This window comes from Rhizobium sp. RSm-3 (assembly GCF_001854685.1).
In the GTDB taxonomy this organism is placed as follows: Bacteria; Pseudomonadota; Alphaproteobacteria; order Rhizobiales; family Rhizobiaceae; genus Rhizobium; species Rhizobium ecuadorense.
On the sequence record NZ_MAWZ01000059.1, the window covers coordinates 1 to 56,246 of the forward strand.

The window sequence follows — 56,246 nt, forward strand, 5'->3', positions numbered from 1 at the left end:
TTGGCTCGAACCATAGAGACAATCAAACCAAACGAATGCGCAAACTACATCCGAAACGCAGGATATGGGTCAACCTAAATGCAAAACGGTCTAGCAGAAAGTTGGTTGACACGCTACAGACCTGTATGTTTTATAGTGGACAGACAGGTCTGTAGCGCAGGAGAGAGCAATGACCACGAATCAAGCCGACATCATCAGAACACCCCAGGCCGTCGCGGTCTTCGGCGCCAACGGCCATACCGGCCGGTTTGTCGTCGCCGAACTGTTGCGGCGCGGGCTGAAGCCGATTGCAATCGGACGGAGTATCGGGCGACTGGCCGAAGCGGGTTTTCCGGAACGTGGCGTCGAATGCCGTGAAGCAGCGATAGAGGATGACGCGGCGCTGGACAGGGCGCTCTCCGGCGCGGCTGCCGTCATCAACTGCGCCGGCCCGTTCATGGACACGGCCGATGCAGTCGTGCGTGCCGCGCTGCGGGCTGGCATCCATTATCTCGACGTAACGGCTGAACAGCCGAGCGTACAGGCCATATTCGACCGGCATGAGGTCGCGGCCCGGGAAGCGGGCGTCGTCGTCATCCCGGCTATGGGATTTTACGGCGGCCTGGCCGATCTGCTGGTGGCAGCCCTGATGGACGAATGGCAGCATGCCGACACCATCGAAATCCGGGTCGCTCTCGACAGCTGGCTGCCGACGAAAGGCACGCGCGTGACCGGGGAGAAGAACACCGCACAGCGCCTGGCCGTCAGCGGCGGGGAGCTTCGGCCCGTGCATCGGCCGCCGGCCGAGAAGGTATCCGTTTTACCGGCCCCGTTCGGCCGGCAGACATTCGTCGAGCTTCCATTTTCGGAAGTGCCGCTGATCGCCAGCCGCGTCCGCACCAGGGAATTGCACAGCTTTCTCAGCACGACAGCCCTGCGCGATGTTCGCGATCCATCGACGCCCCTGCCCCAGGCCGTCGATGAAACCGGACGTTCGGCGCAGCGCTTCGCCGTCGAGGTGATCGTCACGCAAGGCGACCTGCACCGCCGGATTCTCGCCCAGGGACAGGACATCTATGCCGTCACGGCGCCGATCATCTGCGAAGCGGCCCAGCGTATTCTGTCGGGTGACATCCGCGATACCGGCGCAAAGCCACCGGCTGCCATTTTCCATGCCGCGAATTTCCTGGGCGCGCTCGGCCCCAGTCTGTCGGTTGAGACATCGATATCGACGGAGACTGGATCACCGGAACGGCACCATAATGCTTGCGGGCTTCCTCAATCGTAACCGATGCCATGTCGGTTCCTCCGGGGATCAAAGACCGAGCTGCCAGATTTCGGCGGCGGCGATATTTCCCTCGGGTGCGGCCAGGCGTGCCGCGCTCACCCCCTTAAAGCCGGGCAGCCGCTTGGTTCCCGTCCAGCGGCCATCGTCGGCGAAGACCTCGATCGAGCCTGCATCGAGGAAGATCCGGACGGTCGAGGGCCGTGCGCCGGCGGCGATATAGCGGGGCGATGCCTTGGCATTCGCCACCGAGAAGGGAATGCTCAGCCCGTCATCGTTCAACTGAACAGCGACCGTCGCCGCGGGATGTTCGAGATCGAGGCGGAAAGCGTTGCCGGCCTGGCCGAGGGTGAGCAGGATTTCGACGGAGCCATTGGCGAGATCGACGGTCCGGCCATCCAGAAAACCTCCAGCATCCAGCCGCCGCCGCCGCAGGCTTTCGACAGCTGAGACCGGTGGCGTGATCAGCGCCCCGCTTTGAATTGCCAGCCGGCGCGGCAGGGTCATCGCCGTCGGCATGTCGATCTCTCTTGATATATCCGTCCAGTTCGCAAGCCAGGCGATGCCCATCGGGCCGGTCTCGTCGACGAAGGCCTGGAAGGCGTAGGCGTCGGTGCCGAAATCCAGTTCCTGCTCGAATTCGACGGAGAAGCTGCGGCCATCGAAACGGCCGACGGTCGCAAGCGTCATGTTGCGCCGGCCGGTTGTCGGGTCGCGGCTTGTGAGAAGGCCGAAGATCAGGGCCCAGCGCGTCGTCGGGTCGCTGGCGGGGCCATCGAGGGGCACCATGCAGGGGCACTCCGCCGCCGTCATTCCAAAGCGGTTCTCGCGGTGAAGCGTGCCGAGGAAGGTCCATCCCGCCGCCGCGGCCGGATCATCGGTTTGGTAGAGCAGAATGACGCCGCCGTCGCGGTCGCGCGTGCCGAGCAGCATCTTCCATTTGCCGTCGGGCCCGAGGAAGACGTAAGGGTCGCGGAAGTCGGTCGTCAGGCCGAGCCCGGCAGGACGCGCCGGCAGGATCAGGTCTGCCGGCTCGACGTTGACAAGATCGCGGCTGATGGCGGTGAACTGAACCTGTTCCTCCGGTTCCCGATCCTTCATATGCTCGGTGAAGAAAATGCGAAGGCCGGCTTCCCCGCCGGAAAGAGCGATCGCCGAGCCGGAAAATGCCCCGCCCCGCCCGTCGGCCCGGGTGGCGAGTTCATCGGAAGGGAAAAGAAAGATCGGCAGATGCGTCCAGCGAAGATAGTCCTTCGAGACCGCATGCCCCCAATGCATGTTGTTCCAGCGAAGACTGTGGGGATAGTGCTGGTAGCAGAGGTGCAGCTTGCCGCCGAACCTTCCAAACCCGTTGGGATCGTTCATCCAGCCAAAAGGCGGGCGGAAGTGATAGCCGCCGGGGGCCTCGGGTGTGGCATTGCCAGGGCTGACATGCAGCAGCCGGATGCCTTCTTCGAGAACGCGCGGCTGAAGGAAGGCATAGAGGACCGAGACCTTGGTCGTCGCGGGATCATAGGAGAAGGCCGCCTCTCCACCGCTTCCCAGCATCAGCAGCCGGAACTCGAATTCGTCAGGATTTGACGTTTCGACAGCGCCGGCCGGGTCCCCATCGACATGTGCCGTCAGCCTTCCCGGGGCGCCCCCATGCGACGCCCTGATCCAGGCATGGATCGTGGCGCCCGCGGGCAGGACGGCGCTGATCGTCTCCAGCCGCACGTCATCGGACGGAGAAATCGCTTGGCTTGTCATCAATTCAACCTTTCACGGCAGAGCCGATAAAGGAACTCACGAACCAGCGCTGGAATGCGAGGTAGAGCCCCAGGATCGGTATCATCATCAAAACGGAGGCGGCCATCGCCCGATCCCAGTAGATGCTGTCCTGTCCGAAGAAGGTCGCGATGGCCACCGCGATCGGCCGAGCATAATCGGTCTGCGTCACCAGGATCGGCCAGAGATACTGGTTCCAGGTCTCGATCCCCATGAGGATCGACACGGTGGCGAGTGCGGGCAGGCTGAGCGGCAGGAAGATGGAGCGATAGGCCCGGAAAAACGAGGCGCCGTCGATCTCGGCGGCCTCCAGCAATTCCTTCGGCAGTTGCGCGAAGAACTGGTAGAACAGAAAGATATAGAGCGGGCTGGCGACCCAGGGCACGATCTGCACCGCGAAGGTGTCGGACATTCCCGCCCTGGAAACCATGATCACCAACGGCATGATGATGCTTTCCTGCGGGATCACATAGAGCGCGATCACGATCGACAGGATGACGGCGCGGCCTTTGAACGATCCCCAGGCCAGGACAAACGCCGCCATCGAATTGACAATCAGGCCGGAACAGACCGTCGTGACCAGGATGATCAGCGAGTTGATGAGGTAGCGCCCGAAGGCGAGTTCACCCGAGAGGTGGCCGACCTCGGCATAGTTGTTAAGCGTCGGGTTCGAAACCCAAAAGGCCCGGAAGCTGCCCATATCGGCCAGAATTTGGAACCGGTCATCCTTGAGGCTTGCCACGACCAGGAGCAGCAATGGCGAGACGATCACCAATGCGATGATGAAAATGCACATCGTCTGGATGGCACGGAGAACCATTGCGGCGGAATGGCGCCGCGCTGTGCGAGCCTGCGGGATAGAGAGTGCGATATCAGACATCGAAGCGTCTCAGCAGCTGGCGCTGGATCAGCGCGATGACGAGAACGATCACGAACAATATGACCGAGACGGCGGAGGCATAGCCCATTTTCTGCTCTTCGAAGCCGGCGCGGACCATGTAATGCACGACCGTTTCTGTGCTGCTCTTCGGCCCGCCCTGCGTGAGAATGGCGACCTGGGTGTAGAGCTTGAACGCCTGGATCGTGGTGATCACCAGCACGAAGACATGGGTCGGTCTGAGGCCGGGCATGGTCACGTGCCAGAACCGGCGGAACGCGTTCGCACCGTCGATCTTGGCGGCATCGTAGAGTTCGTCCGGAATGCCCTGAAGGCCGGCGAGATAGACGATCATCTGGAAGCCGTAGGCCTGCCAGGCCGAGAGCAGGACGAGCGAGAACATCGCCCATTGCGGATCGCCGAGCCAATCGATCGGCTGGATCGCCCCACCGGAGAGGAAGCCGAGGATCTGGTTGAACGGCCCGGTGGGATATTGGAACAGGGTGCCCCAGATGACGCAGACCACGACCATCGAGGTGATCGCCGGCAGGAAGAACATGCCGCGCAACAGATTGCGGAACGGCAGCTTCTGATGCAAAAGCAGCGCCGTCGCGAAAGCGAGGCCGCACTGCGCCGGAATGATCCAGAAGGTGAAGCGCGAGACGTTCCAAAGGGCCGTCCAGAACAGATCGTCCTGGAAGATGCGGATGAAATTGTTGAACCAGACGAAGCGGACCGGCGTCGGCCGCGGCACCAGAGGCTGGTTGGTCATTGCCGTCCAGAAGGACAGGAGGAACGGCAGGATCAGAAAGACGGTCAACAGGATGACGGCCGGCGCCAGCATGGCCGCCTCCTGCATCAGCCGTCCCTTGTCATGGCGGCGCGGCGGAGCCTTTCGAATGAATGTCGACGATGTCGATTGTTGCGTGACCATCTAGTTCCTCCTCTCCGAGCCTGGGTGCCGGCTCCGCCCTGCGATGTCTGCCCGGTACATCGCAGGACGTTGACCTGTCAGAGGCGATCGCGCCTATTGCTCGTCGCCGAACGGCGGATAGCCGTCATTGTCCTCGATATCCTGATCGATCTTCTTGGCGGCCGATGCCAGCGCCTCCTTGGGATCGCCGCCATTAAACACCTCGTCGACCGCCTGCATGAAGGCGGAGGTGATTGTGGGATAGGCTGGGTGCGGCGGGCGCGCGACGGCCGTCTTCGATGCCTGCTCGAAGGCGATCGCCATCGGGCCGCCGTTGGCATAGAGCGGAGATTCGGCAGCGAAGCTCTTTAGGCCGGGATAGCCCGACTGGCTTGCAACGTAAGCCCGATACTCCTTGTCCTTCAGCAGGAAGCTGATGAATTTGGCCGCGATGTCGGGATGTTTCGATGTCTTGGTGACCGCCCAGATCCAGGTGCCGTTGGGGCTCGCGCCCTTGGCGCCGAACTTCGGGAGCGGCAGCACGACGATGTTGTCCTTCATGGTCGCGGCGGCCTCAGCATAAACCCAGTGTCCGCCGAGCGCCAATGCTGCCGGATTGCCTTCGGCGAAGAACTGGTTGGTTCCGGCCGACTGCGGCACCACCCAGCCGTTCTTGACCCATTTCTGCATCATCGCCAGCGCATCGACGCAGGCGTCACTGTCGAGCGTGCCCTCGGATTTCCAGGCCTTGCGGTCGATCAGGTCGCAGCCGGCCGATTGTAGGATCGGGCCATAGGCATAGGTGATCCATTCGGTCTTGATGCCGTAGCCGCGGAAGGTGTCGATCGGCCATTTGACGCCGTCGAGCTTCGAGAGCTTTTCGAGATAGGTTTCGAACTCTTCCCGGGTCCAGGCATCGTCGACGGATTTCGGGATGCGGGCGCCGATCGCTTCGAGATATTTCTTGTTGCCGTAAAGAACGACCGACGAGTCGGTCAGGCCGATTGCATAGAGGTCCTTATCGATCGGATAGGTGCCCTGGGCGATGTTGGACTCCGTCATGTCGTCGAGGACATCTTTGTCGATCAGCGGCTTGATGGGCTGAAGATAGCCCGACCAGACGTAATTGGCGAGGAACGGCGCATCGAGTTCCATGACGTCGGGCAGCTGCTTGGCCATGACGGCGGCGCTGAACTTCTCGTTATAGGCATCGTGCGGCGCATAGATGAACTGCACGTCGACATCGGGATTGGCGGCCTCGAAGCGTTCGGCGACCTTGCCATAGGCGGCGACAAAACCGGGATCGCCCTGGTGCATGACCTGGATTGCGGTTTTCTCGGCGGCCTGCGCCCACGGCGCGATCAGCGCCGAGGACAGGACCAGCGACCAAAGTAAACGTTTACCCATTAGAATTCCTCCTCAATTGAATGGGCCTATCTCAATTTATACGGATGCCCGCTCCACCAACTGGAACGGCAGTTTCTGCACCCCGACCGGACCCCGGTCTTCGGCAAGCAGGATGTGCGCGGCCTGACGGCCCATGGCGCGATGGGGCAGCGCCATGGTGGTCAGCGGCGGGTCGAGACGCGAGGCGATCTCGACCTGGTTGTCGAAACTTGCAACGGCGACGTCGTCGGGAATGGCCGCGCCTGTCCGGCGCAGCGCGGCATAGACCTCCATCGCCACGCGGTCATTGCCGCACAAGATGGCATCGGGGCGCCGGGGGCCGTTCATTAGCGCATGCACATGCATGGCGACGAGGCTGTGCGCCCGGTCGCTGTAGATCGCCTTGCTGACGACGGGCAAGACGATGGCGCCGGCGCCGTCGATATCAGCATGATCGAGCGCCTGCCGGAAACCGAGTTCACGCAGGTCCCCGGCGAGCAGCCCCGGCAGATTGATGAAGGCGATATTGCGCCTGCCGGCATCGATGAGGTAATTGGTAATCTCCAGCGCCGCCCCCGTTTCATCGGGTACCAGCGAGGTGACGCGGTCGTTGGCATCGCGACAGTTGATCATGACGCCGACCGTGTCGGCAAATGCAGGCGGCAGGTCGACGCTCTTGTGATACATGGCGGCATAGGCGATCGCCCGCGGGCGAAAGCGCCGCATCTCGTCGAGGATCGACGCGACACTGCGATGGCCGCCGAGCGTCATGGCGAAGACGGCCATGTCGGCGGCGCGCACGGCGCCATCGAGCCCCCTGATGATTTCGGTCGCGAAAGGCGAAGTGATCAAGTCGTCCGCGACCAGGCCGACAAGCGGCATCCAGCCTTGCCGCATGCTGCGTGCGGCGAAGTTGGTGACATATCCCAACTCCTCGGCGATCTCCTTGATCCGCTGGCGGGTATCTTCCGACATGCGCGCCGAGCCGCCATGCAAGGCGCCTGAGACGGTCTTGACGGAAACACCTGCGCGGGCAGCTATATCGTTGAGTGAGGCGGTCACGGCATCTTCATTGGGTTATCGATTACCCAATCTGATATCGCTGGTTTTGCGATAAGTCAAGCATCCCCGGCGCAAAGCAGCGCACGCAAAAACCCCGCCGAAGCGGGGTTTTTGTGATCTGGTCGATCAGTTGTTATGCGCGGCGCAGGCTTCGTCCATCGGCGTGGCGTTGCTGGTGCCGCCCTGGGTCTGGAGGTTGGCGGAGTTGTTGACCGGGTTCGGGCACTTGGTCTTGTCCATTTTCATCGTGCCGCCGGTCGTGGAGCCGGTCGTGGTGGTATCGGTCGCCATCGGCTTTTTGGCCTTCATGTCGCTGGTCGCGCCGCCGCCCTGATCGGCCTGGTTCTTGTCGATCGTGGCGCCGGCCGGCGCCGGATTGGACTGGGCGAAGGCTGAGGTGGCCATGCCGAGGGCGAAAAGCGATGCTGCTACGAGTTTCATACGCATTCTCATATCCTCCTTGGGATTTCTGCCTGATGGGCCTATCCACAACCTCGCCGGCACATCATTGTTCCCAAGCAGCCGCTAAACAAAAGCGCCCTACTTCGCGTAAAGCGCCCGCGAGCGTTCGAGGTGTTTGAGCAGCGCGGTTTCCGAGCCGTCGACGTCGTTGGCTTCGAGGCGGTCGACGATCTCGTCGTGTTCGGCGAGCGTGAACTTTTCCTTGCCGGTCCAGATCAGCATCTCGGTATGATATTCCTTCAGCCAGGCAAGCATTGCTTCGCTGACGGCGACATAGATCGGGTTGCCGGAGATCTGGGCGATGCGGGTGTGAAATTCCATATCGGCATCGATGAACGCTTCGGCCCGGCCGAGCGACATGCGCTGGCGCTCGATGATATCCCTGAGCTCGGCGATGTCGTTTGCCGAGGCGCGCTGGGCGGCCTCGCGCGCCATGCCGCGCTCGAAGAAGATGCGGGCGCTTTTCAGATGTTCCAGCGAATCCGCCGATTGCGACAGCATGATCTTGGCGGTGAGATCGACCTGGCGGAAGATCGACTTTGCCGTCAGCCGCAGGACCTTGGCCCGTTCGCCGTGCGAAATGCTGACGAGGCCCTTGTTGGCAAGCGACTGCATGGCTTCGCGGATCGCCGGCCGGCCGACGCCGAAGCGCTCCATCAGCACCCGCTCGGAGGGCATTTCATCGCCGGGCTGGAGCTCGCCTGAGGTGATCATTCGCTCCAATCGATCAAACACTTCGTCGGAGAGTTTGCGGCGGACGATCTGTTCGAGGGGCTGGGTCATGAGATCTCGCTGGCTCAAAATGTCTCCTCCTAACAGTTTTCCGGACCAAGGACAAAGCTTGCGGCCGAAAATTGCGCGCCCGAAGATTCCGCTTTTCAATAGTTGGAATACTCATTATACCAGATCACAAGTTGACGCCATGACAATCTGCGTGGGCCGAGAGGAGCAGCCGTCCGTTGATGATGATTACCCTGACCTACCGCATCGAAACGCCCGGCAGCGTCGCGGCGATGGCGGACAAGATCGCCAGCGACCAGTCGACCGGAACCTTCGTGCCGGTTCCCGGCGAGACCGAGGAGCTGAAGTCGCGCGTCGCCGCCCGGGTGCTGGCGATCCGCCCGCTCGAGGATGGGCGTCACCCGACCTGGCCCGAGGCCGCGCCCGGCACGCGGCTCCACCGCGCCGATGTCGACATCGGCTTTCCGCTTGAGGCGATCGGCACCGATCTCTCGGCGCTGATGACCATCGCGATCGGTGGCGTCTATTCGATCAAGGGCATGACCGGCATCCGTATCGTCGACATGAAGCTGCCGGAGGCGTTCAAGAGCGCCCATCCAGGGCCGCAGTTCGGCATTCCGGGAAGCCGCCGCCTCACCGGCGTCGAGGGCCGGCCGATCATCGGCACGATCGTCAAGCCGGCGCTCGGGCTGAGGCCGCACGAGACGGCGGAACTCGTCGGCGAGCTGATCGGATCGGGCGTCGACTTCATCAAGGACGACGAGAAGCTGATGAGCCCGGCCTATTCGCCGCTCAAGGACCGCGTTGCGGCGATCATGCCGCGCATTCTCGATCACGAGCAGAAGACCGGCAAGAAGGTCATGTATGCCTTCGGCATCTCGCATGCCGACCCCGACGAGATGATGCGCAACCACGACATCGTCGCCAAAGCCGGCGGCAACTGCGCCGTCGTCAACATCAATTCGATCGGCTTCGGCGGCATGAGCTTTCTGCGCAAGCGCTCCAGCCTGGTGCTGCACGCGCATCGAAACGGCTGGGACGTGCTGACGCGCGATCCGGGCGCCGGCATGGACTTCAAGGTCTACCAGCAGTTCTGGCGGTTGCTCGGGGTCGACCAGTTCCAGATCAACGGCATCCGGGTCAAATATTGGGAGCCGGACGACAGCTTCGTCTCCTCCTTCAAGGCCGTCAGCACGCCGCTCTTCGACGCTGCCGATCGGCCGCTTCCGGTCGCGGGCTCCGGCCAGTGGGGCGGGCAGGCGCCGGAGACCTATCAGCGCACCGGCCGGACCGTCGATCTCCTCTATCTCTGCGGCGGCGGCATCGTCAGCCATCCCGGCGGAGCTGCGGCCGGCGTTCGCGCCGTGCAGCAGGCCTGGCAGGCCGCAGTCGCCGACATCCCGCTGGAGACTTACGCCAAGGATCATCCGGAGCTTGCCGCCTCGATCGCAAAATTCAGCGACGGCAAGGGCGCGTGACCGTCATGAACGACCTTCTCGTCAGCTATTACGGCGATGATTTTACCGGCTCGACCGATGTCATGGAGGCGCTTGCCTCGAACGGTGTCGAGACCGCGCTGTTCCTCGGCATCCCCACGCCGGAATTGCTCGCCCGCTTCAAACACTGCCGCGCGATCGGCCTCGCGGGAACGAGCCGCAGTGAAACGCCGGCATGGATGGAGGAGCATCTTGCGCCTGCCTTCGACTGGCTGAATTCGCTGGGTGCCGCCATCTGCCACTACAAGGTCTGCTCGACCTTCGATTCCTGTCCCGGCATCGGCAATATCGGCAAGGCGATCGAAATCGGCCGCACGCGTTTCGGGCAATCCATCGTGCCGGTTATCGTCGGCGCGCCGCAATTGAAGCGCTATACGGCCTTCGGCAATCTCTTCGCCGCCTATCAGGGGCGTGTCTTTCGCATCGACCGCCATCCCGTGATGAGCCGCCATCCCGTCACGCCGATGGATGAGGCCGACCTTGCGCTGCATTTGTCGAAACAGACCTCCCTAACCGTCCGGCTTGCCGATCTCGTCGCAATCACCGCGGCGGATGCCGACCAACGGATCGACGCGCTGACATCGAATGGCGAAGGCATACTGCTCCTCGATGTCGACTCCGAAACGACGCAAGCGGCCGCCGGCCGGCAGATGCTGCGGGTCACCGACCGCTCGGGACGCTTCGTCGCCGGCTCGTCGGGGGTCGAATATGCCCTGCTCAGCGCCTGGCGGCAGGCCGGCCTGATCGGCGAGGACAGCGCCGAATTTCCGGATATCGGCTCGGTCGATCGCCTTGCCGTCGTCTCCGGCAGCGTCTCGCCGACCACCGAGCGCCAGATCCGCACGGCTGCCGAGAACGGTTTCGAGAGCATTGCGCTCGATCCGCTCGTGCTGATTTCCAATGGCGAAGCCGCCGTGGAGGCGGCCGTGCAGGCGGGTGTCGGCAAGCTGAAGGAAGGCAAGAGCGTCATCCTCCATACGGCGCTTGGCCCCTCGGCGGACCGCGGTGCCGATATCGACCGGCTGCCGGGCGCCCGTCATCGGCTCGGCGGCGCGCTCGGCACGATCCTGCGGCGGCTGATCGAAGCCGAAGGGCTGTCGCGCGCGGTCGTCGCCGGCGGCGATACGTCGAGCCATGCGCTCCGGCAATTGAAGATCGACGCGCTGACGACGCTGCTGCCGCTGCCCCAGACGCCGGGCTCGCCGCTCTGCCTGGCGCATGGCGACTATGCGCCGACCAACGGCCTGCAGATCGCGCTGAAAGGCGGCCAGGTCGGAGCGGATGGCTATTTCGCGCAGATCCGTCTGGGAAGGAAGAACTGATGGTCGTCTGGGTCGGCACCAGCTTCAAGATGAACAAGACGGTGGAGGAAGCGCTCGCTTTCGCGCGCCGCCTCGCAACGACGGATGCGGAACGCGATATCCGTGTGCAGCGCTTCGTCATCCCCGCCTTCACCGCGGTGCGCGAGGTCAAGCGCCTGCTGGCCGAGACCTCGGTGAAGGTCGGCGCCCAGAACATGCACTGGGAGGATGCCGGCGCCTGGACCGGCGAAATTTCCCCGCTGATGCTGAAGGACTGCGAGCTCGATATCGTCGAGCTCGGCCATTCCGAACGGCGCGAACATTTCGGCGAAACCGACGAGACCGTCGGCCTTAAGGTTTCCACCGCGCTCCGCCATGGCCTGACGCCGCTGATCTGCATCGGCGAGACCTTGCAGGAGCGCCAGGACGGTCGGGCCGACGCCGTTTTGCGGCGGCAGGTCGAGGCCGCCTTGCGGGGCGTCGACACCGAGGCCGGCGAGGCGCCGATTCTGCTTGCCTACGAGCCAGTCTGGGCGATCGGCGCCAGGGGTATTCCGGCGACCGCCGACTACGCGTCGGAGCGGCACGGAAAAATCGCCGAAGTGGCCAAGGCCATTCTCGGCCGTGCAGTACCGGTTCTCTACGGCGGCAGCGTCAATCCTGAAAATTGCGAGGAGCTGGTCGGCGAGCCGCATATCGATGGCCTGTTCATCGGCCGCTCCGCCTGGTCCGTCGAGGGCTATCTCGACATTCTCGGCCGCGTCAGCGCGGCGATCGACCGCTCATATCCACGCCAGACGGCGAGTGAAAGGAAACTGCCATGAAGATCGCAATTGGCGCCGACAGCGCCGGCAAACCGCTATTGGATGTCATTGCCGCCCATCTCGCCGGCAAGGCGGACCTCGAAGTTCACGATCTCAGCCAGTCCGGCTTCTATGCCGATCTCTCCCAGCGTCTGGCGCAGACGATCGTCGACGGCGAACATCAGCGCGGCATCCTGTTCTGCGGCACCGGCATCGGTGTGTGCATTTCCGCCAACAAGGTGCCGGGTATTCGCGCCGCACTCACCCACGACACCTATTCGGCGGAACGGGCAGTGAAATCGAACAACGCCCAGATCATCACGATGGGCGCGCGCGTCATCGGGCCGGAACTGGCGAAATCGATCGTCGACGTCTGGCTCGCCTCCGAATTCGACCCGGATGGCCCATCGGCCGGCAATGTCGAGGCGATCGACCGGCTCGACGCCGAAAAACATGGGGCTTGAACAACTAAAGTAATGATATGGTGATTGACTCATCATACCAGTATATGGTCCTATCCGGAATTGAAAAGGTGAGGAAAACATGACCAAGATTGCTCTCTTCGGCGCCGGCGGCAAAATGGGATACCGGCTTGCCAAAAACCTCAAGGGGTCGCGCTTCCAAGTGCGCCATGTCGAGGTGAGCGACGCCGGCAAGGCGCGTTTGAAGAACGATCTCGGCCTCGATTGCGTGCCGGTCGATGCCGCGCTCGACGGCGCCGATGTGGTGATCCTCGCGGTACCGGATACGGCGATCGGCAAGGTCGCCTCTGGCATCGTCGACAAGCTCGCGCCGGGCACGATGGTGGTCGCGCTCGATGCTGCGGCCCCATTCGCCGGCCATTTGCCGAAGCGCGATGATCTCACCTATTTCGTCACCCATCCCTGCCATCCGCCGATCTTCAACGACGAGACGGATATGCAAGCCAAGAAGGACCACTTCGGCGGCCTCTTCGCCAAGCAGCACATCGTCTCGGCGCTGATGCAGGGGCCTGACAGAGCCTATGAGCTCGGCGAGGAAATCGCCAAGCTCATCTGGGCGCCGGTGATGCGCTCGCACCGGGTCACGGTCGACCAGCTCGCCATGCTCGAGCCCGGCCTGTCCGAAACCGTCTGCGCATCGCTGCTCGTCGTCATGCGCCAGGCGATGGACGAATGCGTGGCTCGCGGCGTGCCTGCAGAGGCCGCTCGCGACTTTCTGCTCGGCCATATGAACGTGCTCGGCGCGGTCATCTTCAAGGAGGTTGACGGCGTGTTCTCGGACGCCTGCAACAAGGCGATCGAGTTCGGCATCCCGGCGCTGATGCGCGACGACTGGAAGAAAGTATTCGAACCGCAGGAGATCGCCGAAAGCATCCGGCGCATCACCTGAACCGGCTTGGGGAGGCATGCCCTCCCCCTTAACCGCTCCGGGGACGGGGCACCGCTCCGGGGAGACGGGGCGTCATTCACAACAGGGAGGAAAAAATGAAACTGACACGCAGACTGACACTTGCAGCCTTTGCCAGCGCGCTCGCGCTCGGAACGGCGATGCCGGCCTTTGCGGCCGACCTCATCGCCATCATCACGCCGGCGCATGACAATCCCTTCTTCAAGGCCGAGGCCGTCGGCGCCGAAGCCAAGGCGAAGGAACTCGGCTACGAGACCCTCGTCATGACCCATGACGACGACGCCAACAAGCAGTCGGAAATGATCGATACGGCAATCGGGCGCGGCGCCAAGGCGATCATCCTCGACAATGCCGGCGCGGACGCTTCCGTCGCCGCCGTCAAGAAGGCCAAGGACGCCGGCATCCCCTCCTTCCTGATCGACCGCGAAATCAACGCGACCGGCGTTGCCGTCGCCCAGATCGTCTCGAACAACTATCAGGGCGCGCAGCTCGGGGCGCAGGAATTCGTCAAGCTGATGGGCGAGAAGGGCAATTACGTCGAGCTGGTGGGCAAGGAGTCCGACACCAATGCCGGCATCCGTTCGCAGGGCTATCACGACGTCATCGACGACTATCCCGAGCTGAAGTCGGTCGCCAAGCAGTCTGCCAACTGGAGCCAGACGGAAGCCTATTCGAAGATGGAAACCATCCTCCAGGCCAATCCCGATATCAAGGGCGTCATTTCAGGCAACGACACCATGGCCATGGGTGCGATCGCGGCCCTGCAGGCCGCCGGCCGCAAGGACGTGATCGTCGTCGGCTTCGACGGCTCCAACGACGTGCGCGACTCGATCAAGTCGGGCGGCATCAAGGCGACGGTTCTGCAGCCCGCCTATGCGCAGGCCCAGTTGGCGGTGGAACAGGCCGACGCCTACATCAAGAACAAGACGACGCCGAAGGAAGAGAAGCAGTTGATGGATTGCGTTCTCATCAACGCCGACAATTCCGGCAAGCTCGAGACCTTCGCCCTGACGAATTGATCAGCACCAATTGCGGAGGGTGCAGCGTTGCGCCCTCCGCAATGCATTTTGCAAGACGTCGAGGTTCACCCGCATGTTGAGAATGAAGGGGGCATTGCTGGCTGCCGTCGTGGCGGCGGCCCTGCCCGGTTGCAAAATCATCAAGACGCCGACTGCGGAGGAGAAGGCGGCGGCTGCGGCCAAGACCGCTTTCGATCCGAATGCCAAGGTCGAGGCGATCTGGCAGCCAGACGTCGTGCCCTATTTCGAAAAGCGTGCCGGCGAGCTGAAGGACGTCATGCAGCTCGTTGCCACGAGCCCCGATGCCGCGGGCGAAAAATACGGCAATCCGCGCAAGCAGAGCAGCTCGCCCTGGACCTATGCGGTGAAGATTACCGGCACCGTCGTTACCGCCGATACGGCTTCGCGCGCGGCAACGCTCGATGTTGACGCCGATGGCGACGGCAAGGCCGATGCGAAGGTGCAGATCGGCCCGGCGCTGCGCGGCACCGCGCTGCGCGACACGCTGGAATTCGTCAACTTCAACGAATTCAAGAACCAGATCGAATGGGCGCAGTTCGGCAAGGCGTTCAACGAGAAGGCCAATACTGCTTTTCTCTCCGCCGTTCCGCGCGATGGTCTTACCGGCAAGACGGTGACGGTGATCGGCGCCTTTCCGCTGCCGAGAAGCGGCGAGCTTCCGCTCGTGACACCTTCGGAACTCAAGGTGGGCTCATGACGGTGGCAGAGGCACGAGAGGACGATATCATCCTGCGTCTCGACGATGTGTCGAAGGTCTATTCCGGCATCGTCGCCGTCAAGCGCGCCAATCTGGAGCTGCGCCGCGGCGCGGTGAACGTTCTGGTCGGCGAAAACGGCGCCGGCAAATCGACGCTGATGAAGATTATCGCCGGCGTCGAGCGCCCGACGCTCGGCCGCATCACCCTGGAAGGCAAGCCGGTCTCCTTCGACAGCCCGGCCGACGCGCAGGCGAACGGCATCGGCATGATCTTCCAGGAACTCAATCTCTTCGCCAACATGTCGGTGGCCGAAAACATCTTCGCAAGGCGCGAAATCACCCGCGGCCTGCTCGGCATCGATCACAAGGCACAGGTCGAGAAGGCCAATGAATTTCTGCGGCGTCTCGATGCGGGCATCGAGGCGGATACGATGGTCGAGGATCTGCCGATCGGCCAGCAGCAACTCGTCGAGATCGCCAAAGCAATGTCGCTCAACGCCCGCATCCTGATCATGGACGAGCCGACCTCGGCGCTGTCGGCGGCCGAAGTCGAGATCCTGTTCAAGGTGATCGCCGAGCTGAAGGCGCAGGGGGTGGCGATCGTCTATATCTCGCATCGGCTGGAAGAGCTGATGCGGATCGGCGACTACATCACGGTACTGCGCGACGGCCAGATCACCGGTCATGCCATGGTCCGCGACATCGACACGCGGTGGATCGTGCGCTCGATGATCGGCTCGGATGCCAAGGATTTCGCCAAGTCGGTCACCCATTCCGTCGGCGGCGAGGTGTTCCGCGCCGAAAACATCAGCCTTCCCAGGCCGACCGGCGGGCTGGCGGTCAATGATGTCTCCCTGTCGGTCAAGGCGGGCGAGATCCTCGGCATCTACGGCTTGATGGGCGCCGGACGCAGCGAGTTTTTCGAATGCGTGATCGGGCGCCATACGCATTCGACCGGAAAAATCTTCATCGACGGCAAGGAGGTGCGCGCCCGCGACACCCCGCGGCGCATCCGCCGCGGCCTTGCGCTCATTCCGGAAGACCGGCAGCGCGAGGGGTTGGTGCAGGTGCTCTCCATCGCCTCCAACCTGACGCTGGCCAGCCTTTCCCGTTTCACCCGGCTTTTCCATATCGACAGCGGTGCGGAAAAGAACGCCATTCAGGAAGCGATCCGCGATCTCTCGATCAAGGCGCCGAACCCGGATTTCGAGGTCACCTCGATGTCCGGCGGCAACCAGCAGAAAGTCGTCATCGGTAAGGCGCTGATGACCAATCCAAAGGTCTTGCTGATGGACGAGCCGAGCCGCGGGATCGATGTCGGCGCCAAGGCCGATGTCTTCCGCACCATGCGCCGGCTGGCGGCAAACGGGCTCGCCATTCTGTTTTCGACCTCCGACCTCGAAGAAGTCATGGCGCTATCTGATCGCATCGCGGTCTTGAGCAACGGCCAGCTGGTCGCCGTCTTCGAAAGAAGCGAGGCGACCGAAGAGGCCATCATCGCGGCCTCGGCCAAGGGACACGGACATCAAGGGAAACTCGCGTCATGATGGCGGCTACGTCTACCACTCTTGCGCCGAAAGGCGCCAACGGCTCGGCGCTTCTGACGCTGATGAAGCTCCGGACCTTCATCGCTCTTTTCGCCGTCATCATCTTCTTTGCGATCTTCGCGCCGAACTTCACCTCGACGGCGAACATGATCCTGATGTCGAAACATGTGGCGCTGAACGCCTTCCTGGCGATGGGCATGACCTTCGTCATCATCACCGGCGGCATCGATCTCTCGGTCGGTTCGATCGTCGGGCTGTGCGGCATGGTTGCCGGCGGCCTGATCCTCTACGGCATCGAACTGCCGATCGGCTACACCATCTATTTCAACCTCTTCGAGATCGTGCTGATCACGCTGTCGATCGGCCTTGTCATCGGCCTGATCAACGGCCTGTTGATCACAAAGCTCAACGTCGCGCCGTTCATCGCCACCCTCGGTACGCTCTATGTCGCCCGCGGCCTGGCGCTGCTGTCCTCGGACGGTCAGACTTTTCCGAACCTCGTCGGCCGGCCGGAATATGCCACGACCGGCTTCGATTTCTTCGGCGCCGGACGCATTCTCGGCCTGCCGGTGTCGATCTGGATCCTGATCGTGCTGGCGCTCGCGGCCGCCTATGTCGCGCGCTCGACGCCGATCGGCCGCCATATCTTCGCCGTCGGCGGCAATGAGCGGGCAGCGCGCATGTCAGGTATCCGTGTCGATCTCGTGAAAATCTTCGTCTACATGTTCTCCGGCCTTTGCGCGGCAATCGTCGGCGTCGTCATCTCCTCGGAACTGATGGCCGCCCATCCGGCGACAGGCGAAAGTTTCGAACTCAATGCGATCGCCGCAGCCGTTCTCGGCGGCACCTCGATGTCGGGCGGGCGCGGCACGATCGGCGGCACGATCATCGGCGCCTTCGTCATCGGCATTCTCTCCGACGGGCTGGTGATGATGGGCGTCTCCTCCTTCTGGCAGATGGTCATCAAGGGCCTCGTCATCATCATCGCGGTGGTCGTCGACCAGGCGCAGCGCCGCCTGCAGCAGCGCGTCACGCTCATGCAGATGGCAAAGGCAGGTTGACATGACCGAATTGAAAGGCGCGTTGATCGGCTGCGGCTTCTTTGCGATCAACCAGATGCATGCCTGGAACGATGTCGAAGGTGCTGAGATCGTCGCGATCTGCGACCGCGATCCGGAGCGGCTTGACATCATCGGCGACCAGTTCGGTATCGAGCGCCGCTACAGCGATGCCGAGGCCTTGTTTGCCGATGGCGGCTTCGATTTCGTCGACATCGCCACCACCGTTCAGAGCCACCGCGCGCTGGTGGAAATGGCCGCTGGAAATGGGGTGCTAGCCATCTGCCAGAAGCCCTTCGCCAAGACGCTGGCGGATGCCAAGGCGATGGTCGCGGCCTGCCGCAATGCCGGCGTGGCGCTGATGGTGCACGAGAATTTCCGCTGGCAGACGCCGATCCAGGCGGTGCGCAAGGCGCTCGACGCCGGCGCCATCGGCACGCCCTTCTGGGGCCGCTTCTCCTTCCGCTCGGGCTACGACGTCTTTTCCGGCCAGCCCTATCTCGCCGAAGGCGAACGCTTCATCATCGAAGACCTGGGCATCCATACGCTGGATATCGCCCGCTATATCCTCGGCGACGTCAGCGCGCTCACGGCCCGCACCAGGCGGGTCAATCCCAAAATCAAAGGCGAGGACGTGGCGACCATTCTGCTCGATCATGAAAGCGGCGCCACCTCGGTCGTCGACGTCAGCTACGCCACCAAGCTTTCCAAAGAGCCGTTCCCCGAGACCCTGATTGAGCTTGACGGCACCGACGGCACGATCCGCCTGAGCCAGGGTTATGGCCTCGAGATCACCAACGCCAACGGCACGACCACGACGGATGTCTCGCCGAAGCTGCTGTCCTGGGCCTCGCGGCCCTGGCACAATATCCAGGAGAGCGTCTATGCGATCCAGCAGCATTGGGTCGACCAGCTCAAGCGCGGCACTGAGCATTCGACGTCAGGGGCCGACAATTTGAAAACCTTCGCCCTTGTCGAGGCGGCCTATGACAGCGCTGCCCAGGGACAGACGATCGATGTCGGGGCGATGCTGCGATGACGGCCGACGCGTTCCAGCTCTACGGCACCCGGGCAGTGGAAACGCCGGCGGTTCGCCTGACGGCTGGAGAGCTGACGGCCGATCTCGCCGAGGGCAATCTGCGCACGATCCGCTACGGGGGGATCGAGGTGCTGCGGGCGATTTCCTACCTCGTCCGCGACCGGGATTGGGGCACATACAGCCCCGAGATCGGTGATCTCAGGATCGAGCAGGGCGACGACCGTTTCGAAGTCGCCTACCGGGCGTGTTGCGAGGGCTCCGGCGGAACGAGCCTCGTCATCGATGTCCGCATCACAGGATATCAGGACCGGCTCGATTTCGAGGCCGAAGCCGTTTCGGAAACCGGCTTCGAGACCAATCGCTGCGGCTTCTGCATCCTGCATCCGATCGTCGGTGTGGCCGGTTCAGCGGCAAGGGTCGAACACGTCGATGGCCGGATCGTCGAGACACGCTTTCCCGATGTCATCGAGCCGTGGCAGCCGTTCAAGGATATGCGCGCCATTTCTCATGAGGTCGTGGCGGATGTTGCGGCGGAATGCCGGATGGAAGGCGACACCTTCGAAATGGAGGACCAGCGGAACTGGTCTGATGCCTCTTACAAGACCTATGTCAGGCCGCTCGCTCTGCCCTGGCCCTACCGGATTCCCGCCAATCAACCGGTCCGGCAGAAGACGTCGCTGATTATCAGGGACACCAGCCGCTCTGCAGCAATCCCAGCTGCGAAGTCGAGCGAAGTCATAAGGCTCGAACTCGGAACACGGACCGGCACCATGCCCGATATCGGCGTGGTCGTGACGCCGGAGGAGGCCGATGCGACGCTCGCGGCCGGATCTCTCCTGTCGGATATCGCGCCTCGGGAACTGCTCTTCCATTTCGATCCCGATGCCGGGCACGGCCCCGAAGCGTTGAATAATTTCGCCGCGATCGCGGCCGTCCATCGCGGCTGCTCGACGCTGGAGATCGTGCTTGCCTGCAAGTCGTCGCCGGCAAGCGAGGCGGCCGAGATTGCCCGCCAGATGCAGCGCGCGGACTTCCGGCCGGATGCGATCCTGATCTCGCCCTCCGTCGATCGGCAATCGACGCCGCCCGGCAGCAAATGGCCAGACTGCCCTCCCCTCGAAGAGATCTATGCTGCGGCCCGCACCGCCTTCCCCGGCATGCGCATCGGCGGCGGCATGCTGAGCTATTTCACCGAACTCAACCGCAAGCGCGTGCCGGCAGGCGAGATCGACTTCGTCAGCCATTGCACCAATCCGATCGTGCATGCGGCTGACGATCTCAGCGTCATGCAGACATTGGAAGCGCTGCCCTCCATCACGCGCTCCGTCCGCGCGATCTACGGCGACAAGCCCTATCGCATCGGCCCGTCGACGATCCCGATGCGGCAGAACCCTTATGGCAGCCGCACGATGGACAATCCTGCGGGTGGACGTATTGCGATGGCCAACCGCGACCCGCGGCATAACGGGCTTTTCGCCGAGGCCTTTGCGCTCGGCTATGCGATCCGGGTGCTGGAGGCCGGTCTCGAATGCCTGACGCTTTCGGCGCTGACCGGTCCTTTCGGCCTGATCGCCGGGCCCGGTGAGCCGGTCGAGCAAGGCGGGCGGCGGCCGCTCTTCAACACGGTGCGGACCTTGTCGGCGCTCGCGGGTACGCCCTGGCAGGAGTGCGTCTCGTCCTCGCCGTCGGAAGTGCTGTCTTTCCTGGCGCGGGATGCCGATGGCGCCAAGCTCTACGTGGTCAATCTCACGGGCGAAGAACGAAGGGTCGGCGGCGCATTGGTCGAAGAGCTGCGTCTCGCGCCCTTCGCGACGGCCGCCTTGCCGCTAGAACAGGATGATTTTAGGCCCGGTTGGCCTAAAATCTGAATCCTGTTCTAAATTAAAGAGTTAGAGCATGATGTCGTCCGAAAACCGCTCACACTTTTCGGCATTATGCTCTAGTGGATTGACCTCCGGCCCGCCCGCCGCATCTATTCAGTCGGAGCTCGTTCTGGGGAGGATCGGCGTGAAGACGAAGAAGCTTATCAATGCGGGGGCGGATGCCGTCGATGAGATGCTGCAAGGGGTTCTCGCGGCGCATCCCGAGCACCTCTATGCCGTGGACGGCGTGCCGCGCGCCATCATTGCCAGAAACGGGCCGCGCAAGGGCAAGGTCGGGCTGGTGATCGGCGGCGGCTCCGGGCACGAGCCGACCTTCCTCGGCTATGTCGGCAAGGGCCTCGCTGATGCCGCCGCGATCGGCAATGTCTTCGCCTCGCCGCCGCCCGATCCGATCATGGCCTGCGCCATGGCCGTCGACGGCGGCGTCGGCGTGCTCTTCATGTACGGCAATTATGCCGGCGACGTCATGAACTTCGACATGGCCGCGGAAATGCTGGCGCTCGACGACATCGCGGTGCGCACCGTGCTCACCACCGACGATGTCGCCTCCGCCCCAGCCGATCAGAAGGACAGGCGGCGCGGCGTGGCCGGCAATGTCTTCATCTTCAAGGCCGCCGGTGCGGCCTGCGATCTTCTCTATTCCTTCGACGAGGTCGAGCGCGCCGCCCGCCACGCTAATGCGCGCACCTATACGATGGGCGTGGCGCTTTCGCCCTGCTCGCTGCCCCAGACCTTGAAGCCGAACTTCCAGATCGGCGAGGAGGAGATGGAGATCGGCATGGGCATCCATGGCGAGCCCGGCGTGGCGCGCGGGCCGCTTGGAACGGCCGATGCGGTGACCGACGAACTGATGGACAATCTTCTCAGGGAGATGAAAGCCGAGCGGGGTGATCGTGTCGCCGTGCTCGTCAACTCGCTCGGCTCCACGCCGATGATGGAGCTCTACATCATGATGCGGCGCGTCAAGGCGCGGCTCGATGAAGCGGGGCTCGTCATCCACACATCGCTCGTCGGCAATTACTGCACCTCGCTCGAAATGGCAGGCGCCTCCATCACGCTCATGCATCTCGACGACGAGCTTCAGCGGCTGATCGACCATCCCTGCGACTGCGCCATGTTCAGGAGGTGACCGATGGTGATCGCGACGAAGGATCTGCAGCGCCTCTTTGCCCTGATCGCCGAGGATATCTCGGCGCAGCGCGGCCATCTCTGCGAGCTGGATGGCGCGATCGGCGATGGCGATCATGGCCTTGCCATGGATGCCGGCTGTGAGGCGGCGGCCAAAGCGGTCGCAGCACTCGACCCCGCGCAGGCGGCGCCGACGGCCGCCTTCAACACGGCGGCAAAGGCATTCCTGAATGCGGTCGGCGCATCCTCGGGCCCGCTTTACGCGACGGCCTTCATGCGCGCCGGAGCCGCCGTCAAGGACAGGCCGGAACTCGGCGATGAGGAGTTTGTGCGCGCCTTCGCGGCGATGGCGCAAGGCATTCAGGAGCGCGGCAAGGCCGAGCCCGGCGAAAAGACCATGGTCGATGCCTGGAGGCCCGCGGCCGATGCGGCGCTCGAAGCCTGGGCATCGGGAGCCTCCCTTCCCGAATGTTTCGATCTGGCCGAGCGGGCGGCGCGCGAGGGCTGCGAAGCAACCAAGGATATGACGGCGGCCAAGGGGCGGGCGTCGCGGTTGGGCGATCGGGTGATCGGCCATATCGACCCCGGCGCGGCATCGGCCGCGATCGTCATCGCTTCCATAACCAATTTCGTTCGAGGCGCGGATGGCTAGCTCAGACTTGTCATCTCAAAATATCGCCGATAGGTTGTCGGCTCGCGACGAGGTAGCCAAGACATGCATATCCGAAAGGCCGTCTCCTCTGACGCGGGGGAACTGAGCGCTCTGCTGAACGAGATCATCCGCGCCGGTGGAACGACAGCGCTCGAGACCCCGCTTTCGGCTGCCGAGTTTGCCGACTGGTTCATCGATGGCGAATTTCCGCTTGCCTGCCATGTGGCCGAGCACAATCGGTCGCTGGTCGGCTTTCAATCGCTAAGCTTATACGGAGATCTGCCGAAAGGCGTCGCCGACATCGCGACCTTTGCTCGTATGAAGCCGAAGACCGCAGGCGTCGGCAGCGCGCTTTTCCCCGCGACGCTGGCGGCAGCGGAAGAGTTTAAGCTCGAATTCATCAATGCGACCATCCGCGCCGACAATGTCAGCGGCCTTGGCTATTACGCGAAGATGGGCTTTGAGACCTATGACAGGGTGGTCCAGGTTCCGCTTCAGGACGGGACGCCCGTCGACAGGATCAAGAAGCGTTTCAGCGTAAACGCCATGAAGCGTGCGATGCCGCACGTCTGAATGGTCGAGGGCGGCCTGCTCTTAAGGCTGCACGTCTCTGGTCATTGCCGCGTGTATCATCCCTTCACCGTGATGAGTGGCTTGATCCTCGCAACCTTTGTTATCATCTCCGCTTCGACCATTGGTGCCACAACGCTGTCGATTGGCTTGTATGCCGCCGGCGCCTCTTCCTTGAGCCGCGCCTGGATTTCGGCCGCAATATCCTGCCGGCCCCGCAAAGCCGGGCTTCGAGGGTCGACGGGACCGACTACACGCAGTTCACTGCCGATATTCGTTTTCGAGCGCGCTTCCTGCCTCGATAGCTTGCGCCCCGCTCCATGAGCAGCCGACTCCAGAAATTCGCTCGAGCCGCATCCAGCAAGTAGCCACGTGCCATCGCCCATGGAGCCGGGAAGGATGACCGGTTCGCCGAGCCATTCATATGGACTGGAGGCCATGACACCAACACCCCTGGCTGGGCACGCACCCTTTCTGTGGCGTGCGATATTTCCGTCTTGCCAAACAGTGTTGTGTGGGGCGTCATAGACGAGACGATGGTCGACTTCTCGTCCCAAAGCGCGCGCTACGGCCTCCACCGCAGCCAGCCCGATAAAGAAGCGGTTGGCGAAGGCGGCATTCACAGCATTCGCATGACCATCCAAGTATCTTCTGTAGAGGTGCGGCTGCATTTCCATAGAGAGCACCCGCCAGTCCTCGCCAGATCTGGAAGCAATTCTCGCTCTCTCTTTTGTTGCCGTGCCTACTCGCTGTCCAAAGTCGAGAGAGCCGGAGTGGACGACCAGGACGACTGAGCCGGACTTCAGTCCGGCAGCTCGGGCAAATGCGCCATCTGCTACATGATCGACGTAACCGAGTTCCGCGAAGTGGTTCCCACCACCGACCGTGCCGAGGATAGCATCGCGGCGGTGCTCGTCATCGACCTGCGCATAGTCTGCGAAGTCTGGATCGATGTCCTCACATGAGAAAACGCCGTTGTCCGAATGCCGTTCGAGATCGACCCACGCCCGCGAAAGATCGAGTTTGGAGAGCAAGCCAGTACTCGTCCGTTGTAGGTTATCAAGGAGCCCAGGTAGACCCTCGCGTAGAATTGCGTGACGGTCCAAACCCGTTAGGGCGATATCACGCCCGCCCTGAAAGAAGAGATGGCGAAGATGATGGTCGAGAAGCGGTGTCGATAGTTGATCTGCCGTAACGTTTTCGAGAACAACCATGCGCATCCCGCATCCGATGTCAGAGCCGATCATGTGCGGGAGAACCGCACCTTCTAGATCAGCGACGACGCCGACGGGGACGGGTTTACCGGGATGAAAGTCGGGGGTCGTGACGACAGCACGAAGCGATGCCCTCTTTTGAGCCAACGCCTCCGGCGATGGCAGAGCGCTCGCAAGGTCCGCAAGTGAATGTAAAAAACTCTGCTCCGGTTCGTCGTGTGCAACGACCGACCTGATGACATGCCCAGCAATGTTGCTGGTGCGGCAGATGAATGATGGCGCGTTCATGTGGTTCTCCGTGTGTGCCTAGGTTCAGCAGCCGCGGCAATACGGAGTGTCGGCGCATATGGCATGGCTTGATGAAAAGCTCAATCCCTTTTCAAAGTGGGCGCCAGAGGGACGTCGCGGATGGCCGACATATCACGCCATCCAATGCGTCTGGCTAAGCTGCGATGGATCGAATCTTGTACGAGGAAGAGTAAGCCACTGACGTAACAATGTAGTTTTCTGCAAAGGAAGAAAAGTGGCGATTAACTTCCGTCATGAATGCCGCGCTACTAAGAGTGCTATCGACTGGCGATAATGATAGATCTTAACACGCGAGACGTAAAACGGAACAGATCGAAGCCACCTCCGGAGATCAGCCATGCCGACTGCGATGTTCACGGCCGACGAACTTGCGGTGGTCCGCCGCGCTTACGCCCGACAGGTGGCGGCAACCGCCGGAACGACGAACCCGCGGATCGAGGCCGCCTTTGCCGTCGTGCCTCGTGAGAAATTCCTCGGCGCGCCGCCATGGCAAATCGCCAATCTGGGTGGGGGATATCGCCCGCTGCTTTCCGCCGATTTGGTGTTGGCTTATCAGGATGTGCTGTTCGCCTTGCAGCCCGACAAGGGCGTCAACAATGGTAGCCCGTCGCTGCATGCCCGGCTGCTGGCGGAGCTGGACGTTCAAATCGGTGATCGCATCGCCCATATCGGCGCGGGCACCGGCTACTACAGTGCTGTTCTTTCGGAGCTGGTGGGCGCCACCGGTCATGTCTATGCCATCGAGATGGATCCCAATCTGGCCGGCCACGCTCGGTCAGCGCTTGCCGATCGGGCCAATGTCAGCGTCATCATCGCCGACGGCAATCATTGGCCGCGGCAAGAGATGGACGCGATCTACGTGAACTTCGCCGTCGGGCGTCCCGCAGAGCCCTGGATCGAAAGTCTGCGGCCGGGAGGGCGCTTGGTGTTGCCGCTCGGCGCACCGCGCCAGGGCCGACCGTCGACGAATGGCGGTCGTCATGCCTACCACGGCGCCGCGCTTCGTATCGAGCGCGGTGCGCGTGGGTTTGCGGCGCGTTGGATCGGCACGGCCTATTTCGTCTGCGCCGATGGTGGATTGACGATCGATGAGGCCGAGATCGAGGCGCTGACGGTCGCCTTCAAACGCGGCGGCATCGAGTTCGTCAAGAGCCTGCTCTGGAAGACGGACCCGCGGATAGGACGCTGCTGGTATATCGGCGATCAATGGGCGCTCTGTTACGACGAGCCCTGAAACACTTATTCAGGTAGTGGAAAGATTGGGAGAGGTTGCCCGTCCGGCGATGGCAGCGGCTCGCCGACAAACGACAGCCCGGCGCGGGAGAGGGCGCCGGGCTTCGATAGGGACCGACAGCCTGGGAGGAGGAATGCTGTCCGTCGAACCGAAGCGGCTCGGAGGGGTGAGCGCTTCGGTTCACCAGCAGGTAGTGTCGCGATGCGGCAGATTCAAGCTTGGCGGTTTGGATCATGAGAGGTGACGCGCTGGAGGAAGGACGAAATGGGCGCAGGTCCGAGGAAGGTATGCGGATTCTGCTTGCCGTTGTCCGCGGACAACTTGCATCGCGCCGCTCTGGAGTGGGTGCCTGTTGTCCGCGGACAACCCATTCGGAACTAGGCCGTAGACTCATAACGATCTGATCCGGATTCTTACTGCTGCCAATTTGACAGCGGCGAGGAAGTTCATTGGGGCTTTGTCGTAACGGGTGGCGATGCCTCTGAACTGTTTGAGTTTACTGAAGAAACGCTCAACGAGATTGCGCTGTCGGTAAACCCATTGGCTGAAAGGGAAGCTTCCCTTCCGATTGCTCTTGGTAGGGATATTGGCCCATGCCTGCCGTTGCTTTGCAAATGCTCGTATAGCGTTGGTATCGTAGGCCTTGTCCGCCAGCAGGATCGCCCCCTTGGAAATTGTCTTTAACAATGGTTCTGCCATGCGGCCGTCATGGGCCTGGCCGGCCGTGAGCGCGAGACGGATCGGTCGGCCATCTGCATCGACAACAGCGTGGATTTTGGTGGTCAAGCCGCCACGGGAGCGTCCCATGCAGCCATCGCCTTGATCCCCCTTTTTCCCGTCGCCGCATGCTGATGAACACGGACACAGGAGCTGTCGATCATGACGATATCGCCATCGAAAGCCTTGGAAATCTCGCCCAGAACATAATCCCAGACCCCCGCCTTGCGCCATCGCACGAACCGGTTGTGGCAGGTGGTATACGGACCATATCGATCCGGAACGTCTGCCCAGGGCGAGCCTGTCCGGAACCGCCACAAGATGCCGTTTATCACCCGGCGGTCGTCAACGCGGGGCACGCCGCGCGACTTATTCGGCAACAAGGGTTGAATAACTGTCCACTCGAAATCGGTGAGATCAAACCGGCGACGGATCATGAGAGGCCTCCAAATCCACGGCCTCAGTGAATCAAAGACGTACCCGTATGTGAACCCCGTTTCTGAGTGTGCGGCTAGTCCGGTAGGGATGGCGAGACGATCATTGCCCAGTCTCGAAATGCCTCAAGAACGGATCGAAGGTGAAGAGGACCGCCAACGCCGTGAAACACGTTATTCTCCGTCCAGCATGTCCACCAGTCGGCTTCGTGCCCGTAATTGTGCGTGATCCGTTCGAGTGTCCGACCATCACAGTCTGTCCCGGCGAGATCGATCTTCAACGACCAACCAGGATTGTCTACCGTGCTGATCGACGGACCGAAGCCGTGTTCCCAGTCCTCGTCACACTGCGCTTCGTACCAGCGCGAAAACCAGTCTAAAACATCCATTTGACAACGCTACCTGAACAGCATCCTTCTGAGAAGAAGCGACCACGGACTGTCAGCTTAGAATCCCAAGTTTATGAGTTTACGACCTAATTGCGGATACTCGCCGCCCGCCCTTTGCAGAGCTGATCCCAGCTCGTCCTTAGGGCGGCGATGCAGAAAGCCAAGGCCTGCGCCTAAGGGTGCGGCATCCTTCAGCGCCCTCATCCTGAGGCGCGCAGGCCGAAGGCCGGAGCCTCGAAGGACGCGCCGCAACGTTGCTTCTTGCGTTCATTCGGCGTCGGGGGTTGGCGCACCCGCCTCGCCCTTCGAGGCCCCTGCGCGGCGCCTCAGGATGAGGCTCTCTTGGATGTCGGTGTGGGTTCTTCAGTGCCCGTTGTCGCGTCGCCGAATGCCCGCGCCCCATATCGAGGGCGCGGCATCCTCCAACGTCCTCATCTTGATGCGCGCGGGTCGGAGGCCGAGTGTCGAAGGGCGCGCTCCAGCGTTGCTCCTTGCATTCATCTGAGTGCCGCGGACAACGGACGTCGCGGGCAATCGTTCAGGTGTGCGATGTCGCATGTCGTTGCGCCAACAAATCTCGTTGGCCGCAGGATGACCTTATACCTTGATGGTGAACTGTTTGACGGTTAGGGTATGAGCCTGGAAGCCTATCCGAACCTGCTGCCGGGTTGAAGGGCATGTGAGGTTTCTCGACGACCGTGTTCCTCAAGGTCGAAGTGTAATCGGCAGACTTCGACCAGAGCACTGGATCGTCCCATGTTGAACCCATCCATCAGGTTCTCGCCTTCCAACGTCGTCACTTTAAAGCAAGCTTTGCGGGGCCAATATCCTCATATCAAATCGTCGCATTTCGATGAGGCAATCGCCGCGTCGTTCGGCTTCAACTCATATGCCGCCATGCGTCCGGCGTTGTATCAGCTCAGTGCTTACGCCCGGCTGATCGTTGTTACCGACCATTTGCTGCTTCTGCTCCGCCTGGAGGAACTTGGTTATCGCAATGTTGCTCCGGAGTCGTTGCGTCGCCTCATGTGGAATATAAACTTCCCCGATGATCGATATGACAACGATATCGGACAGATTGTCCGGGCGCGCAGGAGGCCCGCGGCCGCCAATGCCGGGTAGCTCATTGGCTGCATGCTGAAGCTGGAACGGCTCTGCCGTGAAAACTAGCGAGGTGGCCGGCGTGCCCGCCTCGTCCTTCGAGGCCCCTGCGGGGCGCCTCGGGATGAGGCTCTCGTGGATGCCGGTGCGGGTTTTTCTGCGCCCGTCGCTGAGGCACACCGAATGCCGGCGCCTCTTATTGAGGGTGCGGCATCCTCCAGCAGCCCTCATCCTGAGGCGCGCAGGCCGAAGGCCGAAGCCTCGAAGGACGCGCTCCGGCGCTGCTTCTAGTATTCATTCGGCGACGGCGCACCCGCATCGCCCTTCGAAGCGCCCGGCGAGACGCCTGCCCCACCCCGTCATTCCTGTTCTCGGGGCAAGCCAGAGGAAGGGATGAGGGAGTTTGGATCGGGCCTTTCGCCCATGCCCCAAGTCGTCGAACGCGGCCTCCTCCAATGCCCCTCATGCTGAGGCGCGCAGGCCGCAGGCCGGAGCCTCGAAGGACGCGCTCTGGCGCTGCTTCTTGCATTCCTTCGACGCCGGCGCACCCGCCTCGCCCTTCGAGGCCCCTGCGGGGGCGCCTCAGGATGAGGCTTGTTGAGGGGCTGTGGCATTCTCCAAGCGGCCGACATCTTCAGGTGCGCAGCCCGAGAACCTGAGGCTTGAAGGACGCGGCGGGCGATGTTTGCCGGGGACAACGTGGGGCGACTATTGCCGGTCGTGTTCGACGGCGCTATTGATGAGGTAGGCATGGTGGCGCGCTGGATGTCCCGCGTTCGGGTCGATGGCGGCAGGTTGAATTCGGGTCCGGCTTGCGCTTTCCCAGCCGCGTAAGAGCCCGAATTTGCCGCTTTGGAGCAGCGAATTTGCCAAGCCGGCGATCGCCTCCAGATGTAGGCTAGGCAGCAGTGATGAAACCAAAGCCCGATTTCGTTTCCGTATAAAGAAAAGTATTCAATAAAATCAGTTGAATAGGGCCCGGCAATTTGGGGCGTGTTCCTGTCTCTGCAGCCCTTGTGGCCGCGGCGTCCCCTCCCCTGCGCTCCGAATCTCCGCAGGAAAGCAACGGCTTGCATCCTTTTGCGGCACCCGGCGTTATCCACGCAGCAAATCGGAGGATAGGGTAATGGCAGATGTGCTCCCGCTCAAGAGACTGTCCATCGCCGCTGCGATGATGGCAGCAGCGATCGGGGCATTTGTGTTGGTGCAGGCGAAGCAGGGCGGTGGGGTGGTCCCGCCGGCGGAGCCGGGCCGCCCGGTTGACGATCATGGCCGCAGCGCTGCCACGCCCGAGGCTATTCCGCTCAGCGGCCTTCGCGATGTGTTCTGGCGGGTTTACCACGAAGTCCTGAACGACCGGGTCACACTCATTGCCGCGGGTGTGACCTTTTATCTGCTGCTGGCGCTGTTTCCCGCCATGGCCGCTTTGGTCTCGCTCTATGGACTGGTTGCCGATCCGGTCACCATATCCGAGCATCTTGGCGAATTGGCCGGTCTATTGCCGCCGGGCGCCTTCGACCTTATTGCCGATCAGATCAAGGAACTGGTCAGCAAGCGCGACAGCGCGCTTGGCATCACCTTCTTCGTCGGTCTCGGCATTGCGCTGTGGAGCACGCATAGCGGCACGCTGGCGATTTTCGATGCGATGAATGTCGCCTATGAGGAGAATGAAAAGCGCGGTCTTATTCGGTTGAACCTCGTCGGCCTCTGCTTCACATTGAGCGCGATGGTTCTGATGGTGGTGATGGTTGTACTCGTCGGGGTTATGCCCGTCGTGCTCTCCTATCTCTGGCTCGATCAGTTCAAGGAGCATATCGCCCTTCTGCTGCGGTGGCCGCTGCTGCTGCTGGTCGTCGCTGTGGCGGTCACATCAGTCTACCGCTTCGGGCCTAGCCGGGAGCCTGCCAAACTGCGGTGGATGACGTGGGGCGCGGGCCTGACGACCGTCGTCTGGGCCGCCATGTCACTGGTCTTCTCCTTCTATCTCGATCATTTCGCCAATTACAACGCGACCTACGGCACGCTCGGCGCGCTGATCGGCTTCCTGGTCTGGATCTGGCTGTCCGTTGTCATTCTGGTCATCGGCGCGGAACTCAACGCCGAACTGGAACATCAGACCGCGAGGGACACGACGACGGGCATGCCGCTGCCGATGGGTGCGCGCGGCGCCTATGTTGCGGACACTTTGGGCGAGACCGTGAGCTAACCGTTAAGGAGCGGCATCGATCATTTGCTGCTCCCATGCAGTTTTGATGTAGTTTGTTCTTGGGCAATCCCGACAGAGGAGACGATCATGACGGCCCCGCATCCTTCCAAAACGCATATCGGCAATCATGCACTGCATCCCGAAACGCAGATGCTGAATTATGGCTACGATCCCGAACTCTCGGAAGGGGCGGTCAAGCCGCCGGTATTCCTCACCTCCACCTTCGTCTTCAATTCGGCCGAGGATGGCCGCGATTTCTTCGACTACGTCTCGGGCCGCCGCGAACCGCCGGCAGGCAAAGGGGCCGGCCTCGTCTATTCGCGCTTCAACCATCCCAACAGCGAGATCGTCGAAGACAGGCTCGCCGTCTATGAGCGGACGGAAAGCGGCGCGCTGTTTTCTTCAGGCATGTCGGCGATCGCCACGACCTTGTTCGCCTTCGTCCGACCGGGCGATGCGATCCTGCATTCGCAGCCGCTTTATGGCGGCACGGAAACCCTGCTGGCAAAGACCTTCCTCAATTTCGGCGTCGCCGCGGTCGGCTTTGCCGACGGCGTCAGCGAGGGATCGGTGCAGAAGGCGGCTGAGGAGGCGATGGCCAAGGGCCGCGTTTCCGTCATCCTGATCGAAACGCCGGCCAATCCGACCAACAGCCTGGTCGATGTCGCGATGATCCGGCGCGTGGCCGACGCGATCGGCGCAAAGCAGGGGCATGTGCCGATCATCGTCTGCGACAACACCCTGCTCGGCCCGGTTTTCCAGCGGCCGATCGAACACGGCGCCGATATCTCGCTCTATTCGCTGACCAAATATGTCGGCGGCCATTCCGATCTGATCGCCGGCGCCGTTCTCGGGCGCAAGGCTGTGATCAAGCAGGTCAAGGCGCTGCGCGGGGCGATCGGCACCCAGCTCGATCCGCATTCCTGCTGGATGCTCGGCCGCTCGCTGGAAACGCTGCAGCTGCGCATGGAGCGGGCAAACAGCAATGCGCGGGCGGTCGCCGATTTCCTGCGCGATCACCCGAAGGTCGAGAAAGTTCACTACCTGCCCTATCACGATCCGGATTCGCCGGCCGGCCGGACCTTCGCCGCGCAATGCACCGGCGCCGGCTCCACATTCTCCTTCGACATTCGCGGCGGCCAGCCGGCCTCCTTCAAGTTCCTGAACGCGCTGCAGGTGTTCAAGTTGGCGGTCAGCCTCGGCGGCACGGAATCGCTGGCGAGCCACCCGGCGACCATGACGCATTCCGGCGTGCCCGCCGATGTCCGCCAGCGCATCGGCGTGCTGGAATCTACGATCCGTCTGTCGATCGGCATCGAGCATCCGGACGATCTGATCGCCGACCTGGAGATGGCGCTGCAATCTGCCTGACTGAGAGCAAGGAACGATGCCCGGCGGCGCCGGGCATCGAGGGCAACTTACTTGTCGTCGGTCGTCAGTTCCGTCTCGTCCGAGTTCACCACGAAGACCGCAAGCAGTTTCGCCGGCGCGGTCTTGCTGCCGTTGGCGCTGACACTGTGGTGATCGCCGGGGAATTCGGGAAAGCTTTCGCCGGCCTTGTAAATCTTCACCGGGCCGTCATTGACCTGGCTCTTGATCGAGCCTTCCAGAACGGTGGCATAGATGAAGGCGGATTTCGGGTGGGTGTGGCCCGGCGATGTGCCGCCGGGCTTATATTCGACGAGCACGGCCTTGATGCTCTTGCCGGGAACGTTGGGAAGCTCGTGGTCGTAGACGAGGGTTACCTTCGCCTTGTCGCCCGCGGCATGCGCTGCGGTGCCGGCGACAATGGCAACGGCAAATGCCGCTGCCGAGATCATTTTTCCTAACATGTCTGGTCTCCTTGCGTTGATGGAAACGGTTGCAGCGAGGGCCGCGAAGGGCGGCCCCTGCCGTCAGGCGCTCTTCTTCTGCGGTGGCTGCCGGCTGAGCCAATCGTCGAAGCGAATGCGGCCGAGCCGCGCCTTGGTTCCCGTGACCAGGGAGTCATCCTCGAGCTCGACGCCGAAATAACGGGCGTGCGGATCTGAAATCACCTGGCGCGGATCGTTCGTCGCTTTCAGGAGGCGCGTCACAATGTCGGTGAGGCGGATTTTCTCCGGCCCGCCGATCTCGATCGTGCCGTTGACGGGGGCTGCGAGCGCCACCTCGGCCATGACGTCGGCGACATCGTCCGAAGCGATCGGCTGCACATAGGCCGGCGACAGATGCACGGTCTGGCCTGATGTGCCCGACTGGGCGATGCCGGCCATGAATTCGTGAAACTGGGTGGAATGGACGATGGTATAGGGAATGCCGGAAACCTTGATCAGCTCTTCCTGGGCCATCTTGGCGCGCATATAGCCGCTGCCTTGCAGCCGCTCCATGCCGACGATCGACAGCGCGATGTGATGCTTTACGCCGGCGGCGGCTGCTGCCTTGAGCAGATTGCGGCCGGAGGTCTGGAAGAATTCCATGACCGCCTTGTCCTCGAAGGAGGGCGAGTTGGCGAGGTCGAGCACCACCTCGGCGCCTGCGAGCGCTTCGGCCAGCCCCTTGCCGGTAATCGTGTCGACGCCCGAATTCGGCGACGCCGCCAGCACCTCGTGCCCCTTGCTGCGCAATCTTTCCACGGTCTTCGAGCCGATCAGCCCGGTGCCGCCGATAATGACGATCTTCATGGGTGGTCTCCTTGTCCTTTACGAGGATTTCCTCTGTTGACGTGAGCTGGCTGCCGCAATCGCCGCCTCGGCGAGGCAGGCGATTTCATCGGTATGGGGACGCCACGCGAAATTTCCGGCGCGGCCGGCCGCAGCCGATGGACAGGAGAATGCACCGGATCGCGAGCCCTAACCATTCTCCCTCGGTCGCTGTCGTCCTATGCCAAGGCAGTAGGACGGCTCGCCCTGCGACCGGCCATTTGGCCGAAATGGAGGAAATTTACCTCAACCGGCATCACACTTTCGGAGCAATAGGCAGAATGATCAAAGGTTGGAACGTCAACGAGCCGGGCGAAGAGCTTCGCCCGGCCCGGTTCGAAACCTGTCTTGTGCCGGGCGTCTTCCTCACCGCCGATGCGGAGTGAAGTCGCGGCCATCAATCTCGATCAGGATGGACTGAGGTGCGGCCGCACGATGCCATCGTCAGTGCGACCGGTCGGACTCCCAGTTCGCCGGTCCACGAAATTCGATGCCGTAGCGTTCCGCCAGTTGCAGCAATCGATCCATGTGCTCTGGCAGCCGAGGAGCCTGTGCGGCCGCCTCGATGAAGAATTCCTCCATGCCGCCCGGCGTCAGGATGGTGAGGTTGCGTCCGGGAGACGTGCCGGTTACCCGAAAGGTATGCGGCACGCCGCGTGGCAGGAAGATCGATCTGCCTGGACCGACCGGAACGACCTCGTCATTCAACCAGAATTCGTAGTCGCCCTCGATCACATGGATCACTTCGTCCTCATTGTGATGAATGTGGACCGGCGGCCCGCCGCCTGCAGGAACTTTGCCTTCGAAGACCCCGAGAATGCCGCCACTTTCAAACCGGCCGACATTGATGGTGTAGGTCGTGTCCATCCAGGTTACAGTCCGTACAGTTCTTGCGGCGACGCTCATCGCAATTTCCTTCCAGGCTCATTTGGAATAGAGTTCCACGCTGCTCTTCATCATTATCGCCGACAGGATCCGCGCGGAAATCGAATGATCGTATAAGGGATATTGAGCCGGTGAATTTCTCCGCCCTCGACCTGAATCTGTTGCGTGTCTTCGACGCCATGATGGCAGAACTCTCGACGGTGCGAGCAGGCGAGCGGGTCGGCCTGTCGCAGCCGGCCGTGAGTTCGGCGCTCGGCAGATTGCGCGCCTTGCTGGACGACGAATTGTTCGTCAGGGAAGGCAATCAGATGATGCCGACGGCGCGCGCCCTCGAACTGCGCCAACCAATCAGACAGGCATTGGCCGGCATGGAAGAGGCATTGGCGGCGACCGCTACTTTCGATCCTGCCACGGCGACCCGATCCTTCATGTTGATCGGATCCGATTACTTTTCCACGTTATTGATGCCGCCGCTGGCTGCGCGTGTGGCGAAAGCGGCACCCTCCGTCACCTTGCAGATGGTCGATCATGCCTCATCCGAAGTCTTCGAGATGCTGCGCGATGGCCGAGCGGATATCGTCATCGACCGGTCACTCGACCCGCCCGAGTGGATTACGAGCCGCAAGCTGCTCCAATCATGGCTGGTATGCATTGCAAAGCAAGGACATCCCCTGCTCGCCAGCTGCGGCATTCGTCCAGGCGACGCTATACCGGCAGACGTCTTCTGCTCTCTTCCCCATGTTCTGCGCTCCGCGGATGGGAGCCGGACCGGTACGATCGATCCGGCCCTTGCGCGCTTGGGCCTTGTGCGTCGTGTCATGGTCACGGTGCCGCACTTCCAGGCGGTCGCTCTTGCCGTTGAATCGAGCGAAATGCTGGGAAGCATTCCGGTGCATTTCGCGCGCACCCTGATCGGTCGGCTGAAGCTCGATGTGTTCATGCCGCCGATGGAATCGCCGAAAATGGACGTGACCATGTATTGGCTTCGCCGCTTCGATGGTGATCCGGGAAGTGCGTGGCTCCGGGGCGAGATCGCGCAAGCGCTCGCAGCGCCGCCGGCGTGATATCCTACCGTCTCACCGGGATGATCAGGAAAGCCTGACCGCCTCGAACATGGCGGTCAGGCCGATGCCGCCGCCGATGCCGATCATCGCCAGGCCGGTCGCGCCGATCGCGTCCTCGCGAATCAACTGGCTGTATAGCCTTGTAACGAGGATCGCACCTGATGCCCCAAAGGGATGGCCCAGGGCAAGGGCGCCGCCGTTGCTGTTGATCGTGTCGGCGGGAATGTCGAGCTGATCCAGCGAGGCCAGAACCTGGGCGGCGAAGGCCTCGTTGAATTCGATGGCATCGATGCCGGCGAGCGAAAACCCGGGCTGGCGCTGCAGCAGCTTCCTGGTCGAGGCGACCGGGCCGATGCCGAGCAGGTTGGGATCGACACCGGCGGCGGCGCTGTCGATGAAGGCGAGGCCCTTGCCGATGCCGAGGCTTTTGGCCATGCCGCGGCTGATGACCAGCACCAGGCAGGCGCCGTCATTCAGCGGGCAGGCATTGCCTGCCGTCACCGAACCGTCGGCCAGGAAGACGGGCTTGAGGTTTGCCAGTGCTTCAATCGATGTCGTGGGGCGCGGGCATTCGTCGCGTTCCAGCAATCCGTGCCCGGTGGAGATTTCGACGATCTCCGGTCGGAAGAGACCGGCCTCAGCCGCCTTGACCGCGAGCCGGTGGCTGCGGAGCGCGAATTCATCCTGTCTCCGGCGCGTGATGCCAAATTGCCGGGCGACATTTTCGGCGGCAATGCCCATCTCGGGATCGCCGACCGCTTCAGGAGAAAATCGGGCGCGGCCGTAAAAGCGCGGCAGCGCCCCGTTGGCTTTCGGCCGTTCGACGCGCCACGGCGCGGTACTGACGCTCTCGACGCCGCCGGCAAGGAAGCAGGAACCGGCTTTCGCCTGGATCAGGCGGGCGGCCATGACGATCGCTTCGAGGCCGGAACCGCATTGCCGGTCGATGGCGACGCCGGGAACCGCCACCGGCAGGCCGGCGGTAAGGGCCGCCAATCGGCCGATATTGCCGCCGCCGCCGGCGGCATTGCCGACCAGCACGTCGTCTATGGCTTCCGGCGCAATGCCCGTCTCGGCAACGATCCGCCGGATGATCGGCGCAAGCAGGTCTTCGGCCGCAACCGTTGCAAGCGAGCCGAAGGCCCGGCCGATCGGCGTGCGGTAAGCGGCAACCACGACCGGCTGCCAATCCTCGTCAGGCTGATAGGCGTAGGACAAGACCGTCTCCCGAAATCACCGCGGCTTCCACCTGCCCCCTGGAAATCTTGCCGCTGCTCGTCATCGGCCAGGAGGCGATATGGTGGAATTGCCTGGGGATCTTGAACCTGGCGAGCTGTCGCGCGCAATGGTCGGCCAGCATTTTCGCGTCTTTTGCCTCTCCCGAGACGACCGCCACGATCCGCTGACCGTAATAGGCATCCGGCAGGCCGAAGACGACGGCCTCTTCGACGCCGGGGCAGGTTTTGAGCGCGCTTTCGACTTCGGCGGGATAGACGTTGTTGCCGCCCGATATCATCATGCCGCCTGCCCGGCCGATCACCCGCAACATGCCGTTTTCGTCGAGTTCGCCGAGATCGCCGACGGTCGCTCCCGCCTCGGTGACCCGAAACGCCTGGCCGTCGTCGCCCCAGAGATAGCCGTCGGCGATCAGGTCGCTCCTGACGAAGATGGTGCCCGGCGCATCGGTCCCGACATCGTTTTCATCAGGGCCGCGAACGGAAATCTCGACGCCGGGATAGGCCTGCCCCACCCGGTCGATCGGAAAATCGACCGCGCCGCCGACAAGGGTGGAGACGGTCATGAAACCGATTTCGGATGCGCCGTAATATTCGCGAATGCGCGCCCTCGGAAAAAGGCGGCGCATGGCTTCGACCCCGTTCAGGTCGAGCTTGGCGCCGGCGGTCAGGACATCGCGTAGGGAGGTCAGAGCCGGTTTGTCTGCCCACGCCCTGGCAATACCGGCAATATGGGTCGGCACGGCGACCAGACGTTCGATCTCTTCAGAGGCGAGAATGCGCGCGACGGCGGCAGGATCCCATTTCCTCACCGAATGGAAAGTGCCGCCGGCATCCAGGGCTTCGACCAAGGCGTAAAGCGCCAGTCCATGCGCCAGGGCGCCTGGGCAGAGGGTCGACGGCGCGTCTTCCAGTTCAAAAACGGTGCGTCCGCGATCGAGGCTGCGGCGCCACTGCTCGCGGGAGCGAAAATAGGCTTTCGGCTCGGCGGTGGTGCCCGAGGTAAAGCCGATCAGGAAGATGCCCTCGGCATCATCAGGCAGATCATTTTCCGCCGCGGCGAGATCGAAGGGCTCGGGGCCGGCGGTGACGATTGATATGCCGAGCCTGCGAGCAATTTCGGCGGTCGGCCCGGCATCGTCGTCGACAATGATCACGTCAGGTGCCAGCCGCTCGATGATGCGCTCGATTCTCTCAGGCGGCATCATCGGGTCGATCACCGCGCAGGCGTTCGGCAAGGCGGTGGCGGCGATAAAATATTCGGCAAAGCCGATATGGTTGCCGAGGCTGAGGGCGACAAGTTTTCCCACGCCGGGCAGATCGAGCGTGCGGCGGCTTAAGCGCGGCAATTCCTGGATAAAGCGGCAGATCGCCTTGGCGCGCACATAAAGCTCGCCGTAGCTCAAGGAGCGGCCGTCGATCACCACGGCCGGCTTATCAGGCCTTTCCGCTGCATGTCGAAGAAGCTGCGCATGGATCGGCATGGGCACTCGCTGGTTTGAAGATCGTCCGTCAGCCTAACGCCGCTCTGGTGGTCTCGGGGATCGGCGTCGGGCGGCTGTCGGAAAGGCCGACGCAGACCCAGACGAGCCCCGCCGAGGCGCAATGGGCGTCGTCGCGCTGGCGAAAGAGTTGGATCGCGAAGGCGAGACTCGTTCGCCCGATCTTTTCGACGACGACCTTTGCCTCGACGACGTCGTCGATGTCGATCGGGCTGTGAAAAGTGATCTCCGCCTTCTTCACGTGATAGGCAACACCCGAGGAGGTGTGGCGGAAGTGGCTCAAGATTTCCCGGTGCCGCAGGAACTCAACGACCGCATCCTCGCAATAATCGAGGTAAACCGAGTTATGGACATGGCCATAGACGTCGATGTCTCGCATCGAGACCCGGAAGGATGCTAAAGGCCTGTCGTCAACACTCATGCGATCACCGAAAATTGGTGGGCTGTTCTAACCGCTGTTGTCTGGGGGATGCAATGCAATATCAGGCGGTCGTGCGAAAATTCGGTCCGGCCCAGGAGGTCGTCGTGACCGAGCGGGCCGAACTGCCGGCGCTGCGGTCCGACCAGGTGCGCGTGCGGCTGCTCGCGCGGTCGATCAATCCCTCCGACATCATCACCATATCGGGTGCCTATGCCGGCCGCATGACCCTGCCCTTCATTCCCGGTTTCGAAGCCTGCGGCGTCGTTGAAGCCTGCGGTGAAGAGGTTTACGGGCTTGCGCCGGGCACCCGTGTACTGCCGGTCCGCAGCGCCGGCGGATGGCAGGAATTCAAGGATACCGATCCCAGCTGGTGCCTTCGCGTTCCGGAAACACTGTCCGATTTCGAGGCGGCGACGAGCTATGTCAACCCACTAACGGCCTGGCTGATGCTGCACAAGAAGATCGGGCTGAGGCCCGGCATGCGCATCGCCGTCAATGCGGCCGCCTCTTCGATCGGATCGATCCTGATCGGCCTGGCAAATGCCGTCGGCGTCGAACCGGTGGCGATCGTCCGCAGCGAGGGGTCGGTCGCTCGTCTCAGCGGCCGGCTCGAGGCCGTCATCGTCGACAGGGCGGACGGCGATCTGACAGCGGGGCTTGCCGGCCGGCATGGGCTGGACGCGGTGCTCGACTGCGTCGGCGGCACGCACGCCGGCCTCCTCGCCGCTGCGCTCAAATCCGGCGGCCATTTCGTCCATTACGGTCTGCTTTCCGGACAAAGCATCCAGCCTTCCTTCTGGGCCTCCCATCCCGACATCGTCTTTTCCTATTTCCACCTGCGCGAATGGGTTCATTCCGAAGCCATGGGGGATGTCCAGCGCGCCTATTGCGAAGTGGCGGCGCAGATCGCCCAGAAGGTCATCGCGACCGAGGTGCGTGAGGTCTTTCCCCTGGAAAAGATCGGTGAGGCGCTGCACTCCGCCCTTCCCTTCCGGGCGGGCGGCAAGGTGCTGCTCGCCTGACGGGCGCCCGCCCTCCTCGCCCTAGACAGTTTCGTGCCGCAGCCGTGCGCGGATAATTTCCGGGTGGTTCTGCTCGGCCCATCCGACCAGGGCTTTCATCGGGATGAGGAAGGATCGGCCCAGCTCCGTCAGCTCGTATTCCACGCGGGGCGGGACCTCCGGATAGACGGTGCGCCTGATATAGCCGTCCTGCTCGAGATGCCGCAGTGTCTTGGAGAGCATCTGTTTGGAAATGTCGCCGATCTCGCGCAGAAGCTCGTTGAAGCGCTTCTTGTCGGTTTCCAGCGCTTTGAGTGTCAGCAGGCTCCATTGATCGCCGATGCGATCAAGCACGCCTCTGATCGGGCATCCCGCCCCCGACCGATCGGTTTCTTCAGGCACGGCGTCCCTCCTTCCGGTCATCGCCGGCTGACCTTGCCACCAAAAACTGCCTTCTTGCCCGATATGCAGCGGTTTCATAGATCACGCCGCGTGGGCCTTTTTTAGACTGGATCGCCGATCCATACCAAAGGAGTTTGATGATGACATTCGGGAAATCGCTTTTCGCACTGGTCATTTTGGCCGGCATTGCCGCACCTTCAGGTGTGTTTGCCGGCTCGCGGGATGTGCAGGTCGAGGAGGCCAACCGCAAGCTGGTCGTTGAATTTTACGACCGGTTTTTCAACAAGCACGATATTGAGGCCGCCTCGATTGTCGCGGACGATTACCGGCAGCACAATCCCAGGGTCCCCGATGGGAAGAAGTCTTTCGTTTCCTTCTTCACGGGCTTTTTCAAGAACAACGCCCAGTCGAGGAACGAGATCATGCGCAGTTCCGCCGATGGCGATCTCGTCTGGCTGCATGTGCATTCGACCAACGGTGCCGGCGATCGCGGTCGGGCGATCGTCGATATTTTCCGCGTCGCGGACGGCAAGATCGTCGAGCACTGGGATGTGATCCAGCCTGTTCCGGAAGAGGCTGCCAACAAGAACACCATGTTCTGATCGACGTTCTGAATTCAATGGGGCCGGCTTTTAGCTGGCCCCATTCTCGGCGGAATCGGCCCACGGACGTTCCGATTTCGGCGTCGCCAGCCCGTGTTTGGCAAGCTCCAGCGTCAGGATGCGGGTTTCGAGCAGGTTGAAAATCCGCAGCACCGCTTCGATCGCATCGAAGGGTTTGGTCAGAAAATCCTTGGCGCCTAACGACAGCGCCCGCCTGCGCGTCGGCAGGGTCGCATCGGCGGTCAGAACCAGGATCGGCAGATAGCTGTTTTCGGGAATGAGCCTTGCGAAGGTTTCCAGCAGGGCGAAGCCGTCGAGATCCGGCATCATCAGGTCGAGAAGCACGAGATCGACCGAATGCTCGCGGAAGAGCCTCAGCGCCTCGCGCGGCTCGGTGGTGCTGATCAGCGCCTTGAAACCCTCGCGCTTGAGAATGCGCTCCAGCAGCGAAACATTGGCGGGCTCGTCATCGACGATCAGGATCGTCGAGGCTCGCACGATATCGGTGGAATCTGTCATGGACCAAACTACGTCGAAAACGATGCCGAGTTCATAGCAAGCGGTGCGGCCAAATCAAAGATGACGCCTCAGGGCGAGCTTTCGACGGCAAGGCCGCGCTCTTCCATCGCCACCGGCGCGCGCGGCAGATCGACATGGAAGGTGGCGCCGCCTTCCTCGTTGCTGAAGCCGAGCGTGCCGCCCATGGCGTCGATCAGATGTTTCGAGAGTGCAAGCCCGAGGCCCGTCCCCTCCTGGTTGATCCGCTCGGCCCCCAGCCGGTCGAACGGGGTGAACAGCCGGGCGGCGCGGTCGGCCGGGATGCCGGGGCCGGTATCGCTGACTTCGATCCGAATGCGATCTCCCATCGCGCGGTGGCTGACGGTCACCCTTCCCTGATGACGATTATATTTCACTGCGTTGGAGAGGAGGTTCAGGAACACCTGCAGCAGGCGCCGCCGGTCGGCGAGCACGAGCTGACCCGGTTCGGCCGGCGCGGTGACCTCGATCCGGATCTGCTGCTTGCCGCAGAGCGGCCTTGCCAGCGATACCGCTTCGTCTATCACCTCGGCGACGGGCTGCGGCTCGACCGTAAGATCCATGCGGCCGGCCTCGATTCTGGCCATATCGAGAACCTCGTCGATCAGGCTGAGCAGATGCCGGCCGGCTCTCAAAATCTGCGCGACGCTCTCCCTGGAATCGGCATCGGTCACGTCCATTTCCAGAAGCTGGGCAAAACCGAGAACGGCATTGAGCGGCGTGCGCAGCTCGTGGCTCATGCGCGACAGGAACTCGCTCTTGGCGTTGCTGGCGCGGATCGCATCCTCGCGGGCGGCAAGCAGAGCCTCCTCGAATTGCTTGCGCTCTGTAATGTCGCGGGTAATCTTGGAAAAGCCGCGCAGCCGGCCCGTGTCATCATGCAGCGCGGTGACGACGACGTGCGACCAGAAACGCGATCCGTCCTTGCGCAGGCGCCAGCCTTCCGCTTCCGTGCGCCCATTGCCGGCTGCCTTGGAAAGCTCTTCCGCGGGAAAGCTGTCCCTGCTGTCTTCGGGATAAAAGCGGGAAAAATGCTGGCCGACGATGTCCTCGGCGCCGTAGCCGGTGATCCGCTCGGCGCCCACATTCCAGCTCACCACCTGCCCATGCGGATCGAGCCCGAAGATGCCGTAATCGCTGACACCCTCGACCAGCTGGCGGAAGCGTTCCTCGCTCTCGGTCAGATCGGCCTCGCGCTTCTTTAAGAGGACGCTCGCATCTTCGAGCGCCTGTTCGAGGCTGCCGAGTTCATCGCGGAACGGATCGGCCACCGTGACGACCTCGCCTTGCGACAAGAGATGCGCCTGGGCTTTCAATGCGTGCACGCGGCGCACGATGCTTGCCGAAAACAGGAAGACGGCGACGAGCGCGCCGGCAAAACCGAGAAAGCCGGCTGATATCATCAGGCCGCGGGACAGGGAGCGAACCCGGTCGGCGGCCTGTGTCCTGGCGTGAAGGAGATCGGCCTCACGCCGGTTCATCGCGTCGATCTCCTGCCTCAGCACGTCGAGCACCTGCTTGCCCTCGATGAGCCTGGCGGCAAGATCCTCGCGTCCGCCGGCGCGCAGGATGTCGGCCTGTTTCAGCAGCTGCAGACGATCGACTTTGGCGTCGACCAGGGCGCGGATGCGTTCGAGGCGGCTTTTCTGCTCCTCATCCCGCAAGCGCCGGCCGACTTCGTCGAGCACCACGGGCAGCCTGTCTTCGGCCCGGTTGAAGGGATCGAGAAAATCGGGCCTGCCGGTCAGGAGATAACCCCGCATCGCCGTCGCCGCTTCGGCGATCAGCGCGTGGATCTCCTGAATGCCCGACTGGATCTCCAGCGTCACCCGCACCTGGTCCTCGGCGATCCGGCTTTGCCGGTCGGCGATGAAAACCGAGGCGAGAGCCGCCAAGAGCAGCGCCAGCGGCACCATGATGATGACGATGCCTTTCGCCCGCAGCGGAAGGTCGGCGAAGCGCAGCGCCCGCCGGCCCGCAGTTGCCGACATTGTCCCGGTCATGGCTGCTCTTCTCCTGATGTTGCGACGAGCCCGCCGCGCACGGCCATGACGGCGGCCTGCGTCCGGTCGCCGGCGCCGAGCTTGCCGATGATGCGTTCGACATGGATCTTGACGGTGCCGGGCGAAATCTTCAGCGCCCGCCCAATCTCCTTGTTGGTCAGGCCTCCGGCCACTTTCGTCAGCACCTCGCGCTCACGGACGGTCAGTGTTTCCAGGCCGCTATTGTTGGTCTGCGGCTTGGTGGCGGCGCGCTTCAAGAGCCTCGCGACCAGCGGGCCGTCGAAGAAGGCGTCGCCCGCGAGCACGCGGCGGATCGTGCGCAGAATGTCGTCGCGGCTGGCGTCCTTCAGCAGATAACCCGTGGCGCCGGCCTCGATCGCCGCTTCCAGATAATCGAGACTGTCATGCATGGTGATGATCATCACCCGCGTTTCCGGCGACACGCGGCGGATCTCCCTGGTGGCGGTCAGGCCGTCCATGCGCGGCATGCGGATGTCGAGCAATGCCAGATCCGGCTTGCGGGCAGCGCAGGCGTCCACCGCTTCCAAGCCGTCGCGCACATCGAAGGCGACATGGAAATCGTCCTGGCCGCCGATCATGGCAATCAGCCCCGCGCGGGCGATGTCATGATCGTCGGCAACGAGAATGGATGCGGTCATCCCGATATCGTCTCCTGCTGAAGGGGTGCGAAGGCGCGGACATAGGTGCCGCCTGAAGCTCCAGCGCCGATCTCGATGCGGCCGCCGAGCAGCGCCAGCCGCTCGCGCATGCCGACGATGCCGAGCCGCGCTCCCCGCTCCTGAATCCGGGGCGCTTCCCCGATGCCCTTTCCATCATCGATCACTTCGAGATGGGCTTCACCCGCGCTGTCCTCGAACAGGCGCACGATGAGCCGGCGCGCCTCGGCATGCTTGATCACATTGGTGATCGCTTCCTGCGCGACGCGGTAGAAGATGATCCCGGTCGATGCCGGCCAGCGGTCGGCGCCGGCATCGAGATCGGCGATCACCTCCATGCCGTCGATCGCATCAAGGCGGGTGCGCAGCGCCGCCGCGACGCCGAGATCATCGAGTTCGGGCGGGCGAAGATCGGCGATAGCAGCACGGAGATCGGCGACGGAATGGCGTGCGAGTGCGGCGAGCTGGTCGATCTCCGGCTTCAGCGCATGCGCCTCGCCGATGCGGGCGGCCAAATCCTGCAGGCGATAGCTGAGGCCGGCGGCGAGCTGCGCCGAGCCGTCATGCAGATCGAGCGCCACCCGCTGCCGCTCCTGCTCCTGCGCCTGGATCAGCTGTGCGACGAGGGCCGCGAGCTCGCTGCGCTGCCGCTGCAGATCGCCGAGCAGCGCCTGCTTCTCCGCCGCTTGCCGTTGGAGATTGCAGGCGTCGGCGAGCTGGCCCGCCACCACCTCCAAGGTTTGCCGGTCGTCGGCCTCGACGGCGCGCCCTCTCGACGGGCCGATGAGCGTCAGATGGAGAGCGGAACCATCCTGCGAGGCAAACAGGATGCCGTCGCTTTCCGGGCTCCTCGATTGCCCGACGGTCAGCTGCATGGGCGCCTCTCCCCGTAGGGACGGAAAGACGAGCCTCGCAAGCGATGCTCCGGCGAAATCGGCAAGCCGGGACAGAACCTCCGGGGCGGCCGTTTCGAATGTTTGTGCATCGAGCAGATCTCGCGCTTCGATGATGAAACGCAGCCGTGCCGCCCGCGCTTCCGCCGCCCGGTAAAGGGCTCTCATCTCCGCGACATCAGGCGAATGCGCCGTATCTGTGTTATGCTCCAGGCCCAAGGGGACTGCTCCTGAAATGAATGACGCGTTGAACGCGCCCGGCACGATAGTCATTCCGGTGGGAATGTCATCTATGCCGTTCGGCAGACCGGATCGGAGCCACCCGGCAGATGGGGCGGCAGCGCCGGCCGCTTAGATATTGGTCATGCGGTCGACCGAAGCGATATCCGCCGGAACCGCCAGATAGGAAGCCAAATATGCGTACCATCATTGCTGCCGCCCTTGTCGTCGGTTTCGTTCAGGTCCAGTCGGCTGCGGCGGCCGAAACGGCGGCTTGCGCGCCGGTGAGCGAAGAGCAGGTCGCCAAACTCTTCGACCGCTGGAACGCTTCGCTCGCAACGCTGAGCCCCCAGGAAGTCGCCAAGAATTACAGCGAAGACTCGGTGTTGCTGGCGACGCTCGCGAACAAGCCGCGCCTGACCCAGGAAGAGCGGATCGACTATTTCACGCACTTCCTGGAAAAGGAGCCCAAGGGCCACATCGACAGCCGTGACATCAAGCTCGGCTGCAACTGGGCCGTCGATACCGGCACCTACACCTTCACCCTGAAGGACGGCTCGAAGGTTCCCGCCCGCTATACCTACACCTACGAATTCAAGGACGGGAACTGGCTGATCACCTCGCACCACTCCTCGATGATGCCGGAGAAGTAAAGGTCCGACCGATCCGGCAGGAAGACCCCGTGTCCACCCCACACGGGGTCTTCCGCTGTCGACCGCGTATTCGTAATGCTCGGGCTCGGGCCAGTGCCTCAAGCGTCTGCAGGTGGCGCCCCGCTCTCCCTCATTCCTGTGCTCGTCACAGGAATGAGGGAGGAGAAGTAATGCCTTGGAAACGCAAGGCATTCCGATAGAGACGAAAATGCCCGGGCGCAGCCGAAGCTGCGCCCGGGCGAAATGCTGGCCGATCAGACGAGATCGAAGCGGTCGGCGTTCATGACCTTGGTCCAGGCGGCGACGAAGTCCTTGACGAACTTCTCCTTGGCGTCGGCCTGGCCGTAGACTTCGGCGAAGGCGCGCAGCTGCGAGTGCGAGCCGAAGATCAGGTCGACGCGGGTGCCGGTCCACTTGGCAGCACCCGTCTTGCGGTCGCGGCCTTCATAGACGCCGTCCTTGCCGGCGGCAGGAACCCACTGCGTGCCCATGTCGAGCAGGTTGACGAAGAAGTCGTTCGTCAGCGTTTCTGGACGTGAGGTGAAGACGCCGTGCTCGGGCGCACCTGCCTTCAGCACGCGCAGGCCGCCGACGAGAACGGTCATCTCGGGTCCGGTCAGCGTCAGCAGCTGGGCGCGGTCGACGAGCGCTTCCTCAGGCTTCATGAACTGCAGGCGCTTGCCGTTCACATAGTTGCGGAAGCCGTCGATCCGCGGCTCGAGCGCCGCGAAGGAATGCGCGTCGGTCTGTGCCTCGGAGGCGTCCGTGCGGCCCGGCGTGAACGGCACGCTGACGGTGTTGCCGCCTGATGCCGCTGCCTTTTCGACGCCGGCTGCGCCGGCAAGCACGATCAGGTCGGCGAGCGAGATCTTCTTGCCCCCGGTCTGGGCGTCGTTGAAGTCCTTCTGGAGACCTTCGAGAACGCCGAGCACCTTGGCGAGCTGGGCCGGCTGGTTGGCGTCCCAGTCCTTCTGCGGCGCAAGGCGGATGCGTGCGCCATTGGCGCCGCCGCGCTTGTCGGAGCCGCGGAAGGTCGAGGCGGAAGCCCAGGCTGTGGAGATCAGTTCCTGCACGCTAAGGCCGGTGGCGAGAACCTTGGCCTTCAGCTCGGCAATGTCCTTGTCGTCGACGAGGGGATGGTCGACGGCCGGGATCACGTCCTGCCAGATCAGGTCTTCGGCGGGAACTTCCGGGCCGAGGTAGCGCACCTTAGGGCCCATGTCGCGGTGGGTCAGCTTGAACCAGGCGCGGGCGAAAGCGTCGGCGAACTCAGTCGGATTTTCGAGGAAGCGGCGCGAGATCTTCTCGTAGACCGGGTCGAAACGCAGCGCCAGGTCACTCGTCAGCATGGTCGGCAGATGCTTCTTGCCGGCGTCGTAGGCATCCGGAATGGAGGCTTCGGCGTTCTTGGCCTGCCACTGCTTCGCGCCGGCCGGGCTCGTTGTCAGCTCCCATTCGAAGGCGAAGAGGTTTTCGAAGAAATAGTTGCTCCACTTGGTCGGCGTCTGCGACCAGGTGACTTCGAGGCCGGCGGTGATCGCGTCCTTGCCGACGCCGGTGCCGAACGAGCTCTTCCAGCCGAGGCCCTGGTCCTCGATCGCGCCGCCTTCCGGCTCGGCGCCGATCAGCGACGGATCGCCGGCGCCATGCGTCTTGCCGAAGGTGTGGCCGCCGGCGATCAGCGCCACGGTCTCTTCGTCGTTCATCGCCATGCGGGCGAAGGTTTCGCGGATATCGCGGGCCGAAGACAATGGATCGGAATTGCCGTTCGGACCTTCCGGGTTGACGTAGATGAGGCCCATCTGCACGGCGCCGAGCGGCTCTGCCAGTTCGCGTTCGCCGCTGTAGCGCTCGTCGCCGAGCCAGGTGCCCTCGGGACCCCAGTAGAGCTCTTCCGGCTCCCAGACGTCGGCGCGGCCGCCGGCAAAGCCGAAGGTCTTGAAGCCCATGGATTCCAAGGCGACGTTGCCGGTGAGGATCAGAAGGTCGGCCCAGGAGATGCGGTTGCCGTATTTCTGCTTGATCGGCCACAGCAGGCGGCGGGCCTTGTCGAGATTGGCGTTGTCAGGCCAGCTGTTGAGCGGCGCAAACCGCTGCTGGCCCTGGCCGGCGCCGCCGCGACCGTCGGTGATGCGGTAGGTGCCGGCGCTGTGCCAGGCCATGCGGATGAACAGGCCGCCGTAATGGCCGAAGTCCGCCGGCCACCAATCCTGCGAATCGGTCATCAGCGCGGTGAGATCCTGCTTCAGCGCGTCGAGATCGAGTTTCTTGAACTCCTCGGCATAGTCGAAGGCCTGGCCGAGCGGATCGGCGCGGCCGGAATTGTGATGAAGAATCTGCACGTTCAGCTGGTTCGGCCACCAGTCACGGTTCGTCCGTGCCGTCGGAGCCTTGTGATGTGCAACAGGACATTTGCCTGCGCTGTCAGTGGGGTTGTCCATGATTGTCTCCTTCATTGCTTGATCTGTCTGCCGTTCAAAAGTCGAGCCGAGTGGGCGTCCCGCTCTCCCTTGCTGTCTTCATATCGGAAGCATATGATAATTTTAAGTTGGATTTACTGATTGCTGCGATAAGCTGAACTTATGAAGAACCTGACCCTCAAACAGCTGCGTTATTTTGAAGCCCTGGCAAGGGATGGCCGCTTCCGGCGCGCGGCCGACGCCTGCGCGATTTCCCAGCCAGCGCTCTCCATGCAGATCAAAGAACTTGAGCAGGAGTTGGGCAGCGAGCTTTTCGAGCGCAGCGCGCGCGAGGTGAAGCTGACGGCCTTCGGCCAGACCTTCGCTCTCAGGGTCCGCGAGATCCTGCGCGCCGTGGACGAGCTGGGGGAATTGGCGCGCGCCTCGCGCGATTCCTTCCTGACGCGGCTGCGCATCGGCATCATCCCGACGATCGCCCCCTATCTGCTTCCGGTCATCATAAACGATCTGAACAAAAGTTTCGCCGGCATTCAGATCGAAGTGCGCGAGACGCAGACGGCAAAGCTGGTTCAGGAGCTGGCGCAAGGCCAGCTGGATACGGCGATCGTCGCGCTGCCGGTGTCGGAACCGTCGCTGACCGAGCTCGAACTCTTCAAGGAGGAGTTCGTGCTGGTGCGGCGGCCCGAAGACGAGGGCAAGCCGGTGCCCGAACGCGAGGCGCTGCGCGAAATGCGGTTGCTGCTGCTCGAAGAAGGCCACTGCTTCCGCGATCAGGCGCTGTCGTTCTGCAAGATCGGGCCGGCGCGCCCGCGCGAAGTGATGGAAGGCAGCTCGCTCTCCACCCTGGTCCAGATGGTCAGCGCAGGGATCGGCATCACCTTGATCCCGGAGATGGCGGTTCCGATCGAAACACGCTCGGCGCAGGTTTCGATCTCCCGCTTCCCGTCTCCGCAGCCGTCGCGAACGATCGGCATGGTCTGGCGCAATTCGACGCCGATGGCCAAGCAGCTACTGCAGGTTTCCGAGGCGGTTCGCCGCTCGGCGGAGGCGATGCGAGGGCAGTATGCTGGGGGTGATGGATGATGGGTTTTGTTTGTAACTAAGACCCCTCCCCAACCCCTCCCCACAAGGGGGAGGGACTTAATCTGCGGCCCAGGCGGAGACCAAAAGGCGAGGACTTGCACATTAGCCCCTCCCCTTGTGGGGAGGGGTTGGGGAGGGGGCTTGAGCCGCAAGCGTCAGCCTCCGCGATTACTGCGTGAGCCGCAAGGTATCCCCGCGAATGGCAGCGGCGATCGTCTCGTAGACGGTCTTGATGGTGGCCGGCGATGCGGTGAAAAAATGTGCGGAATTGGTGGCGCAGTTGCGAATGTTCACCACATCGGCATCGCTGCTATAAGACAGCGTATAGATTTCGATGCCGCTCTTCTTCATCGCCGAGCATGCGGCCTGCATCGCGGAGGTGGCCACCTTGTTGCAGGCTGACGATGGCGATTGAGAGCAGATCCAATCGAACTTGCCGCTTGGGTCATATTTCGTGTTCATCTCGCCGTCGGTCATGAACACCATGACTTTCTGCACGGAATCGGATGCGACCGCCGGCGAGGACTTGTCTCCCCACACGCCCTTCCATTTCGGCGACAAGGTGTACCATCCCGCGACCACGCCGGCGTCCAGGCGGGTGGAGCCTTCGGATGTCAGCTGGGTCACGACGTTTTTCAGATAGGTGAAGTCGCCGGTCAGCGGCGTGATCGGCGGCGGACAGAAACTGGTTCCCGATTTGGGATTGGCGTCCATGGCGACGAAGGCGGCTGTGCTCGGCGGCGCATCGCTCATGCCGTCAGTACCGATCGCGCCGGCATCCTTGACATCGACATCAGCGCGGGGCTCGATGCAACCCATCCAGTAGTAATTTGTGGACGTGGACATAACCGGCGTAACGCCGTCGATCCAATAACCGAGCTTATAGCTGGAGGAAGTGTAGACGGATTTCGGATCGGTCCAGCGTTTGGGAACCGCCGCTGCTCCATTATACGATTGAAGCCAGGCCGTATTTCCCATGCCGATGTTGACGCGGCTGGAAAAAGGCACGACCGAGATTTTGGTTTTGTCGACGAGCGCGGCGTTGGATGAGAAGGCCTGCAGAAAGCCGGCGACCGCGGTTTGCATCGGTGCGAAGCGGTTCTCCTCGATCATCGAACTCGACACGTCGAGAACCAGCGCGATCTCCAATTGCTTCACCCCCGGCAAGGCTGCGCAGGACCTGATACTGATCGGAACGGACTGGATATTGGCCACTTGCATGAAGGTGGTGGGGACGGCGTCCGCGACGTCGAGGCATAGTTCCGCTTCATCGCTCGACACTTCCGGTTTGCCGGCAACGGCTGTCTTGGGCGCTCCATTCGCCGACAGGAAGGCGTTGACCGTGTTCGAGATGTTCGCCTCCGGCATCCCATGCTTATATTTCGATGCCGCCGCGAGCACCGCGGAATCCGCGGCCGACTGCAAATCTATTCGATCGTTGTAAGCTCTGATGAAATCGATGGAGGCGCCGACCGCGAGAAGCAGAGGCACCGCGACCAAAATGAAGATGATTGCGACGGCTCCGTCGCGATTGTCGGTCAGGCGGGAAAGGGAAAAGAAACGGCGTGTCATATGGATCGGCTCAAAATATCTTTGGTGTTCTCATGTCCTCCCGAGGCAGGGCTACGGCGGCACCGTTAACGACCAGGAAATGCCGGGCCGTGTGGGAACGATAGGGGGAATTTTCTGGCGCGAATCGTATAGACCGCTCTAATTCTGGATATCTTTGCGCTGATCGACGCGCATCATCGCCTTCGCCGGGAAGGCTTCGAGTGGGTGGCGTCACCCCGCCGGGCTCTCAAAACGAGCATCGGACCCGCTCTGTGGCGCGTATAGATCGACGCGCCGGCCGCATGCATCCGGGCCCAGCCCCTCGCCTTACGGGCGCCGCTTGAACGTATGCTCGGCTGCCGGAAATTTTCGCGACCGGACTTCGTCGGCATAGGCTGCGGCAGCCGCTGCGATCCTCTTGCCGAGCTCGTCGTAACGCTTGACGAAACGCGGGGTGAAATCGTTGAAGAGCCCCAGAATGTCGTCCGACACCAGAACCTGGCCGTCGCAGGCCGAAGAGGCGCCGATACCGATGGTCGGTATGTGCATGGCTGAAGTCACCTCCCGGGCAAGCGGCTCCACTGTGCCTTCGATGACGGCCGCAAAGGCGCCCGAGCCGCCGATGGCATGCGCGTCGCGCCGGATCTTCGACGTCTCGTGTTCCGAGTGGCCGACGGAACGATAGCCTCCGGCGGTATGAACCTGCTGCGGCATCAGGCCGATATGCCCCATGACCGGGACGCCTCGCTTCGTCAGAAAGGCGATGGTCTCGGCCATCTCCTCGCCGCCCTCCAGCTTGACGGCATCGCAGCCGGTTTCCTGCAGGATGCGGACGGCATTGCGGAAGGCAATCTCTTTCGATTCCTGATAACTGCCGAATGGCATGTCGACGACGACGCAGGCCTTGGAGACACCGCGCATGACAGCCTTGCCATGGGCGATCATCATGTCGAGCGTGACGCCGATGGTGGTCTCCATGCCGTAGAGTACCATGCCGAGCGAATCCCCGACCAGCAGCAGGTCGCAATGCTCATCGAGCAAGCGCGCCATCGGCGTCGTATAGGCGGTCAGGCAGACGATCGGCTTGCCACCCTTCATGGCGCAGATGCGCGTCGGCGTCAGGCGTTTTTGAAATCCGGTGGCGCTCATTTCGTCACTCCCTTTCCCGGCTTGCCCTTCCCGCCGATAACCCCGGCAATCCGGTTGTTGCGGACCACTCGGTTGTCGAGCAGCCGCGTCGAGCCGAACCGAACGAAAAGCGCCACGACGACAGGGTCATCGATCGAGCTGACCGGCTCAAGCGTCGAAGCGTCTCTGACGGCGACGACTTCAGGTTTTGCCAGAGGTTCGCGACCGAGGAATTCCGTGAGCTTTACTTCCAATTTCTTGGCATCCGTCAGGCCGTCGGCAACCAGGCGCTCGGCCTCGTCGAGGGTCCGCGGGACGATGGCTGCGGCACGCCGCTCCTCAGCATTGAGATAGACATTGCGCGACGACAATGCGAGGCCGTCACCGTCCCTGACCGTCGGCACCGATATCACCCGCACCGGCACAGCCAGATCATCCACCATGCGTTTGATGATGACGACCTGCTGGTAGTCCTTCTCGCCGAAATAGGCGGTCTGCGGCTGCACGATGTTGAAAAGCTTGTTGACGACGGTGGCGACACCGGCAAAGTGTCCGGGCCGAACCGCCCCTTCGAGCTCGTGCCCGAGATCGGGAACGTCGACCACGGTCAGCATCGGCCGGGGATACATATCCTCGACGCCGGGCGAAAAAAGGAAATTGACTCCGGCCTGCTTCAGCATGGCTGCGTCGCGTTCCAGATCGCGCGGATATTTGCTCAGGTCTTCGGCCGGGCCGAACTGCAGCGGATTGACGAAAATCGAGACCACGACGATGTCGTTCTCGGCGCGGGCGCGCGTGACGAGTTCCATATGGCCGGCATGAAGATATCCCATCGTCGGCACGAGGCCGACGGTGCGCCCCTGGCGCTTGAGCGCATCGAGCGTGTGGCGCAGCTCGTCAATGCTCGAGAAAACCCGCATATATCCTCCCCGCGGCCGGTCACTCCATCTTGGGCGCGGATAAGGACTGTAATCGATGCTGGAGGTCAATGCATATTCTGCGATAAAAACGATTAGATGGAGCGGCATGCCGAAGGCCGGGTGATATCAGCCCGGGAAAACGGCATTTCGCCACGGAGTTCCCGCACCGCTTGCGAGCGGCTTGCAGCCGGACCGCCGATGTGCGACTTCCATTGCTCGCCCTGTCCGTCAAGATACCATCACAGTCGGTCGCTATGGACGTTACATGGAGGACGCATGGACAAGCCCTGGAAGATCAGCCGCGGACCGATTGCGGCAACCGAGCTCGACGTGGAGAAGGCAACCGCGATCAACATGCTGTTGATCCGGCCGGTCGCCGTGCTCCCGGCCAAAGCGGGAGATCCGATCCTTCCCTTTGCCGTCGGCCTTTTCAGCGAACTCCGTCCGCTCCTGAAGCCTGACGCCGGCGTGACGACGCTGCGGCGGGCGACCGCCGCCTATGTCCACTGCCGGCGCTACTATTTCGCCAGCGCCCAGCCCGATTCCATGCGCCATGACCTTGCCGGCGAACCCGTCGAACCGCTGTCGCCCGAAGACCGGCTCGTCGCGCAAAAGCGCTTCTTGAGTCTGAAGCAGAGCACCGGCAAGGCTGAAGTGCTCGAGCAGCCCGCACCGGCTCCCCCACCCCTGCTGAGCAAAAGCGAACAGATCCGCGCGGCCCTTCTCGGTAAAAGGAACGCCGTCAGCTAGATTCGCATAGTGCTGGATCGAGGAATAGAGCGCCGCTTGTTCGGCGGTCTGTAAACGATCGCCATGTCGACTCATCAAAACCTTCGTGTAGTCCTCAGGTATATTTTGCTTTACAGAGCATTAATGCAATTGCGCTAATTTTAGCACCAACCAGAACCGGTTTGGACTTGCTAGAACGATGCGTTTCCTGATTGCAGCTTCCCTCTTCGCATTGGCCGCGGTCCAGCCCGGCGCGGCCGCCGACCTTTCCGCCTATAAACGGCCGCTGACGGTTCCTTTCCAGGGAGTGACGGCCTATTCCCCGCAATTGGCGACGCTCGGCAAGATGCTGTTCTTCGACCCCCGGCTTTCCGGCAACAAGAACATGACCTGCGCCAGCTGTCATAACCCGTCCTTCGGCTTCGAGACGCCCGTGAAGACGCCGATCGGCGCGGCCAATACCGCGCTCGGGCGCCAGGCGCCGACGGTTCTGAACGTTGCCTGGGTCACGCCCTTCTTCTGGGACGGCCGCGCGCCGAACCTGGAGGAGCAGGCGGCAGGCCCGATCACCGCTGCCGCCGAGATGAACGGCAAGCTCGACGATGCCGTGAGCGAAATGCAGGACATACCCGATTACAAGAAGTGGTTCGGCGAGGTCTTCCCCGACAAGGGCATCAGCAAGGAGACGCTGCTGACGGCGATCGCCACCTATGAGCGGACGGTGGTTTCCAACTGGTCGCCCTTCGACCGCTGGGTGGATGGCGACGAGAAAGCGGTCTCCGACAGCGCCAAGCGCGGCTTCGAGCTGTTCACCGGCACGGCCGGCTGTTCCGCCTGCCATTCGGGCTGGAATTTCACCGACAACAAGTTCCATGACATCGGCCTGCCGAGTGATGATATCGGCCGCTACAAGATCGACGCGAGCAGCCCTGGGAATAAATACGCCTTCAAGACACCTGGCCTGCGCAACACGCTCTACCGCGGTCCCTATATGCACGACGGCAGCCTGAAGAGCATGGACGAGGTGATCGTCCATTACGAAAGCGGCGGCGTCAGTCGCCCGTCGCTCGATCCTGACATGTCGCCCTTCCTGCTGACGGAAGAGGAGACCAAGGATCTGATCGCCTTTCTGGGAACGTTGACCGCCGAAAAGCAAGACATCCCCTTGCCGACGCTGCCGAACTGAGGTGCAGGCAATGAAATTCTCCATCCGCATGCAGATACTCATCCCCATGGTGGCCACCATCGTCGTCGGCTTCGGCAGCGCATTCCTGATCGGCTACCAGGCAATCACCGGCCAGACCCGGGTCGCCGCGGTGGTGCAGGAGGCGGTGAACGCCAAGCTGGTCTCCGCGCATATCGAACAGCAGTTCAGACAGGCCACGTCAGTCGTCGACCGGGTGCTGTCGATGACCAATTTCGTGCCGGCGACCGAGGTCAAGGCCGAGTTCGACGCAACCGACGGCGCGCTCTCGCAATCGCTCGATGAGCTTGGCCGCATCGATCTCGCAGCTTCGCTGACCGAAGGCGTACGATCACTCGGCCAGGCGCATGAAGTCTGGGAAAAGGATGTCAGGATCAGTCTCGGCCTGCAGCAGGCTGACGAGGTTCCGACGGACGAAAAGCTGGCGCGTTCGCAGCAGGCGATCCTGAGCGGGATTAGCGCCGTCAACGCCATCGTCGATAAGATCGCGACGGAGAGTGTGGCCGACGCCGGCAGCGCGCTGGAGACGAAGATCGAAATCGAATTGGCCTTGGCGGGCCTTGCGGCGATCATCGGCCTCGGCATTCTGATCGCCATCGCCCGGCATGTGTCGCGCCCGATCCAGCGCATCACCCAATCCATGCAGGCGCTCGCAGGCGGCGAAACCGACAAGGCGATCCCCTATGCCGGGCGCCGCGACGAGATCGGCCTGATGGCCGGTTCGGTGGAAGTCTTCCGTCAGAATGCCATCGCCCGAACCCGGCTCGAAACTGAGGCCGAGGAGAACCGGCGGCTGGCGGAAGCAAACCGGCTGGCGGATCAGGAGCAGGCGGAGGCCAGCGCGGCCGAGCGGCTGACGGTCGCCACGTCGGGGCTGGCGGCTGGGTTGAAGCGGCTCGCGGAGGGCGACCTCGCTTTCAAGCTCTCGGACCGGTTCGCGCCGGAGTTCGAACCGCTCCGACATGATTTCAACGCCTCCGTCGAGCAGCTTGGCGGCACGCTGCTTTCCGTCTCCGAAAGTGTATCGATCATCAATTCCGGCACCCGTGAGATCAGCAACGGCTCCAACGAACTCTCCGGCCGCACCGAGCGGCAGGCGGCGACGCTCGAACAGACCGCTGCGGCGCTGAGCGCCGTCACCGCCAAGGTGTCGGAAGCCTCCAAGATCGCCGATGAGGCTCGCGGTGTCGCCGACAGCGCCAATCGCAGCGCCGTGGCTTCAGGCAAGGTGGTGGCCCAGACGGTCGAGGCCATGGGCCAGATCGAAGAATCGTCCAAGCAGATCAACAATATCATCGCCGTCATCGACCAGATTGCCTTCCAGACCAACCTCCTGGCGCTCAATGCCGGCGTCGAGGCGGCCCGGGCCGGCGAGGCCGGCAAGGGTTTTGCCGTCGTTGCCCAGGAAGTGCGCGAACTGGCGCAACGCTCGGCCCAGGCAGCCAAGGAGATCAAGGAGTTGATCGGGCGGTCGTCCGCCAAGGTCAGCACCGGTGTCGAACTGGTCAGCCAGACCGGCGCCGCCCTTGGCGACATCGGCCGCTTCATCGTCGATATCAACCGGTTCATGGAAGCACTGGCAGGCGCGGCGCGCGAGCAGTCGACCAACCTGTCGGAAGTCAATGCGGCCATGCACCAGCTCGACCAGGTGACCCAGCAGAATGCCGCGATGGTGGAGGAAACCACGGCGGCCAGCGTGACGCTGGCCGGCGAGGCCGAACGCCTGCGCGAACTGGTCACCCAGTTCGAACTGGGCAGGG

The 56,246-nt window shown here is 62.7% G+C and carries 52 protein-coding genes (1 of these 52 running past the window's edge); 27 read left to right on the top strand and 25 right to left on the bottom strand.

The window, feature by feature from the left end; genetic code table 11:
- Positions 1-169 precede the first annotated feature (169 nt).
- The gene (locus BBJ66_RS30220; protein ID WP_071092736.1) at positions 170-1,267 is read left to right on the top strand and encodes a saccharopine dehydrogenase family protein; all 1,098 of its coding nucleotides are present in this window, start codon (positions 170-172) and stop codon (positions 1,265-1,267) included.
- A gap of 27 nt (positions 1,268-1,294) precedes the next feature.
- Here the strand turns inward: BBJ66_RS30220 and BBJ66_RS30225 are convergent, their stop codons facing one another.
- The 7 genes from BBJ66_RS30225 to BBJ66_RS30255 all read right to left on the bottom strand — a co-directional run bounded on the left by BBJ66_RS30225 (position 1,295) and on the right by BBJ66_RS30255 (position 8,514).
- The gene (locus BBJ66_RS30225) at positions 1,295-3,013 is read right to left on the bottom strand and encodes a beta-fructofuranosidase (RefSeq protein WP_071093087.1); all 1,719 of its coding nucleotides are present in this window, start codon (positions 3,011-3,013) and stop codon (positions 1,295-1,297) included.
- 4 nt (positions 3,014-3,017) lie between these two features.
- On the bottom strand, positions 3,018-3,911 hold the full coding sequence (locus BBJ66_RS30230) for a carbohydrate ABC transporter permease (protein WP_049731462.1): 894 nt from the start codon (positions 3,909-3,911) through the stop codon (positions 3,018-3,020).
- Positions 3,904-4,842, bottom strand: a complete 939-nt coding sequence (locus BBJ66_RS30235; protein ID WP_071092737.1) for a carbohydrate ABC transporter permease — start codon at positions 4,840-4,842, stop codon at positions 3,904-3,906. Before BBJ66_RS30235 ends, BBJ66_RS30230 begins: the two co-directional genes overlap by 8 nt.
- 93 nt (positions 4,843-4,935) lie before the next feature.
- Positions 4,936-6,228, bottom strand: a complete 1,293-nt coding sequence (locus BBJ66_RS30240) for an ABC transporter substrate-binding protein (protein WP_071092740.1) — start codon at positions 6,226-6,228, stop codon at positions 4,936-4,938.
- 36 nt (positions 6,229-6,264) lie between these two features.
- The gene (locus BBJ66_RS30245) at positions 6,265-7,269 is read right to left on the bottom strand and encodes a LacI family DNA-binding transcriptional regulator (RefSeq protein WP_071092741.1); all 1,005 of its coding nucleotides are present in this window, start codon (positions 7,267-7,269) and stop codon (positions 6,265-6,267) included.
- Between the two features lie 126 nt (positions 7,270-7,395).
- The gene (locus BBJ66_RS30250) at positions 7,396-7,716 is read right to left on the bottom strand and encodes a hypothetical protein (protein ID WP_049731465.1); all 321 of its coding nucleotides are present in this window, start codon (positions 7,714-7,716) and stop codon (positions 7,396-7,398) included.
- Positions 7,717-7,809: 93 nt separating this feature from the next.
- Positions 7,810-8,514 carry a transcriptional regulator NanR gene (locus tag BBJ66_RS30255; RefSeq protein ID WP_049731466.1) on the bottom strand — a complete coding sequence of 235 codons (705 nt, stop codon included), beginning with the start codon at positions 8,512-8,514 and terminating at the stop codon, positions 7,810-7,812.
- Between the two features lie 179 nt (positions 8,515-8,693).
- Here BBJ66_RS30255 and oiaX point away from each other — a divergent pair, with 179 nt between their 5' ends.
- From oiaX to BBJ66_RS30325, 14 genes are all read left to right on the top strand, one after another.
- Positions 8,694-9,950, top strand: coding sequence for a 3-oxo-isoapionate-4-phosphate decarboxylase OiaX (oiaX, locus tag BBJ66_RS30260; RefSeq protein WP_071092743.1), 1,257 nt, complete (start codon positions 8,694-8,696; stop codon positions 9,948-9,950).
- Between the two features lie 5 nt (positions 9,951-9,955).
- A complete protein-coding gene (locus tag BBJ66_RS30265; RefSeq protein WP_071093089.1) occupies positions 9,956-11,290 on the top strand; it encodes a four-carbon acid sugar kinase family protein in 1,335 nt (444 codons plus the stop codon).
- Entirely contained in the window at positions 11,290-12,093 is an 804-nt protein-coding gene (locus BBJ66_RS30270) for a triose-phosphate isomerase (protein ID WP_071092745.1), read from the top strand. Before BBJ66_RS30265 ends, BBJ66_RS30270 begins: the two co-directional genes overlap by 1 nt.
- Positions 12,090-12,536: a D-erythrulose-4-phosphate isomerase gene (derI, locus tag BBJ66_RS30275; RefSeq protein WP_049731470.1), complete on the top strand. Its 447-nt coding sequence runs from the start codon at positions 12,090-12,092 to the stop codon at positions 12,534-12,536. The genes BBJ66_RS30270 and derI overlap by 4 nt, the downstream gene beginning before the upstream one ends.
- A gap of 79 nt (positions 12,537-12,615) precedes the next feature.
- Positions 12,616-13,443, top strand: a complete 828-nt coding sequence (locus BBJ66_RS30280; protein ID WP_071092747.1) for a phosphogluconate dehydrogenase C-terminal domain-containing protein — start codon at positions 12,616-12,618, stop codon at positions 13,441-13,443.
- Positions 13,444-13,538: 95 nt separating this feature from the next.
- Complete coding sequence (locus BBJ66_RS30285) at positions 13,539-14,480, top strand: D-ribose ABC transporter substrate-binding protein (protein WP_012555680.1); 942 nt, start codon at positions 13,539-13,541, stop codon at positions 14,478-14,480.
- A gap of 73 nt (positions 14,481-14,553) precedes the next feature.
- Positions 14,554-15,198 carry a DUF2291 family protein gene (locus tag BBJ66_RS30290; protein WP_049731472.1) on the top strand — a complete coding sequence of 215 codons (645 nt, stop codon included), beginning with the start codon at positions 14,554-14,556 and terminating at the stop codon, positions 15,196-15,198.
- Positions 15,195-16,745, top strand: a complete 1,551-nt coding sequence (locus tag BBJ66_RS30295; RefSeq protein ID WP_071092749.1) for a sugar ABC transporter ATP-binding protein — start codon at positions 15,195-15,197, stop codon at positions 16,743-16,745. Before BBJ66_RS30290 ends, BBJ66_RS30295 begins: the two co-directional genes overlap by 4 nt.
- Positions 16,742-17,806 carry an ABC transporter permease gene (locus BBJ66_RS30300; RefSeq protein WP_049731474.1) on the top strand — a complete coding sequence of 355 codons (1,065 nt, stop codon included), beginning with the start codon at positions 16,742-16,744 and terminating at the stop codon, positions 17,804-17,806. Before BBJ66_RS30295 ends, BBJ66_RS30300 begins: the two co-directional genes overlap by 4 nt.
- Position 17,807: 1 nt before the next feature.
- Entirely contained in the window at positions 17,808-18,842 is a 1,035-nt protein-coding gene (locus BBJ66_RS30305; protein ID WP_071092751.1) for a Gfo/Idh/MocA family protein, read from the top strand.
- Positions 18,839-20,710, top strand: coding sequence for a D-apionate lactonase (gene apnL, locus BBJ66_RS30310; RefSeq protein ID WP_071092754.1), 1,872 nt, complete (start codon positions 18,839-18,841; stop codon positions 20,708-20,710). The genes BBJ66_RS30305 and apnL overlap by 4 nt, the downstream gene beginning before the upstream one ends.
- Before the next feature lie 139 nt (positions 20,711-20,849).
- Positions 20,850-21,854 (top strand): dihydroxyacetone kinase subunit DhaK, encoded by a 1,005-nt coding sequence (locus tag BBJ66_RS30315; protein ID WP_071092756.1) that lies wholly within the window; start codon positions 20,850-20,852, stop codon positions 21,852-21,854.
- A 3-nt stretch (positions 21,855-21,857) separates the two neighbouring features.
- Positions 21,858-22,505 carry a dihydroxyacetone kinase subunit DhaL gene (dhaL, locus tag BBJ66_RS30320; RefSeq protein WP_071092758.1) on the top strand — a complete coding sequence of 216 codons (648 nt, stop codon included), beginning with the start codon at positions 21,858-21,860 and terminating at the stop codon, positions 22,503-22,505.
- 63 nt (positions 22,506-22,568) lie between these two features.
- Positions 22,569-23,078, top strand: coding sequence for a GNAT family N-acetyltransferase (locus BBJ66_RS30325; protein WP_071092760.1), 510 nt, complete (start codon positions 22,569-22,571; stop codon positions 23,076-23,078).
- 56 nt (positions 23,079-23,134) lie between these two features.
- Here the strand turns inward: BBJ66_RS30325 and BBJ66_RS30330 are convergent, their stop codons facing one another.
- Positions 23,135-24,577: an RtcB family protein gene (locus BBJ66_RS30330; RefSeq protein ID WP_071092763.1), complete on the bottom strand. Its 1,443-nt coding sequence runs from the start codon at positions 24,575-24,577 to the stop codon at positions 23,135-23,137.
- Positions 24,578-24,935: 358 nt separating this feature from the next.
- Between BBJ66_RS30330 and BBJ66_RS30335 the strand changes: the two genes are divergently transcribed.
- Positions 24,936-25,832 carry a protein-L-isoaspartate O-methyltransferase family protein gene (locus BBJ66_RS30335; RefSeq protein ID WP_071092765.1) on the top strand — a complete coding sequence of 299 codons (897 nt, stop codon included), beginning with the start codon at positions 24,936-24,938 and terminating at the stop codon, positions 25,830-25,832.
- 390 nt (positions 25,833-26,222) lie between these two features.
- On the opposite strand, the gene BBJ66_RS33890 is transcribed toward BBJ66_RS30335, so the two are convergent.
- Positions 26,223-26,986, bottom strand: a protein-coding gene (locus BBJ66_RS33890) for an IS5 family transposase (RefSeq protein ID WP_116429683.1) whose coding sequence is annotated in 2 segments (ribosomal slippage) — positions 26,223-26,671 and positions 26,671-26,986 — 765 coding nt in all. Because the reading frame shifts where the segments join, the coding sequence is not laid out codon by codon here.
- 74 nt (positions 26,987-27,060) lie between these two features.
- Complete coding sequence (locus BBJ66_RS30350; protein ID WP_071092769.1) at positions 27,061-27,372, bottom strand: immunity 53 family protein; 312 nt, start codon at positions 27,370-27,372, stop codon at positions 27,061-27,063.
- Between the two features lie 756 nt (positions 27,373-28,128).
- On the opposite strand from BBJ66_RS30350, the gene BBJ66_RS33895 reads away from it, so the two are divergent.
- The 3 genes from BBJ66_RS33895 (at position 28,129) to BBJ66_RS30365 (ending at position 32,050) form a co-directional block, all read left to right on the top strand.
- Complete coding sequence (locus BBJ66_RS33895) at positions 28,129-28,494, top strand: hypothetical protein (protein WP_082336757.1); 366 nt, start codon at positions 28,129-28,131, stop codon at positions 28,492-28,494.
- 1,105 nt (positions 28,495-29,599) lie between these two features.
- Positions 29,600-30,679 (top strand): YihY/virulence factor BrkB family protein, encoded by a 1,080-nt coding sequence (locus BBJ66_RS30360; protein ID WP_071092773.1) that lies wholly within the window; start codon positions 29,600-29,602, stop codon positions 30,677-30,679.
- Positions 30,680-30,766: 87 nt separating this feature from the next.
- Positions 30,767-32,050, top strand: a complete 1,284-nt coding sequence (locus BBJ66_RS30365) for a cystathionine gamma-synthase family protein (protein WP_049730827.1) — start codon at positions 30,767-30,769, stop codon at positions 32,048-32,050.
- Between the two features lie 47 nt (positions 32,051-32,097).
- Here BBJ66_RS30365 and BBJ66_RS30370 read toward each other — a convergent pair whose 3' ends face one another.
- From BBJ66_RS30370 to BBJ66_RS30380, 3 genes are all read right to left on the bottom strand, one after another.
- Positions 32,098-32,511 (bottom strand): cupin domain-containing protein, encoded by a 414-nt coding sequence (locus tag BBJ66_RS30370; protein ID WP_071092775.1) that lies wholly within the window; start codon positions 32,509-32,511, stop codon positions 32,098-32,100.
- 63 nt (positions 32,512-32,574) lie between these two features.
- The gene (locus BBJ66_RS30375) at positions 32,575-33,339 is read right to left on the bottom strand and encodes an SDR family oxidoreductase (protein WP_071092777.1); all 765 of its coding nucleotides are present in this window, start codon (positions 33,337-33,339) and stop codon (positions 32,575-32,577) included.
- 462 nt (positions 33,340-33,801) lie between these two features.
- Positions 33,802-34,263 (bottom strand): cupin domain-containing protein, encoded by a 462-nt coding sequence (locus BBJ66_RS30380; RefSeq protein WP_071092780.1) that lies wholly within the window; start codon positions 34,261-34,263, stop codon positions 33,802-33,804.
- Between BBJ66_RS30380 and BBJ66_RS30385 the strand changes: the two genes are divergently transcribed.
- The gene (locus tag BBJ66_RS30385; RefSeq protein ID WP_244511769.1) at positions 34,248-35,306 is read left to right on the top strand and encodes a LysR family transcriptional regulator; all 1,059 of its coding nucleotides are present in this window, start codon (positions 34,248-34,250) and stop codon (positions 35,304-35,306) included. The genes BBJ66_RS30380 and BBJ66_RS30385 overlap by 16 nt on opposite strands.
- Positions 35,307-35,330: 24 nt before the next feature.
- Here the strand turns inward: BBJ66_RS30385 and BBJ66_RS30390 are convergent, their stop codons facing one another.
- From BBJ66_RS30390 to BBJ66_RS30400, 3 genes are read right to left on the bottom strand one after another with little or no spacing between them, the layout of a single operon-like run.
- Complete coding sequence (locus BBJ66_RS30390; RefSeq protein WP_071092783.1) at positions 35,331-36,524, bottom strand: thiolase family protein; 1,194 nt, start codon at positions 36,522-36,524, stop codon at positions 35,331-35,333.
- Positions 36,502-38,025, bottom strand: a complete 1,524-nt coding sequence (locus BBJ66_RS30395) for a class I adenylate-forming enzyme family protein (protein ID WP_071092786.1) — start codon at positions 38,023-38,025, stop codon at positions 36,502-36,504. The genes BBJ66_RS30390 and BBJ66_RS30395 overlap by 23 nt, the downstream gene beginning before the upstream one ends.
- Positions 38,026-38,053: 28 nt before the next feature.
- The gene (locus BBJ66_RS30400; protein ID WP_049730819.1) at positions 38,054-38,464 is read right to left on the bottom strand and encodes an acyl-CoA thioesterase; all 411 of its coding nucleotides are present in this window, start codon (positions 38,462-38,464) and stop codon (positions 38,054-38,056) included.
- A gap of 53 nt (positions 38,465-38,517) precedes the next feature.
- On the opposite strand from BBJ66_RS30400, the gene BBJ66_RS30405 reads away from it, so the two are divergent.
- On the top strand, positions 38,518-39,486 hold the full coding sequence (locus BBJ66_RS30405) for a zinc-dependent alcohol dehydrogenase family protein (RefSeq protein ID WP_071092788.1): 969 nt from the start codon (positions 38,518-38,520) through the stop codon (positions 39,484-39,486).
- A gap of 21 nt (positions 39,487-39,507) precedes the next feature.
- Here the strand turns inward: BBJ66_RS30405 and BBJ66_RS30410 are convergent, their stop codons facing one another.
- Entirely contained in the window at positions 39,508-39,888 is a 381-nt protein-coding gene (locus BBJ66_RS30410; protein ID WP_082336727.1) for a winged helix-turn-helix transcriptional regulator, read from the bottom strand.
- A gap of 119 nt (positions 39,889-40,007) precedes the next feature.
- Here BBJ66_RS30410 and BBJ66_RS30415 point away from each other — a divergent pair, with 119 nt between their 5' ends.
- Entirely contained in the window at positions 40,008-40,469 is a 462-nt protein-coding gene (locus BBJ66_RS30415; protein ID WP_071092790.1) for a nuclear transport factor 2 family protein, read from the top strand.
- Between the two features lie 30 nt (positions 40,470-40,499).
- Here the strand turns inward: BBJ66_RS30415 and BBJ66_RS30420 are convergent, their stop codons facing one another.
- The 4 genes from BBJ66_RS30420 to BBJ66_RS30435 all read right to left on the bottom strand — a co-directional run bounded on the left by BBJ66_RS30420 (position 40,500) and on the right by BBJ66_RS30435 (position 44,798).
- Positions 40,500-40,988 carry a response regulator gene (locus tag BBJ66_RS30420; protein WP_071092792.1) on the bottom strand — a complete coding sequence of 163 codons (489 nt, stop codon included), beginning with the start codon at positions 40,986-40,988 and terminating at the stop codon, positions 40,500-40,502.
- A 68-nt stretch (positions 40,989-41,056) separates the two neighbouring features.
- Positions 41,057-43,009: a sensor histidine kinase gene (locus BBJ66_RS30425; RefSeq protein WP_071092794.1), complete on the bottom strand. Its 1,953-nt coding sequence runs from the start codon at positions 43,007-43,009 to the stop codon at positions 41,057-41,059.
- Positions 43,006-43,668 carry a response regulator gene (locus BBJ66_RS30430; protein ID WP_071092796.1) on the bottom strand — a complete coding sequence of 221 codons (663 nt, stop codon included), beginning with the start codon at positions 43,666-43,668 and terminating at the stop codon, positions 43,006-43,008. Before BBJ66_RS30430 ends, BBJ66_RS30425 begins: the two co-directional genes overlap by 4 nt.
- Entirely contained in the window at positions 43,665-44,798 is a 1,134-nt protein-coding gene (locus tag BBJ66_RS30435; RefSeq protein WP_244511771.1) for a sensor histidine kinase, read from the bottom strand. The genes BBJ66_RS30430 and BBJ66_RS30435 overlap by 4 nt, the downstream gene beginning before the upstream one ends.
- Positions 44,799-44,995: 197 nt before the next feature.
- Between BBJ66_RS30435 and BBJ66_RS30440 the strand changes: the two genes are divergently transcribed.
- The gene (locus tag BBJ66_RS30440; RefSeq protein WP_071092800.1) at positions 44,996-45,451 is read left to right on the top strand and encodes an SgcJ/EcaC family oxidoreductase; all 456 of its coding nucleotides are present in this window, start codon (positions 44,996-44,998) and stop codon (positions 45,449-45,451) included.
- Positions 45,452-45,705: 254 nt separating this feature from the next.
- Here the strand turns inward: BBJ66_RS30440 and katG are convergent, their stop codons facing one another.
- The gene (gene katG, locus BBJ66_RS30445) at positions 45,706-47,892 is read right to left on the bottom strand and encodes a catalase/peroxidase HPI (RefSeq protein WP_071092802.1); all 2,187 of its coding nucleotides are present in this window, start codon (positions 47,890-47,892) and stop codon (positions 45,706-45,708) included.
- 141 nt (positions 47,893-48,033) lie between these two features.
- On the opposite strand from katG, the gene BBJ66_RS30450 reads away from it, so the two are divergent.
- The gene (locus tag BBJ66_RS30450; protein WP_049730810.1) at positions 48,034-48,954 is read left to right on the top strand and encodes a hydrogen peroxide-inducible genes activator; all 921 of its coding nucleotides are present in this window, start codon (positions 48,034-48,036) and stop codon (positions 48,952-48,954) included.
- A 168-nt stretch (positions 48,955-49,122) separates the two neighbouring features.
- On the opposite strand, the gene BBJ66_RS30455 is transcribed toward BBJ66_RS30450, so the two are convergent.
- From BBJ66_RS30455 to panC, 3 genes are all read right to left on the bottom strand, one after another.
- Positions 49,123-50,526 (bottom strand): pilus assembly protein TadG-related protein, encoded by a 1,404-nt coding sequence (locus BBJ66_RS30455; protein WP_210293456.1) that lies wholly within the window; start codon positions 50,524-50,526, stop codon positions 49,123-49,125.
- A gap of 306 nt (positions 50,527-50,832) precedes the next feature.
- Positions 50,833-51,654: a 3-methyl-2-oxobutanoate hydroxymethyltransferase gene (gene panB / locus BBJ66_RS30460; RefSeq protein WP_049730808.1), complete on the bottom strand. Its 822-nt coding sequence runs from the start codon at positions 51,652-51,654 to the stop codon at positions 50,833-50,835.
- A complete protein-coding gene (panC, locus tag BBJ66_RS30465) occupies positions 51,651-52,553 on the bottom strand; it encodes a pantoate--beta-alanine ligase (protein ID WP_049730807.1) in 903 nt (300 codons plus the stop codon). Before panC ends, panB begins: the two co-directional genes overlap by 4 nt.
- A gap of 276 nt (positions 52,554-52,829) precedes the next feature.
- On the opposite strand from panC, the gene BBJ66_RS30470 reads away from it, so the two are divergent.
- The 3 genes from BBJ66_RS30470 to BBJ66_RS30480 form a co-directional block, all read left to right on the top strand.
- Positions 52,830-53,303 carry a ProQ/FINO family protein gene (locus tag BBJ66_RS30470; protein WP_049730806.1) on the top strand — a complete coding sequence of 158 codons (474 nt, stop codon included), beginning with the start codon at positions 52,830-52,832 and terminating at the stop codon, positions 53,301-53,303.
- Between the two features lie 178 nt (positions 53,304-53,481).
- Positions 53,482-54,468 carry a cytochrome-c peroxidase gene (locus tag BBJ66_RS30475; RefSeq protein ID WP_071092806.1) on the top strand — a complete coding sequence of 329 codons (987 nt, stop codon included), beginning with the start codon at positions 53,482-53,484 and terminating at the stop codon, positions 54,466-54,468.
- 10 nt (positions 54,469-54,478) lie between these two features.
- Positions 54,479-56,246 carry the 5' portion of a methyl-accepting chemotaxis protein gene (locus BBJ66_RS30480; protein WP_071092809.1) on the top strand. Its footprint extends 38 nt past the window's final position, so the window shows 1,768 of its 1,806 coding nt (coding positions 1-1,768); its start codon is at positions 54,479-54,481; the stop codon falls past the right edge of the window.

Bases quoted from the DNA above. Each gene is read 5' to 3' on its own strand.
- BBJ66_RS30220 (WP_071092736.1), top strand. From the start codon at position 170: ATGACCACGAATCAAGCCGACATCATCAGAACACCCCAGGCCGTCGCG.
- panB (WP_049730808.1), bottom strand. From the start codon at position 51,654: ATGAGCGCCACCGGATTTCAAAAACGCCTGACGCCGACGCGCATCTGC.
- BBJ66_RS30255 (WP_049731466.1), bottom strand. From the start codon at position 8,514: ATGACCCAGCCCCTCGAACAGATCGTCCGCCGCAAACTCTCCGACGAA.
- BBJ66_RS33895 (WP_082336757.1), top strand. From the start codon at position 28,129: ATGTTGAACCCATCCATCAGGTTCTCGCCTTCCAACGTCGTCACTTTA.
- BBJ66_RS30230 (WP_049731462.1), bottom strand. From the start codon at position 3,911: ATGTCTGATATCGCACTCTCTATCCCGCAGGCTCGCACAGCGCGGCGC.
- BBJ66_RS30430 (WP_071092796.1), bottom strand. From the start codon at position 43,668: ATGACCGCATCCATTCTCGTTGCCGACGATCATGACATCGCCCGCGCG.
- katG (WP_071092802.1), bottom strand. From the start codon at position 47,892: ATGGACAACCCCACTGACAGCGCAGGCAAATGTCCTGTTGCACATCAC.
- BBJ66_RS30455 (WP_210293456.1), bottom strand. From the start codon at position 50,526: ATGACACGCCGTTTCTTTTCCCTTTCCCGCCTGACCGACAATCGCGAC.
- BBJ66_RS30360 (WP_071092773.1), top strand. From the start codon at position 29,600: ATGGCAGATGTGCTCCCGCTCAAGAGACTGTCCATCGCCGCTGCGATG.
- BBJ66_RS30235 (WP_071092737.1), bottom strand. From the start codon at position 4,842: ATGGTCACGCAACAATCGACATCGTCGACATTCATTCGAAAGGCTCCG.
- BBJ66_RS30395 (WP_071092786.1), bottom strand. From the start codon at position 38,025: ATGCCGATCCATGCGCAGCTTCTTCGACATGCAGCGGAAAGGCCTGAT.
- BBJ66_RS30370 (WP_071092775.1), bottom strand. From the start codon at position 32,511: ATGTTAGGAAAAATGATCTCGGCAGCGGCATTTGCCGTTGCCATTGTC.
- BBJ66_RS30365 (WP_049730827.1), top strand. From the start codon at position 30,767: ATGACGGCCCCGCATCCTTCCAAAACGCATATCGGCAATCATGCACTG.
- apnL (WP_071092754.1), top strand. From the start codon at position 18,839: ATGACGGCCGACGCGTTCCAGCTCTACGGCACCCGGGCAGTGGAAACG.
- BBJ66_RS30420 (WP_071092792.1), bottom strand. From the start codon at position 40,988: ATGACAGATTCCACCGATATCGTGCGAGCCTCGACGATCCTGATCGTC.
- oiaX (WP_071092743.1), top strand. From the start codon at position 8,694: ATGATGATTACCCTGACCTACCGCATCGAAACGCCCGGCAGCGTCGCG.
- BBJ66_RS30405 (WP_071092788.1), top strand. From the start codon at position 38,518: ATGCAATATCAGGCGGTCGTGCGAAAATTCGGTCCGGCCCAGGAGGTC.
- BBJ66_RS30250 (WP_049731465.1), bottom strand. From the start codon at position 7,716: ATGCGTATGAAACTCGTAGCAGCATCGCTTTTCGCCCTCGGCATGGCC.
- BBJ66_RS30425 (WP_071092794.1), bottom strand. From the start codon at position 43,009: ATGACCGGGACAATGTCGGCAACTGCGGGCCGGCGGGCGCTGCGCTTC.
- BBJ66_RS30470 (WP_049730806.1), top strand. From the start codon at position 52,830: ATGGACAAGCCCTGGAAGATCAGCCGCGGACCGATTGCGGCAACCGAG.
- BBJ66_RS30285 (WP_012555680.1), top strand. From the start codon at position 13,539: ATGAAACTGACACGCAGACTGACACTTGCAGCCTTTGCCAGCGCGCTC.
- panC (WP_049730807.1), bottom strand. From the start codon at position 52,553: ATGCGGGTTTTCTCGAGCATTGACGAGCTGCGCCACACGCTCGATGCG.
- dhaL (WP_071092758.1), top strand. From the start codon at position 21,858: ATGGTGATCGCGACGAAGGATCTGCAGCGCCTCTTTGCCCTGATCGCC.
- BBJ66_RS30440 (WP_071092800.1), top strand. From the start codon at position 44,996: ATGCGTACCATCATTGCTGCCGCCCTTGTCGTCGGTTTCGTTCAGGTC.
- BBJ66_RS30305 (WP_071092751.1), top strand. From the start codon at position 17,808: ATGACCGAATTGAAAGGCGCGTTGATCGGCTGCGGCTTCTTTGCGATC.
- BBJ66_RS30380 (WP_071092780.1), bottom strand. From the start codon at position 34,263: ATGAGCGTCGCCGCAAGAACTGTACGGACTGTAACCTGGATGGACACG.
- BBJ66_RS30290 (WP_049731472.1), top strand. From the start codon at position 14,554: ATGTTGAGAATGAAGGGGGCATTGCTGGCTGCCGTCGTGGCGGCGGCC.
- BBJ66_RS30400 (WP_049730819.1), bottom strand. From the start codon at position 38,464: ATGAGTGTTGACGACAGGCCTTTAGCATCCTTCCGGGTCTCGATGCGA.
- BBJ66_RS30335 (WP_071092765.1), top strand. From the start codon at position 24,936: ATGCCGACTGCGATGTTCACGGCCGACGAACTTGCGGTGGTCCGCCGC.
- BBJ66_RS30410 (WP_082336727.1), bottom strand. From the start codon at position 39,888: ATGACCGGAAGGAGGGACGCCGTGCCTGAAGAAACCGATCGGTCGGGG.
- BBJ66_RS30415 (WP_071092790.1), top strand. From the start codon at position 40,008: ATGACATTCGGGAAATCGCTTTTCGCACTGGTCATTTTGGCCGGCATT.
- BBJ66_RS30280 (WP_071092747.1), top strand. From the start codon at position 12,616: ATGACCAAGATTGCTCTCTTCGGCGCCGGCGGCAAAATGGGATACCGG.
- BBJ66_RS30265 (WP_071093089.1), top strand. From the start codon at position 9,956: ATGAACGACCTTCTCGTCAGCTATTACGGCGATGATTTTACCGGCTCG.
- BBJ66_RS30300 (WP_049731474.1), top strand. From the start codon at position 16,742: ATGATGGCGGCTACGTCTACCACTCTTGCGCCGAAAGGCGCCAACGGC.
- BBJ66_RS30325 (WP_071092760.1), top strand. From the start codon at position 22,569: ATGCATATCCGAAAGGCCGTCTCCTCTGACGCGGGGGAACTGAGCGCT.
- BBJ66_RS30450 (WP_049730810.1), top strand. From the start codon at position 48,034: ATGAAGAACCTGACCCTCAAACAGCTGCGTTATTTTGAAGCCCTGGCA.
- BBJ66_RS30350 (WP_071092769.1), bottom strand. From the start codon at position 27,372: ATGGATGTTTTAGACTGGTTTTCGCGCTGGTACGAAGCGCAGTGTGAC.
- BBJ66_RS30330 (WP_071092763.1), bottom strand. From the start codon at position 24,577: ATGAACGCGCCATCATTCATCTGCCGCACCAGCAACATTGCTGGGCAT.
- BBJ66_RS30225 (WP_071093087.1), bottom strand. From the start codon at position 3,013: ATGACAAGCCAAGCGATTTCTCCGTCCGATGACGTGCGGCTGGAGACG.
- derI (WP_049731470.1), top strand. From the start codon at position 12,090: ATGAAGATCGCAATTGGCGCCGACAGCGCCGGCAAACCGCTATTGGAT.
- BBJ66_RS30295 (WP_071092749.1), top strand. From the start codon at position 15,195: ATGACGGTGGCAGAGGCACGAGAGGACGATATCATCCTGCGTCTCGAC.
- BBJ66_RS30375 (WP_071092777.1), bottom strand. From the start codon at position 33,339: ATGAAGATCGTCATTATCGGCGGCACCGGGCTGATCGGCTCGAAGACC.
- BBJ66_RS30475 (WP_071092806.1), top strand. From the start codon at position 53,482: ATGCGTTTCCTGATTGCAGCTTCCCTCTTCGCATTGGCCGCGGTCCAG.
- BBJ66_RS30270 (WP_071092745.1), top strand. From the start codon at position 11,290: ATGGTCGTCTGGGTCGGCACCAGCTTCAAGATGAACAAGACGGTGGAG.
- BBJ66_RS30240 (WP_071092740.1), bottom strand. From the start codon at position 6,228: ATGGGTAAACGTTTACTTTGGTCGCTGGTCCTGTCCTCGGCGCTGATC.